Origin of the sequence: Stenotrophomonas sp. GD03819 (genome assembly GCF_029841665.1) — a bacterium.
Lineage (GTDB): Bacteria > Pseudomonadota > Gammaproteobacteria > Xanthomonadales > Xanthomonadaceae > Stenotrophomonas > Stenotrophomonas geniculata.
On record NZ_JAOCEW010000030.1, the window covers coordinates 1 to 57,658 of the forward strand.

Genomic DNA, 57,658 nt, shown 5'->3' on the forward strand with positions numbered 1-57,658 from the left:
GCCTGCACATCCGAGGCGTAATGGTTGCCTGCAATTGCAGGAGGCGGATTTTGATCCTGCATTTGTTCTTGATGTTGCCTTTGACGTTTGCATCCGCCTCTGCGGCCATGTTGGATGGGGGCTGCCCCTGCAGCCAGCCCCAAGCAGACAGGAACGCGCCGCTCTTCAATCCACCTACCCCGCTAGAATGTGCGCATGAAAGCCCTGCACTCCCTGTTCCTCGCCGCCGCCCTGGCGCCGGCCCTGCTGTCCGTCTCCGCCCCCGCACATGCCTGGGGCGCGCAAGGCCACCGCCTTGTCGCCGAAGTCGCCGACGCCCGCCTCAGCCCCGCCGCCCGCGCCGAAGTGGGCCGCCTGCTGGCCACCGAACCGGACGCCACGCTGGCCAGCATCGCGCCGTGGGCCGACCAGCTGCGCGCCAAGGACCCGGGCCTGGGCCGCCGCTCGGCCGGCTGGCACTACGTCAACATCGCCGAAGACAACTGCCATTACGAAGCACCGAAGCACTGCAAAAACGGCAACTGCATCGTCGAGGCCCTGAAGGCACAGAGCGCCATCCTCGGCGATCGCAGCCTGACCGACGGCGAGCGCCTGCAGGCGCTGAAGTTCGTGGTGCACCTGGTCGGCGATATCCACCAACCGATGCACGCCGGTTACGCCCACGACAAGGGCGGCAACGATTTCCAGCTGCAGTTCGGCAACCGCGGTACCAACCTGCACTCGCTGTGGGACAGCGGCATGCTCAATACCCGCAAGCTGGACGATGCGGGCTATCTGCCGCTGCTGCAGAGCCAGCGCGCGCCGAAGCTGGCGCGCCAGTCCAACCCGCAGCGCGACCCGCAGACGTGGGCCGAGGCCAGCTGCCGCATCTCCATGCAAGCTGGCGTTTATCCGGCCACGCGTAAAATCGGTGACGAATACACCGAACGCTACCGGCCGCTGGCCGAAGCGCAGCTGCGACTGGCCGGTGAGAACCTGGCGCAGTTGCTGAACCGCGTGCTCGGCACGCGCTGAGGAGAGTTCCGATGTCGGTCCAGGTGCAGTCGTTCTTCCACCGTGACAGCAACACCTTCAGCTACTTGGTCAGCGACCCGGCCAGCGGCGAGGCGGCGCTGATCGACCCGGTCCTGGACTACGACCCGGATACCGATGCCAGCAGTGAAGCGCCGTTGCAGGCCGCGTTGCAGGCCATCGAACAACAGGGCCTGCAGCTGCGCTGGCTGCTGGAAACCCATGCCCACGCCGACCATGTGTCGGCCGGGCGCCGGCTCAAGCAGCGCTTCCCGCAGGCCACGCTGGCCATCGGTGAAGGCATCCGCGCGGTGCAGGCCACGTTCGCACCGCGCTATGGCCTGCAGCTTCCCGCGGCCGATGAGATCTTCGACCACCTGTTCAGCGATGGCGAGACCTTCGCTTTGGGTGAACTGCGCTGCCAGGTGATCGCCGTGCCCGGCCACACCAGCGACAGCATCGCCTATCTGATCGACAATGCGCTGTTCACCGGCGACTCGCTGTTCATGCCCGACGGCGGCACTGCCCGCTGCGATTTCCCGGGCGGCGATGCCGCGCAGTTGTACCGCTCGATCCAGCGCCTGCTGGCCCTGCCCGATGCGACGCGCGTGTTTGTCTGCCACGACTACGGCCCCGGTGGCCGCGGGTTCGCCAACGAAACCACCATCGGCCAACAGCGCGCGCACAACATCCACGTGCACGACGGCGTAGCCGAGGCAGAGTTCGTCAGCGTGCGCCAGGCCCGCGATGCGACGCTGGAAGAACCGAAGCTGATGCAGCCCGCAGTGAAGGCCAACATCCAGGGCGGGGCCTGATCCACGCCGCTGCGCCCGCCGGGCATGGCCCGGCACTACCCCGGTCATCGCGAGCGATCATTTTCCCTGCGTGCGCACCACGTGCTGGCCCTTCACGATCTCGAAGGTAAAGGCATATTGCAGGGTGACGGCCACCGGTTCGACACGCTCGGCGCCCCGGCAGTCACCGCGATTGGCAGGCACCTTGCCGGCCGCGAAGTGGCAGACCGCTGCGGACGAGTACTTCCACATCGCCACGGCTTCCTGCGCTGCCTGCAGCAGGGGCGCATTCTCGCCCGCAGCACCTGCCGCGCACTCCGGGCGGTCGGTCAATGGCAGGCTGCGCTCGACGTCGCCGTTGGCATCAACCACCACCTGCAGGCAGATGGTGGTCGGCGCCAGTTCCGCGCGCGGGTCGCGATCACCGACCTCCGGTTCCGGTGCCGCGTACAGTTGCGGCATCCGGTAGCCCTCGGTCGCACCCAGCGAATACACCTGCAGCTGCCCACTGCCGCCGCCCGTCTGCGGCTGCAGGCGCTGGTGACCGACATTCTCGCTGCGGGTATCGACGGTGGTCAGGCGATCCTGGGTTGCACACCCCACCAGCAGCGCCGCCATCATCAACAGCGGCGCGGACTTCACTTCGCGTCCTCGGTGTCATCCATGGCGTAGGTGATCGGAATGCGTACGGCACCGGCCACCGGCTTGCCGTTCTTCACCGCGGGACGATAGGTCCAGCTGCGCGCGGCGGCGACGGAGACGGCGTCGAACACCCCCGGATTGGTCGCACTGAGTACCCGCACATCGGTCGGATGGCCCTGTGCATCCACTTCGATGCGCAGATTGACCACGCCTACCTGGCGTTGCTCGACGGCGGACTTCGGATAGGACGGCGGCGGCATCTTGTCCACCTGGATCGGCCGGTCCAACCCCGCCTTGGCCGCATCGTCCTGCGCATGTTCGAACGGCTCGACACCGATCCGGGTGCCACCGGCCGCACCGCCCTGGCTGGCCCATGCCACCGCCCCCATGCCCACACACAACCCGACCACCAGCACCTGCCCGGACACCCACGGCAATGCCTTCCGCTTGGACTGCTTCAACATGGCGATACGCTCCTTCAACACGGGTTGGCTGCGCCAATGGCAGACCGCGGGCGCAACCGGGTGGACCAGCTGCGCCTTCAGCAGCGTGCTGGCATAGAGGCCGCGCAGCGCAGGCTGCGGACCGATGGTGCGGGCATCGCAGGCCAATTCCTGATCGCGCAGGAAGCGGCGTGCCGCCCATGGCAGCAGCGGGTGGAACCAGAACACCGCGCGCGCCAGCAGCAGCGCGCCGTTGGCCCAGTGATCGCCATGGCGGCGATGGCTGCGCTCGTGCTGCAGGATCAGCCCCTGTTCCTGTGCGCTGAACTGCTGGTCGAATGCCGGACCGACCACGATGCGCGGCCGCCACAGGCCAACCAGCGCCGGCAGGCCGGGGTCGCCGCTGGCCTGCCAGCTGCCATCGGCGCGCGGCTTCAGTGGGCCCATCCGCCGTTCGAAACGACGCTGTGCGCGCAGGTCGCGCAGCAGGCACAGGCCCGTGCCCAATGCCCACAGCACCAGCAACAGCCCGGCCCATGGCAACGACGGCCCGTTCAGGGCATCGATGGCACCGGGCATCACTTTCAGCGGCAGCGTGGGCACCTGCTGCAACAACGCAACCTGCGGCAACGGCAGCATCAGTGCCACCAGCAGCATCGGCAGCAGCCACCAACTGCGGTAGGCCAGCCCCGCGCCGCCCATCCGCACCAGCAGCGGTCGCACTACTGCCAGCAGGACCGCGCCCACCGCCAGCCACAGGCTGGCCTGCCACAATCCGTCGAGCAGCTCAGTCATGGTCCAGCTCCTGGATCAGCTTCTTCAGTTCGGCGATGTCCTGCGCGCTCAACTGGCCGCGCTCGCTGAAGTGCGCGACCAGCGGCGCCACGCGCCCCTCGAAGACACGCCCGATGAAGTCCTGGCTCTGCGCCTCCACCCATGCCTGGCGCTGCAGCAGCGGCCGGTACAGGTAGCGCCGGCCATCGCGCTCGGCGGCGATCGCGCCCTTGGTCAGCAGGCGGTTGAGCAGGGTCTTGATGGTCGGCTCGGCCCAGTCGCGGTGGGCCAGCGCGGCGACCACTTCGTCGGCGCTACGCGGTGCCTGCTGCCACAGCACCTCCATCACAACGGCTTCGGCTTCGCTGATCGGGGTCATGGTTTACATCCGTAATCGACAGCCCGATTACCCGCGTAATCGAATCATCTGTCAAGCCCCTCGACTCCGGGTTCATCCCGGCTGCGCCAGCATCGATTCCTCCCGCCCCAGGCCCCGGATGAAAGCGCTGTCCAAGAAGGATTTCCCGGTCGAGCAGGCGCGCCGCTTCCTCGAACCCGGCCCGATCGTGCTGGTCAGTACCGCGTGGCAGGGCCAGCGCAACCTGATGACGATGGGCTGGCACATGGTGATGGGCTTTTCGCCGTCGCTGGTCGCCACCTACCTGTGGAATGAAAACCACAGCCATGCACTGGCCGTCAGTAGTGGCGAGTGCGTGATCAACGTACCCGGCGTGGAGCTGCTCGATACCGTGGTCGACATCGGCAACTGCAGCGGCCGCGAGGTCGACAAGTTCGCGCGTTTCGGGCTGGATGCAGTACCTGCGCGCGAGGTTGGCGCGCCGCTGGTCGGACAATGCCATTCGTGCTTCGAATGCCGTCTTTACGACGACAGCCAGGTGCAATCGAGCAACCTGTTCATCTGGGAAATCGTGCGTGCCCACGTCGCGCCACGGCCGAAGCTGCCGCGCACGGTGCATTACCGCGGCGATGGGCAGTTCATGGTGTCCGGCGCGGAAGTCTCGCGTCGACGGCGGTTCAAGCCCGACATGCTGTAATGCCAGCACTCCCCCATACGCAGGACCGCCCCGCATGACCGAACACGTCACCGACCTGGACGCCGCCGTCGACTGGTTGTTTGCGCGCGTGGACGGGCCGTTGCGGATCGGAGCACCGCTGGCGCTGGGCAAGCCGCACCGGCTGCTCAATGCCCTCTACGCACGCGTCGAGCACGACCCTTCGCGGCCGCTGCAGCTGTATACCGCACTGTCGCTGAATCCGCCGAAGGCGCGCGGCAACGGCCTGGAAGCGCGCTTCATGGCACCGTTCGCGCAGCGCCATTTCGGCGATGATTTCCCGCGCCTGGCCTATGCCGATGCGATCGCGCGCGACGCGTTGCCGGCACATGTGCAGGTGGAAGAGTTCTACATGCAGTCCGGCGCCCTGCTCGGTTCGCGGCAGGCGCAGTCCAGCTACACCAGCCTGAACTACACCCACGCCGCCGATGCGGTCGCCCAGCGCGCGCCGCAGGTGATCGTGCAGAAGGTGGCGATGCGGCCGGATGACCGTCGGCTGTCGTTGTCGTGCAACAACGACATCACCCAGGACACCCTGGATGCGATGACCGCGCGCGGCCTGCCGCGCCCATTGATGATCGCCGAGATCGATCCGCAGCTGCCCTATCTGGGCGGCTCGGCAACGGTCGATGTGTCGTTCTTCGATCTGGTGATCACTCCGCCACCGCCGTACCCGGCGCTGTTCGGGCTGCCGCGGCAGCCGGTCGGCGATGCCGACTACGCCATCGGCCTGTACGCCAGCACGCTGGTGCGCGACGGCGGCACCCTGCAGATCGGTATCGGCACGCTGGCCGATGCACTCAGCCATGCGCTTGTGCTGCGCCACACCGACAACGCCCGCTACCGCCGCGTGCTGCACGCGCTGGATCCGCAGCTGGCCAGCCACCCGCTGGTGCAGGAGATCGGCGGGCTGGATCCGTTCGAAGTGGGCCTGTACGGCTGCAGCGAGATGCTCAACGAGGGCTTCCGCCGGCTGGTGCAGACCGGGGTGATCAAGCGCAAGGTGCACGACGACCTGGCGCTGATGCAGCGCATCGAAAATGGCAGCACGCTGTCCATCGACCACGCCACCCTGGCCGCCGAGGGCGAGTACCTGCACGGCGCGTTCTACCTGGGCTCGCCGGAGTTCTACGAGTGGTTGCGCACGCTGCCGGAAGATGAATGCCGGGCGATCGGCATGCGCCGCATCAGCGAGATCAACCAGCTGTACGGTGGCAACGAGACGCTGGAACGCCTGCAGCGCCGGCACGCGCGCTTCTTCAACTCCTGCATGATGGCCACCGCGCTGGGCGCGGCGGTATCGGATGCGCTGGACGATGGACGCGTGGTGTCCGGCGTGGGCGGCCAGTACAACTTCGTGGCGATGGCACATGCCCTGCCGGAAGCGCGCAGCGTGCTGATGTTCCGCGCCGCGCGCGATGACAAGGGCCGGCGTGAATCCAACGTGCGCTGGAACTACGGCCACACCACCATCCCGCGCCACCTGCGCGACATCTACCTGAACGAGTACGGCATCGCCGACCTGCGCGGTCTGACCGACGAGGACTGCGTGCATGCGATGACCGCGATCACCGAAGCCCCGTTCCAGGGCGATCTGCTGCAGCAGGCACATGCCGCGCGCAAGCTGCTGGCGACCGCGCAACCGCACCCGGTGCGCCTGCAGCGCAATACGCCGCAGGCATTGGCGGCAGCGCTGGCACCGTTCCGCGCCGATGGCAGCCTGCCGGACTATCCGTTGGGCAGCGACTTCAACGAGATCGAGCAGGTGCTGGTGAAAGCGCTGGGTTGGCTGAAGGCCAACACGCAGACCCGCGGCGACAAGCTGCGTACCGTCTGGGCAGCGTTGCGGCAACCGGCCGGCGACGGCGATGCGGTGTACCTGCAGCGCATGGGCCTGCAGGCTCCGACGGATTTCGTAGAGCGCCTGGACGCGCGACTGCTGCGCCTGGCGCTGGCACGCACTGCCTGAGAAAAGGGGACGGAGGGGATCAAGTCGTTCATGCACAGACGACTTGATCCCCTCCGTCCCCTTCTTTATTCATGCATGGCGCGGATCTACTGTCCGATCCTCACTGCATCCTCAAGATACAGGCGGGCAATGGGCGGATGCTCTCGATGCTCGACCTGCCACAGGTCATAGGCCGCCTGCATCGCCAGCCACATACGAGCACTGCCGAGGCCCGCAAGTTCAAGACGGTACGCGAGTTCAGCAGAGATGCCGGCGTGCCCGTTGATGATGGTCGACAGCTGTCCACGGGAATAACCAAGGTGCTGCGCCAGCGCACTGATGGACATGCTGATCGCCGGCAGGATGTCTTCGCGCAGCGATTCTCCTGGATGCGGCGGATCATGCAACGGCATCGAGCAGACTCCTAGTGGTAATCAAGGTAATCGACCAGTTCGACGTCGAGCCCACGAAAGCGGAACACCAATCGCCAACTCGCCGAGACATTCACAGCCCAGTAGCCGCTATAGCTTCCGTGCAGGGGATGCAGGCGATTTCCGGGCAGCCCCATGTCTCCAGGCAGCCGGGCTTGATCCAACTGCAGAAGCAAACGCCGCAACCGAGCCACATGATCGGCACGGACTCCGGAAATGTCGCCCCGCTCATAGAGCGCCTTCAGGCCCTTATGCCTGAAGCTGACGATCATGCAGCACCAGTGTAAGGCTACACCTTACACTCCGCAAATCCAGTATAGGTTTCTGCGCCGCGCTTGTTGACCATTTTTACTATTGAGGTTGTCTCGGCAGACTCTCCTTTTCGCAAGGAACGCAGGCCAGATGAAGAGGCCAACGCGACAGCGGCGCCGTCGGGCGGAACACGCCGTCCCCTTTTCTCGTCCACGCATGGCGTGGATCTACCCAGGAAAACGAGAAAGGCCGGCTTGCGCCGGCCTTTCCTTCATCACGCTGCGATGCTGCTTACAGCGCCTTGGCAGCTTCCACCACGTGGGCGGTGGTGATGCCGAAGTGCTTGTACAGCTGGTCGGCCGGGGCCGAGGCACCGAAGGTGTCAATGCCGATCACTGCACCGTCCAGGCCGACGAACTGGCGCCAGAAGCCGGTGACGCCGGCTTCCACGGCCACGCGCTTGCGCACGGCGTTCGGCAGCACCGATTCACGGTAGGCCGCATCCTGGCGCAGGAACACGTCGGTGGACGGCATCGAGACCACGCGGGTCTTGAGGCCGGCCGCATCCAGCTGGGCCTTGGCTTCAGTGGCCAGCGAAACTTCCGAACCGGTGGCGATCAGGATCACGTCCGGAGTGCCGGCGGCATCGGCCAGCACGTACCCACCGCGCTCGATCTGGGCGATCTGCTCGGCGTTGCGCGGCTGGTGCGGCAGGTTCTGGCGGCTGAACACCAGGCAGCTCGGGCCGTCCTGGCGGGTGATCGCGGCCTTCCAGCTCACCGCCGACTCGACCGCATCGCACGGACGCCACACGTCGTTGTTCGGGATGTAGCGCAGCGAAGCCAGGTGCTCCACCGGCTGGTGGGTCGGGCCGTCTTCGCCCAGGCCGATCGAGTCGTGGGTATAGACGTGGATGGCGTGGGCCGGGATCAGCGCGCTCATGCGCACGCCGTTGCGGGCGTAGTCGCTGAACACCAGGAAGGTGGCGTCGAACGGAATGAAGCCACCGTGCAGGGCCAGGCCATTGGCAATGGCGGTCATGCCGAACTCGCGCACGCCGTAGTACACGTAGTTGGCGTTGGCGTCGTCGCTGGCGACCGACTTGCTGCCCTTCCACAGGGTCAGGTTGGAGTGCGCCAGGTCGGCCGAGCCGCCGACGATTTCCGGCAACAGCGGGGCATAGGCTTCAATGGCCAGCTGCGAGGCCTTGCGCGAGGCGATCGTCGGGCCTTCAGCCGCCACCTGGGCGATGTAGGCATCGGCCTTGGCAACGAAGTCGGCCGGCAGTTCGCCGTGCGAACGACGGGTCAGTTCGGCGGCCTCGCCCGGGTACTGGCTGGCGTACTTGTCGAACAGCTGTTCCCACTCGGCCTGGCGCAGGGTGCCGGCGCCATTGGCGCGCCAGCCGTCGTAGATCGCCTGCGGGATCTCGAACGGACCGTACTCCCAGCCCAGCTGCTTGCGGGTGGCTTCCAGTTCGTCCTTGCCCAGCGGTGCGCCGTGGCTGGATTCCTTGCCCGCCTTGTTCGGCGAACCAAAACCAATGGTGGTACGGCAGCAGATCAGGGTCGGCTTGTCGCTCTGCGACAGCGCGGCCTCGATGCCGGCCTTGATGCTTTCCGGGTCGTGGCCATCGACGTCACGGACCACGTTCCAGCCATAGGCTTCGAAACGCTCCGGGGTGTTGTCGGTGAACCAGCCCTCGACGTTGCCGTCGATGGAGATGTGGTTGTTGTCCCAGAAGCAGACCAGCTTGTGCAGGCCCCAGGTACCGGCCAGCGACGCCGCTTCATGCGACACGCCTTCCATCAGGCAGCCATCGCCCATGAACACCCAGGTGCGGTGGTCGACCACTTCCAGCTCCGGGCGGTTGAAGCGCTGTGCCAGCAGCTTTTCGGCCAGGGCGAAGCCCACGGCGTTGGCGAAACCCTGGCCCAGCGGGCCGGTGGTGGTTTCCACGCCCGGGGTCTCATGGCGTTCCGGGTGGCCGGCGGTGTGGCTCCCCAGCTGGCGGAACAGCTTCAGCTGCTCGATCGGCAGGTCGTAACCGCTCAGGTGCAGCAGCGCGTACTGCAGCATCGAACCGTGGCCGTTGGACAGCACGAAACGGTCGCGGTTGAACCAGTGCGGATTGCTCGGGTTATGGCGGAGGTAGTCGTTCCAGAGGACTTCGGCGATGTCGGCCATGCCCATGGGCATGCCGGGGTGGCCGGACTTTGCGGTTTCAACCGCATCGGCGGCAAGGAAGCGGATGGCGTTGGCCAACTGGCGACGGGTAGGCTGCGTCATGGTTCTGTCGGAATCGGGAGGCGGCCGCGGACGTGCGGGCGGCCTATTGTCCCATAGTCGCCGGGCGGGGGGTCAGTTCACCTTGCCCGGTCGTGCCGGCCGCTGGCCGGCACTTTCATGATCTCCGCCGGATTCCGCATGTGAAAAGGGGTCGGATACCTTTCCCTGCGGAAAGGAATCCGACCCCGATCAGGTCGCCAGCAGTGGCCTTGGACTCAGTCCTGGTGGGGCGTAAGCGCCGGGCCGTCGTGGGACTCGCCCTTGGCCACCAGGGTGGTCAGGGCCAGGTCGCCGGTCACATTCAGCGCGGTACGGCACATGTCCAGGAAGTGGTTCACGCCCAGGATCAGGCCGATGCCCAGCGGGTTCACGCCCACCATCGCGCAGATCATCGCCACCACCGGCAGCGAGCCCGACGGCACGCCGGCCGTGCCGATGCCACCGAGGATGCAGACCGCCATCACCATGATCTGCTGGCCGATACTCAGGTCCACGCCAAAGAACTGGGCCAGGAAAATCACCGTCACGCCCTCGAACAGCGCAGTGCCGTTCTGGTTGGCGGTAGCGCCCACGGTCAGCACGAAGCGCGACACGCGCTGCGGCAGGCCCATCTGGTCGGCCACGCGCAGCGCGGTCGGCAGGGTGGCGTTGCTGGAGGCGGTGGAGAACGCCATCACCGTCGCTTCCTGGGTATCGCGGAAGAACGACAGCGGCGAGCGGCCGGACAGCCACACGGCGGTGCCGTAGGTCACGATCATGTGCAGGCCCAGCGCCAGCACCACCACGCCCACGTAGGCGCCCAGGCGGATGATCAGCTCGAAGCCGAACAGCGCGGCCAGGTTGAACATGAAGCAGGCCACCGCATACGGGGCCAGGCGGATGACCAGGTTGATCAGGGTCATCGAGATTTCGAACACGCCTTCGATGGCGCGGCGCAGCGGTGCGACCTTCTCGTTGTCGGTCAGCACCATGCCGATGCCGAACATCAGCGCGAAGAACATCAGCGACAGGATCGCACCGTTGTCCGATGCAGCCTGCAGCACGTTGCTCGGCACGATCGACAGCAGCATGTCCATGCCCTTCGGCGTGCCATGGATGCCAGCAACGATTTCCTTGCTGCGCTCGGCGTTCTCCGACAGCATCATCGCGGCGACCTGCGGGTCGACGCCGGCACCCGGCTTGAGCAGGTTGACCAGCACCAGGCCGATGCCCACGGCGATGCCGGACAGCAGCACGGTGTAGGCGAGGGTCTTCCAGCCGATGCGGCCGAGGGCGCGGATGTCGCCCATCTCCGACACGCCCATGATCAGCGCCGAGAAGATCAGCGGCACGATCAGCATGAAGATCAGGTTGAGGAACAGGCCCGACGCCGGGGTGGTGATGTAGTCCATTACCCACTTGGCACCGGCCTGCAGACCATCGACGCTGCCACCCAGGGCGTGCACGATCAGTCCCAGGATCAGGCCGATCGCAAAGCCGATGCCCATCTTCCAATGCAGGGGCAACTTCTTCTTGTCGGCAGCAGCTGCTGTCATGCGCGGGTTTCCTCGAAAAATGAATGCACTCTAACAAAGCGCGCAAGCGGCGCCGGTTCAGGTTCGCCGCGGCGGATACAGCGGCGCCAGGCCAGTGTCAGCGGTGATCGCCGCCGCCGACCAGTGCGGTCCGTCACGGAAGACCCCGCGCAGGCGCGTGCGCAGCGGCGCCAGATCACCCTGCCCGCCCCAGCGGGCCTGTTGCAGGTCCTGCAGCACCTGGCACTGGGCCGGGTCATCCAACCGCGCGATGACCTGCTCGATGCGTTCAACGCCGCCCATCGCGCATAGCTGAGCTTCTACCTGATCGAAGCCTTCACCATCCAGCGCGCGGCGCAGTTCGGCCAGGCCGGCACGTCCAGTCGCCACAGCCGGCACAGCCCCCCTGCCCGCCTCAGGCGTCGCCACGCGCGGGCGACGGCCACGCTGCCAGCCCCACAGCAGGGTCAGCAGCCACAGCAGCGCCAGGCCGATGGCGGCGCCCATCCATGGCCATGGGCGTTCTGCCAGGCCACTGGCGCGCGGATCGGTGGCCGCGATACGGCTGTCCTGGCGATCGCTGCCGGGCAGCGCGGCATCGGTATCGATTGGCGGCAGCGGCGCAGGTGAAGCACTGCCACGGCCATTACCGGCTGCGACGGCGAGTGCCAGGTCCGGCAGCTTCGCGTCCTGTGGCTTGCCCGCACGAACATCCCACCACGGCAGGCGCGGCCCCGGCACCACCAGCGAACCCGGCTGGCGCGGCACGATCGAATAACGGCGGGTGATCTTCAGGCGCGGCGTGCTGCCGTTGAAGGTCTCTTCGTACTGCGCCGGTTCGGCGAACACCTGTGCGGCGCTGCCGACGTCGGGCACCGGCAGGTCGGTGAACTGCGCGCGGGTGGCACCGTCGGCAATCGCCTCGACCACCACGTTGGCCGCCTCACCGGTACGTGCGCTGGTCGGTGCACTGGTGTAGCGCAGCTGCAGGCCCTGCAGCGGCAGCCACGGCTGCGGGGCCTGTGCCGGCTGTGCCTGTACCTGCAACGTGCGGTCGGCGCCGGTGGCATTCATCCGCCCGTCGCCGCCGCCAAAGAAGTCGTCGAAGAAGCCACCGGCACTGCGCCCACTGAAACGCGCACCGGCCAGCCGAAGTGCACCGCTGCGCTCAGGAATCAGCAGGAAGCGCCGCTCGACCACGTTGTAGCGGCGGCCATTGACCTGCCGCACATCGGTGCGGTCATCGCCCACCCGCTGCAACGACGCACCGGCCGGGGTATCCAGCACCAGTTCGCCGGAGGCCAGCTGCGAAGCGAAATACAACCGCACCACCACGCCTACGCTCTGCTGCACATACGGCGTCTCGTCATCGACGACGGTTTCGATGAAGGCCACTGCGTTGCTGTCGGGGCCGGCCACGGCAGCGGCATCCACCTGCAGGGTCAACGGCGCAGTACGTACGCTGCCCACCTGCAGGCCCGGCACCACCAGTGCACCGCTACGCCGCGGCGTGAGTGCCACGCCATACAGATTGCGCTGCTGCATGCTGCCATTGCTCCACTCCACCTGACGGCTGCTGGTCTGGCCGCTGAGATCGAAGTCGGTACGCAACGGCGTGAAGTCTGGCGCGCCCTGATCGCTCTCGACATTGAGGGTGACCGTGTCGCCCATCGCGATGCGGTCGCGGTCCAGCCACGCGCGCGGCTGCGCCCACGCCAGCAGCGGCAGCCACAGCAGTAGTGCCGCCAACACCTGCAGCGGCCAGCGCCCGTGCATGTTCGTCGCCCGCGTCATCGCCCTTCCCTCTTCCTGCGTTCGTTTTCCAGCTGGAACTTGGCCCGCAGCAATGCGCCCGGATCATCCGGTACGCGCCGCATCCACGCCTCCACCGCCTGTTGCTCCTCGCGTTGGCGCGGGGTGGTGCCGTCGCTGCCTGGCACGGGCTTGCCATCCTGTTCGCCCTTGCCCTCACGTGCCTGCTGCATTGCCTGCTGCATGCGCTGGCGCTGCTGCTCATCCGCCTGGGCCTGTGCCTTGGCATCCTCCACCTGTGGTGGCGCCTGCTGTCCATCGCGCCCGCGCTCGCCGGGCTGCGGGCTCGACGGGTTCTTGTCGTCACCGGGCTTGGGCTGCCCCTGCTGGCCCGGTTGCGGCTGGCCCTGGCCGGGATTCTGCTGGCCCTGCTGCGGCTGCTGGCCCTGCGGATTCTGCTGCCCCTGGCCGTTCTGCGGTGGCTTCTGCTGATCCTGGCCCTTGCCACCCGACTGCTTGCGCTTGCGCGCGGCATCGACCACGGCGCGGTTGGCGACCGCGTCGGCCATGCCGGGATGCAGCGCCAGCGCGCGGTCGTAGGCGGCAATGGCTTCGTCGTAGTTGCCTTGGCGGGCCAGTGCATTGGCCAGGTTGTACCAGCCCGCATCGCTGTCGATGCCCTCGAACTGCTTGCGGGCACTGGCGAAATCGCCATTGCGGTACGCCTGCGCACCTTCGGCCAGACGCTGGTGCTGCACCTGGTCGGCGCGCTTCCACAGTGTGCCCTTCACAGGCGGTGAAGCCGGCACGGCGGGTGCCTGCGCCTGCACATCACTCATCCACGGCAGCAGGCCCACCGCCAGCACCGCCGCCAGCAGCGCGCGGCGGCGGAAGGCCAGCAGCGCCAGCAGCATCACCGGTGGCAGCAGCCAGAACCCTTCATCACGCCATTGCTTGCCCTCGCCGGGCCGCTGCGCCGCAGTACCTTCGCGTGCATCCAGTACACCCAGTGCGCGCAGATCACTGTCATCGGCGGCGATGCGGGCATAGCGGCCACCACCGGCCGTAGCCACCGCACGCAGGCTGCCTTCATCCAGCGTGGCCTGGCGGATCTGCCCACTGCCATCCCGGTACGCCGCACCGGCAGATGTGCCCAGGCCCAGTACCGACACCTGCAGGCCGAGGCTGCGCGCCTGCGCGGCGGCCAGTGCCGCTTCATCATCCGCCTGATCGCTGACCAGCAGGATCTGCCCCCGCAATGCCCCGATCTGGCGCATCAACCGCGTCGCCCAGTCGATACCGCGGTCGGCACGCTGGCCGTCGCGTGGCATCACATCCGGCGACAACGCGTCCAGATACAGCGCAACGTTGCTGCCGTCGTCGGTCAGCGGCGCCACGGTGTAGGCATCCTCGGCGTAGACCACCAGGCCCACCTGTCCGCCCTGGCGGGCACGCAGCAGCTCACCCACTTTCGCCCGGGCCTGCAGCAGGCGCGACGGCGGCAGGTCGGTGGCATTGATCCGGCTGGACAGATCCAGCACGACCAGCAGCGGTGCGCTGGCCTGGAACATCGGCTGTGCCTGCTGGCGCCAGCTCGGCCCGGCCATGGCCAGCGAGGCCAGCGTCCAGCCCAGCAGCACGGCCCAGGGCAGGCGTGCACGGCGGCGCGTGCCCGCAGCCAGCAGATGCGGCAACAGGTGGGCATCGACTGCTGTTCGCCACACATCGCTGCGCCGCTGCCGGTACAACGCCAGCGCGAGGATCAGCGGCAATGCCAGCAAGGCCCACAGCCAATCCGGGCGCAGGAAGTGCAGCGCATTCCAGTCGGGAAGATGGGATGCCAACGCGATCATCGGCGGCGCTCCGGCCACACCCATGCCAACGCACCCAGCAACAACGCCAGGCCCAACGGCCAGGCATAGCGCTCCTCGCGCGGTCGCAGGCTTGGCCCCTTCGCCGCGATCGGCTCCAGCCGGTCCAGTTCGGCGTAGATGCCGGCCAGCTGCGCGGTATCGCGGGCGCGGAAGAACTGGCCACCGGTCATGCTGGCAATCTTTTTCAACGTGGCCTCGTCGACCGGATCCTGGTCGGCGGAAATGGGAATGCCGAACAGGCGCATGCTGCCATCGCCACCAAACGCGACGGTGTGGATGCGTACACCTTCGGCGCGGGCCACTTCCGCCGCACGCAGCGGCTCCAGCACCCCGGCGTTGCTGACGCCGTCGGTCAGCAGGATCAGCACGCGCTGCCCCTCCGGTTGGCTGCGCAGGCGTTTCACTGCCAGGCCGATGGCATCACCGATGGCCGTCTCGCGCCCGGCCAGGCCGACCACGCTGTCGCGCAGCTGGTCGCGCACGCTGGCCAGATCGGCAGTAAGCGGCGTAAGCGTGTAGGCGCGGTCGCCGAAGATCAGCAGGCCGATGCGATCACCGGCACGACGATCAAGGAAATCGGCGAGCACGGCCTTGGCCGCGGTCAGGCGATCCACCGCCTGCCCGCCCAGCACCATGTCGCCCTCGCCCATGCTGCCGGACACGTCCATCGCCAGCATCATCTGCCGGCCCTGCTGCGGCGGGGTGATGGCCTCGCCCAACTGCTGCGGGCGCGTGAGTGCGATGCACAGCGCGCACCAGCCCAGCCACAACAGCAGCGTGTGCAGCCACGACACATCGACGCGGCCGCCACCGGCCAGCGCTTCCAGTTCCGTCGCTGCATAGGGCACGCGCAGCGCAGCGCCGGGGTCGGCACGACGCTTCCACCAGCGCATCAGCAACGGCAACGGCAGCGCCAGCAGGGCCAGCGGCCACGCCAGCTGCAGATCCGGCCATGGCCAGTAACTTGCCAGCAGGTTCATCGGCGGCGCTCCAGCAGCATGGCCAGGTAGCGCTCGCGCGCCCAGCTGCGCAGCGCCGCCACATCGTTGGCGTCCACCCGCGGGCGATAGGCACCTTCGGCCAGCAGACTGCGACGTGCCGCGGGCAGCGTGCCTTCCGGATCCACGCGCTGCCACCAGGCGTCATCGCGCAGGGACTCACTGCCGGGCTGTGCCTGGCGTGCAGCGCGACGCAGCAGCCCTGCGATCGCCGCCAGTTCGGCAGCCGCATCGGCGGTGGTTGCCAGCTCCTGATCAAACAGCTGCAACCAGCGCTGGCGGCGTCGGCGGCGCTGCCACCACAGGAAGGCCATCGCCACCAGCAACAGCAGCACCACGCCGCCGATCATCAGATAGCCCGGTGCCGGTGGCCACCACGATGGGGCCGGCGGCAGCTGCACATCGCGCAGCGGCAGGTTCGCGCTCATGCCGGCACCTCGGTGGGCGATGGTGCCAGCCAGGTGTCGCTGGGCGCATCGGAGGACAGCACCTGTACGTCGACGCGGCGCGCGCCGAGCTGGCGCCGCAGTTCCTGCAGCGGCTCGACAAAATGCGCCTGCCAGTGCGCCTGCACTTCGCTGCGGCGCAGGTCGAGGCCGATGCGCTGGTGCAGGGTCTGGAACTGCAGCGCGGCCGACGGAGGCTGCAGTTCCAATGGATCGACCAGCAGCACCAGGCTGAGGTCATGGTGCTGGGCCAACGCGCTCCAGCGCGCAGGCGGAATACGGATGGCCTGCTGCGGATCGGCCAGCACCAGCACACGTGCACCGGGGCGCAGGACGCGACCGGCATGGTCCAGCGCGCGTTCCAGGCCAAGGTCATCGGCCGGGGGCTGCGCATACCAGCGGGTGAGCGCATCCAGCACGCGCAGCACGCCGCGCGGGCCTCCTGCCGGTGCGATCGGTGGTTCACGGTCGCTGCCACGCAGGGCTCCGATGCGATCGCCACGACGTTGCGCCGACCACGCGGCGACGGCGCCTGCACGTGCGGCCTGCACCGATTTGAAGCGCACGCGGGTGCCGAAGTACAGGGCCGGCGAGGTATCGGCCACGATCAGGCTGACCCGCTCGCGTTCGGCCTGGAACAGTTTGGTGTGGGCACGACCGGTCCGTGCGGTCACCCGCCAGTCGATATGCCGCGCATCATCACCGGCCACGTACTCGCGTGACTCGGCATATTCCATGCCACGCCCACGCAGCGGTGACGGCGCCTGCCCGGCGTTGCCGGCACGGCCACGGCGTGGCGGCGGCGGACGCTGTGCAAGGCGGCGCAGCGCCACCAGTTCGGACAGCTGCGGGCGCAGCCCGTCACCGTCGCTGACGGAGGAGGCGTGGTCCAGGGATGGATCGGTCATGCGCAGGCTCAGGGTGCCGGCACCCGGGCCAGCAGCTCCTGCACCAGGCGTTCGCCATCCCAGCCTTCGGCAGTAGCTTCGTAGCTGGGCAGCACGCGATGGCGCAGCACGTCGGCAGCGACCGCACGCACATCATCAGGGGTGACGAAATCGCGGCCGGCCAGCCAGGCGCGCGCACGCGCGCAGCGTTCCAGTGCGATGGAACCGCGCGGGCTGGCGCCCCAGGCAATGCGGCGGCCAAGGCCAGCGTCATAGCGCGCCGGATCACGCGAAGCCAGCACCAGCTCGATCAGGTAGCGCTCCAGCGCCGGCGCCATGTGCAGGTCCAGCACTTCGCGGCGGGCATCGAACACATCCTGCATCGGCAGCTTTTCCGGCGCCGGTGCGGCTTCGCCCAGTGCGCCACGGGCGCGCTCGCGGGCCAGGCGCAGGATCTCCGATTCGGCAGCCTGGTCCGGGTAGCCGATGCGCACATGCATCAGGAAGCGGTCCAGCTGTGCTTCCGGCAGCGGGAAGGTGCCTTCCTGTTCGATCGGGTTCTGCGTGGCCATCACCAGGAACAGCGGCGGCAGCGCGTAGGTGTGGCGGCCAACGGTAACCTGGCGCTCGCCCATCGCTTCCAGCAGTGCGGACTGCACCTTGGCTGGCGCGCGGTTGATTTCATCGGCCAGCAGGATCGGGTGGAAGATCGGTCCGGGTACGAATTCGAAGCGACCTTCCTGCGGACGCCATATCTCGGTGCCGGTCAGGTCGGCCGGCAGCAGGTCCGGGGTGAACTGCACGCGGGCGAAGTCAGCTTCCAGGCGCGAGGCCAGCGCGCGGATCGCCGTGGTCTTGGCCAGGCCCGGAGCGCCTTCCACCAGCAGGTGGCCATCGGCCAGCAGCGCGATCAGCAGGCGTTCGACCAGTGCCGCCTGGCCGACGATCTCGGCCGACAGGGCATCGCGCAGCTGGGTGAAGGCGCCATGCAGGCGGGAGGTGGCCGGCGCGGGCGGCGGCGAGACGGTTTCGGGCATCGGCGGTGGCAGGTTCATGGGGGCCTTTGACCGGCGCGGGACGGCACGGGTTCCCGACATCATCGCAGGGTGCCCTGCGATTGGCATCAAGAACGGCTGAACGGCCCATCCACGCATGGCGTGGATCTACTGGGCTATCCACGCATGGCGTGGATCTACTGGACATGGGCGGCGTGGTTCTACGGGTGGAAACGAAGAAGGGCCGCGCATGGCGGCCCTTCTTCGTTTCGCGGGTGGCGCGGGCTCAGTTCTGCTTGGCCACGCGCAACACCTTCGGCGTCACGAACACCAGCAGCTCGGCCTTGTCCTTGTTGCGGCCGCGCTTCTTGAACAGGTTGCCCAGGAACGGCACGTCGCCCAGGAACGGCACCTTGCTGATGCTGCTGCGGTCGGTGAACTCGTACACGCCACCGATGACCACGGTCTGCCCATCCTCGACCAGCACCGCGGTGTTGACCTCGCGGCGGTTGATCGACGGCACCGTGCCGTAGCCCTGCAGTTCGATCAGGCGGTCGACTTCATCCTTCTTCACCTGCATGTTGAGGAACACGCGGTTGTCGTTGGTGATGGTCGGGGTCACCCGCAGTTCCAGCACCACTTCCTTGAACTGCACGTTCGGGGTGGAGCCCGCGCCACCGGCAGCACCGGTGCCGCTGATGGTGACGTAGCCGATTTCCTTGCCTTGCTTGATCATGGCCTCGCGCTGGTTGGTGGTGACCACGCGCGGGTTGGAGATCACCTCACCTCGCGACTCTTCCTGCATGGCCGACAGCTCCACGTCCAGCAGGTAGCCAGCGTTGAGGATCGACAGCGCCAACGAACCCGGGTTGCTGGCCGTAGCCACCGGCAGGTTCCAGTTCAGGCCGCGCTTGATGGTCGGGCCGCTGGGAACCGGGGCCGGGCCGACGCTGCCACCCGCCTGCCACTCACGGACCGCCTTGGCGTTGGCCAGTGCCGTATCGACCTGCGACTTGCGGGTTTCCTCGTTGGCAGCGAGGCTGCCGCTGAAGTACACGTTGTCGCGGCTGCCGCTGATGCCGAACTTCGCACCCAGCTCGCGGGCGAAGGTATCGGTGGCGATGACAATGCGGCTTTCGATCAGCACCTGGTCAACCGGACGGTCGATCACACCGATCAGCTCACGCATGCGCGCGATCTTCTTCGGGATGTCGCTGATCATCAGCGTGTTGGTGCGCTCGTCGGCCACGATACGGCCGCGCGAGGACAGGAAACCACTGTCTTCCTGCGACGAACCGCCACCACCGCCATTGCCGCCGCCACTGCCGCCGCCGATGCCCTTGGCCTCGGTCAGCGCTTTGAAGATCTGCGTGGCGCTGTGGTAGTTGATCTGGACGTAATCGGTGACCAGGTCTTCGCGGTTCTCGATGGCGATGCGCGCGTCTTCCTTCTCCTGCTCGAACTTGGCCAGCTCAGCCTGCGGAGCGACCCAGATCACACTGCCATCGCGACGCTTGTCCAGGCCCTTGGCGCGCAGCACGATGTCCAGCGCCTGGTCCCACGGCACGTTGACCAGGCGCAGGGTCACATTGCCCTGTACCGAATCGGACGCCACCACGTTGAGATTGGATTCTTCGGCGATCAACTGCAGCACGGTGCGCACCGGCACGTCCTGGAAGTTGAAGGTCACCGGCTTGCCGGTAAAGCCACGCTGCCCCACCGCCTTGGCAGCCTGGGTGACGCTGCCGGCGGTGACCGCGCCCACCGCGGCGGGCGCTTGCCGCGGGCTGATCTCCACCACGTACTCGTTGCCGCTCTGGTAGGCCAGCGACTCCACCGCGCCACCGGTACTGAGCACCAGCTGGGTACCGGCACCGGACGGCTTGGCGTCGATGCGCTGCACCGGCGTGGCGAAGTCGGTGACGTTCATCGGCTTCTGCAGGTTGGCCGGCAGCCGGGCGTTACCGACATCGACCACCACGCTGTTGCCCTGCGTCCGCAGGTCCGGGACCGCGCCCTGGCCGTCGAACTGGACGATCAGGCGCCCGGCGCCATCATCGCCGCGCTTGAAATCGATCTTGGCCACCGACAGGCCCGCCGGCGCTGCCGCCGGTGCCACAGTGGCGCCCACCGGCTTCTCGGCCGGTGCGGCGGCCAGCGCCGGAGCGCAGGCCAGCATCAGCGCGACTCCCAACGCGCTGACACGGTTCAAGGTAGAGCGCCGGATGGGACGCAGCCCCTTGGCTTGGTGAAAGGTCATCGTGCTATCCCCAGTAAACGATCATTGATCTTCAAGCGAGAGCGTTGCCGGCCGTTCCAGCCAGCCGCCCGCGCCATCCGGCACCAGTTCGATCAGCTCCACGTGGTCCTCGAAGACCGCCGTGACCCGCCCGTCGCTCTGCCCCAGGTACCCGCCCGGGCGTACCCGGTAGGTCACCTTGTCCGGCCCCATCACCAGCGCCACGGTAGCGGCGCCGGTGCCGATGGTACCGACCATGTCCAGTGCATCCAGCGGGAAGCCTTCCAGCGGCTCCTTGCGCCGGTTCGGATCCGGACGCAATCCGCCATTCCCCTGCTGCGGATTGGTCCAGGCATCGGTGAACGGGTCGCGCAGACCCTGTGCGGAGTATTCGAAGGTTTCGAACTGCTGCATCACCGGCAGCGGCTCCAGCGGCTGCGCCGGTCGGGCACGCTCGCCTTCCACCCACTTTTCAAGGTTCGGCGCATCACCCGGCGTGCTGGTCACATCGCGGCCGCACGCGGCCAGCATCAGCACGACGGCTGCCATCCCACAACGCGCAAAGAGGGAACGGATCACTTCTTCTCCTCCTTGCCGGCGTCAGCCGCCTGCTGTGCCTGCACCTCGGTCTCATCCAGATAGCGATAGGTCTTGACCGTGCCGGACAGTTCCAGCGCACCGCTGCGGGCGTTGCCGGTGGCCTTGTCCTTGGGCTTGAGGTTGATGTCGTGCATGGTCAGGATGACCACGCGCGGCAGCGACGCCACGCCACTGACGAAAGCACCGAACTGGTGGTAACTGCCCACCATGCGCAGCTTGATCGGCTTTTCGGCGTAGAACTCCTTGACCTGCTCCTGCTCCGGCTCGAACAGCTCGTTGGTCAGGCCGCTGGACAACGCCGTCTGCGAGATGTCGATGATCAGGTCCGGCATTTCGGTCTTGCTGGGCAGCTGCCGCAACATCTGCTGCAGCACCTGTTCCATCTGTGCCAGCTGCTGCTTCAGCGGTGCCAGGTTCACCGCGCGCTCCTGCTGCTTGGTGAACTCGGCACGCAGATCGACTTCCTTCGATTCCAGGCCGGCCAGTTCCTCGCGCTTGCCACTGATCAGCAGCATCCACGCAACGAACATGATCACCAGCGCCAACAGCGAGCAGAAGACGATCTTGGCCTTCTGCGGCCAGTTGCCGATGTCGTTGAAATCCAGGTTCTTCAGATCGATTTTCTGGCTCATGCGCGATCCCCCTGCAGCGGGGCGTTGAAGGCCTGCGGCGGCTGCGCCAGGCGGCTGCCCTCGGGCTTCGGCGCAGGCTTGGCAGCCGGGGCTGCCGGCTGGTTCGGCGCGGCCGGGGTGGCAGCAGGTGCGCTGACCGGCGCGGCGGTGGGGGCGGGTGCAGCCGGAGCAGCAGCGGGCTGGCCTGCGGCCGGTGCAGCAGGCGCCGCTGCATCCGGGCCGGCGGCAAGCGGGGCCACTGCGGGCGGCGCCGGCGTTGCCACCGAACCATCGGCGTTGAGGCCTGGCGTTCCGGCCACTTCCTCACTCTGTGCCGGCAGCTTCACCTTGACCACGAACACATAGGGCAGCGCCTTGATGTCGGCCAGCGGGCCAACCTTGCCGTCCTTGTCCTTCTCGGGATCACGCGCTTCGATGATCGACAGTTCCGGGTTGGTCATCCAACCGGAGGTCTCCAGGTTGCGCATGTATGCCGAAACACGGGCGTTGGACTGGGTGCGGCCTTCCAGGGTCAGCACGTCGCCTTCCTGCTTCAGCGCGGTCAGCACCAGGCCATCGGGAATCGTGCGCACCAGCGCATCGAACAGGTGCACCATCTGCGAGCGCTTGGCCTGCAGTTCCTCAATGACCTTCTTGCGGGCCAGCAGGCGTTCCTTCTGCGCGTCGAGGCGGTCGATCTCCTTGTTCTGTTCCTTGACCTTTTCGATCTCGGCTTCCAGATAGGCGTTGCGGTCCATCTGGCCGCTCACCTGGCGGTCGTAATAGAACCAGATCACCAGCGACAGCAGCAGGCCACCGATCGCGGCCATGCCCAGCATTGCGTAGAACTCGCGCTGGCGTTGCTTGCGCCGCTCGGCGCGCCAGGGCAATAGATTGATGCGTGCCATCAGTCGAAGCTCCTCAGCGCCAGACCGGTGGCGATCATCAGCGCGGGGGCATCCTGGGCCAGCGCATGTGCGTTCACCTTCGGCCCCAGGGTCATCTGCGCCAGCGGGTTGGCGACCACGGTCGGCACGCCCAGCTGTTCTTCGACCATTTCCGGCAGGCCGCCGAGCACGGCGCAGCCGCCGGCCAGCACGATGTGGTCAACGCGGTTGAACTCGCTGCCTGCGTAGAAGAACTGCAGCAGGCGGCTGATCTGCTGGACCGTGGCTTCCTTGAACGGCTCCAGCACTTCCATCTCGTAGCTTTCCGGCAGCCCACCCTGGCGCTTGGCCAGGCCGGCTTCCTCGTAGCTCAGGCCATAACGGCGCATGATCTCGTCGGTCAGCTGCTTGCCACCGAACACCTGTTCGCGGCTGTACAGGCTGCGGCCGCCGCGCAGGACGTTGAGGGTGGTCATGGTGGCGCCGATATCGACCAGCGCGACCACGCCCTCGATGGACACCGGCAGCTCGCTGGCGACCAGGGCGTAGGCGTTCTCGACCGCGAAGGCCTCCACGTCCATCACCTTGGCCTGCAGCCCCCCCAGTTCCAGGGCCGACTGGCGCAGTTCCACGTTCTCCGAACGCGACGCGGCCAGCAGCACCTGGACCATCTCCGGGTTGTTCGGGATCGCCCCGATCACCTCGAAGTCCAGGTTCACTTCCTCGATCGGGTACGGAATGTAGTTGACCGCTTCCAGCTCGATCTGGGCTTCCATGTCGTTTTCGTCGAGCTCGGCCGGCATCGGGATCACCTTGGTGATCACCGCCGAACCGGCGACGGCGGCAGCGGCCAGCTTGGCCTTGCTCCCCGAGCGGTTCATCGCACGGCGGATGGCCTCACCCACGGCCTCCACTTCCACGATGTTCTTCTCCACCACCGCGTTCGGCGGAAGAGGTTCCACGGCGTAATGTTCCACACGAAAACGGTTGCCACTGCGGGACAGCTGCAAAAGCTTTACCGCAGTCGAACTGATGTCGACGCCTACAAGCGGCGACTGACTTTTTGGGATGAGCCCCACGGTTTCTCCCCTGCCGACGGGCACTTGGACGCAAGACCTGCGCCCGAGCATTAATAACGTATTCTTAGCAAATGGCAACGGCCCTGCTGTGAAGTCCCTCACGGATTCACCATGCAGCCCCTGACTGTTCCCCTTGCGCTCCCCGGCGACGACCCCAGCCGCCACCTTGCGTAATCTATACTCTGCGACCACGAAATTCGCAATCGGAATCTGAACCCGATGACTCGACTCCGCCGCTGGCTGCGCTGGATCTTCCTGATTGTCCTGGTCCTGGCGCTGATCGGCGCGGCCGCCGTAGGCGGTCTGTACTACGCCGTGTCCTCCAAGCTTCCCGACGTGCAGACCCTGCGCGACGTGGAAATGCAAGAGCCGATGTACGTCTACGCTGCCGACGGCAAGCTGATGGCGGTGTTCGGCGAGACCCGGCGTACCCCGATCACCATGAAGGACGTGCCCGAGCGCCTGAAGCAGGCCTTCCTGGCCACCGAGGACGCCCGCTTCTACGAGCACGGCGGCGTGGACTACATGGGCATCGGCCGTGCGGTGTGGCTGCTGGCCACCACCAACGACAAGCGCGTGCCGGGTGGCTCCACCATCACCCAGCAGGTGGCCCGCCAGTTCTTCCTCAGCTCCGAGTACAGCTACACCCGCAAGCTGGCCGAGATCCTGCTGGCGCGGAAGATCGAGTCCGAGCTGAGCAAGGACGAGATCTTCGAGCTGTACCTGAACAAGAGTTTCTTCGGCAACCGTGCCTACGGCGTGGCCGCCGCCGCCGAGTTCTATTACGGCAAGAAGCTGAACGAGCTGGACCTGGACGAGATGGCCTCGCTGGCCGGCATCCCCAAGTTCCCCTCCTCGGGCAACCCGATCTCCAACCCGGAGCGCGCCCGCCAGCGTCGTGACAACTATGTGCTGCAGCGCATGGCCGACCTGAAGTTCGTCAGCCAGGCCGAGGCCGACGCGGCCAAGGCCGTGCCGATGCACGCCACCGCGCATGAGCCGCCGGTGCAGGTCGATGCCCCGTACGTGGCCGAGCTGGTGCGCCAGGAAATGATCGCCCGCTTCGGCGGTGACGTGGTCAACAAGGGCTACCACGTCACCACCACGATCGATTCGACCCTGCAGACCGCCGCCAACCAGTCGGTGCGCGACGGCCTGCTGCTGTACGACCACCGCCACGGCTGGCACGGCGTGGAGAAGCAGGTGCAGGTGGGTGCCGGCGAAGACGCCGCCGCCCTGGCCGAGCACCTGCGTGGCCTGTACGGCCAGGCCGGCCTGCTGCCGGCCATCGTTGCCAGCACCGGTGCCGATGGCAGCGCCACCGTGGTGCTGGCCAACCGCAGCGAGATCGTGCTGCCGGCCGGTGCCGCCAAGTGGACCAACAAGACCCCGGGCAAGCTGGTGCAGCGCGGTGACATCGTGCGCGTGCGTGCCGGTGCCAAGGAAGGTGAGTGGCTGCTGGATCAGCTCCCGCGCGGCCAGTCCGCGCTGGTCTCGCTGGATGCCCACAGCGGCGCGCTGAAGGCGCTGGTTGGCGGTTTCAGCTTCTCCGGCAACAAGTTCAACCGTGCCACCCAGGCCCGCCGCCAGCCGGGTTCGAGCTTCAAGCCCTTCATCTACGCTGCGGCCTTCGACAAGGGCTACAACCCGGCCTCGATCGTGCTCGACGCCCCGGTCGTGTTCCGCGACCGCCGCGGCAAGACCTGGGCCCCGCAGAACGACGGCGGCGGTTTCCGCGGCCCGATGCGCCTGCGCGAAGCGCTGGTGCAGTCGCGCAACCTGGTCTCGGTGCGTCTGCTCGATGGCATGGGCGTGGACTACGCGCGCAAGTACATCAGCGAATTTGGTTTCGCCGAATCGGAACTGCCGCCGAACCTGTCGATGTCGCTGGGTACCGCCTCGCTCACCCCGCTGTCGGTGGCCCGTGGCTACGCCGTGTTCGCCAACGGCGGCTCGCGCGTGGACACCTGGCTGATCGACCAGGTGAACGACCGCGACGGCAACCTGGTGTTCAAGGAAAATCCGGCGATGGCCTGCCGCGACTGCGCCGGCAGCAGCGACCAGCCGGTCAACCAGGTGGTGGACGGCTTCAACTTCGGCGCCCCGGCCACGAAGGTGGACCCGGCTGCTGCGGCCAAGGCCGAAGCCAAGGCCGAGACCCCGGCCGCGCCGGTCAACCCCGATGCCCGCACCGCCCCGCGCGCGATCGACGCCCGCACCGCCTACCAGCTGGTGTCGATGATGCGCGACGTGGTCCAGCGCGGTACCGGCGCCCAGGCCAAGGTGCTCGGCCGCGAGGACGTGGGCGGCAAGACCGGCTCCACCAACGACCACCGCGATGCCTGGTTCTCCGGCTTCGGCGGCCCGTACGTGACGACCGTGTGGGTGGGCCGCGACGACTTCCGCTCGCTGGGCTACCGCGAATACGGTGGCAAGGCCGCCCTGCCGATCTGGATCGACTACATGCGCACCGCGCTGAAGGACACCCCGATTGCGCAGAACGAACCGCCCAGCGGCATGGTCCAGGCCACCCTCAACGGCGCGACCGAGTGGGTGAAGGTGGAAGACATGGACCGCCTGACCGACTACGACCTGAACCTCAATACGCCGCAGGCCGACGCCGCCGCGTTCGATATCTTCTGAGGAAGGATTCGGTGGGTGCCAACCGTTGGTTGGCACTGCCCTTTGTAGAGCCGAGCCCATGCTCGGCTTCGGGGGCCCGCGGTAGAGCAGCCGAGCATGGGCTCGGCTCTACAGGATCAACGGCACCCGTTTGCCGTGGTGGGTGCCAACCGTTGGTTGGCATCTCTGCGCCATACCCACGCAGATGTCACATCCCTGCGCTACTCTGTAGCCAGGTCGCAACAGGGAGTCATCGCATGCATCGCGCCCGTCAGCATGCTGCCAGCCAGACCCGCGAGCGGCGCCACCGCCTCGCCCACGAAGCCGCCCGCCTGATGGCCGAAGGCGGCATCCGCGACTACCACCAGGCCAAGTTGAAGGCCGCCAGCCGGCTCGGCATCCACGACGATGCCTCCCTGCCCCGCAACACCGAGATCGAAGACGCGCTGCGCGAGTACCAGCGGCTGTTTTCCGGGCCCCGGCACGGCAACGAACTGCAGCGCCGCCGAGAGGCTGCCATGCGTGCGCTGGAGTTCCTGCACGGCTTCTCCCCGCGCCTGGCTGGCCCGGTGCTGGACGGCACCGCCGACGCCAACAGCCCCGTGCAACTGCACCTGCACAGCGACGACCCGGAAGCCGTGCACCGCTTCCTGGACGAGCACGGCATCCCCGCCGAATCACGGACGCGCCGCCTGCGCCTGGACCGCGAACGCTGCCTGGACGTGCCGGTGTGGGTGTTCAGTGCCGAGGAACTGACCTTCGACCTGGCCGTGCTGCCGTACGACGCCCTGCGTCAGGCACCGTTGTCGCCGGTCGATGAGAAGCCGATGCGGCGCGCGTCTGTCGCGCAGTTGCGGCAGGTGCTGGCCGAGGCCGAGATCACCGCGTACATCGGCGGATGACGGCAGCGCCGGCCCATGGCCGGCGAGCGCAGCAGTACCTGCCTTTGGTGGGTGCGGACCGTTGGTCCGCACCGTGCTTCAGGCAATCGGTTGCTGGCCGAAGAGCAGTCGAGCGCGGCTCGACTCTACAAAAGCTGCGCTACCTGCTCTGGCAGATGGCGCCCATCATGCTCCCGCTACCAGACGAAACGGGTATCGCGCAGCGGGTCGCTGAGCAACTGTGGCAACCAGGGCGCGGGGGCCCGCTGTGGATACTCCCGCATCATATGCGCATGCATGGCCTGCAGGTCCCGCAGCAAGCCGGCCTGAAAGTAGACGTCGTTGAACGTATCCGACCACCCACTCTTCACCCGCTCACGCTCGCCGCCCTTCAAGAGCGGCATCTGGTCCAGCGGCACGTCCAGGATCGTCGCCAGTGAGGCGTTGATCTGCGCATTCTCCACAGCGGCCTTGCGCACGGGGTCCAACCGATCCCGAATCTGCCGGCAGTCGTAGGGGAAGCACCCGCCTGTGACGTTGATGTAGTCAGCGATGTCCGCCAGCATGTCGGCCTTCAGACGCCACACCACCTCGCTGTCCATCACCTGCCGTACCCGCATCGTGCGCAGCGTACTCGCCCGCACGTCCTCCGGCGTGGTGAACTCGGCCCCCCGCGTGCTGCCAGCGTGACGCACCAGCACGATGCGATGGATCGCCTCGCGGGTGACGCCTTCGATGCGCAGCGCCGCGGCTTTCGGTTGCACGCGCGGCGGCGGTACGCCCAGCATCTGCCACAGGTACCACAGCACCAGCAGCAGACCGGCAATGCATAGCCCGCTCATCAGCGTCCACAGATCCAGGTTCCGGGTGTAGTAGCGAAAGCGCGCCCGCCAGATATAGAACGTGCGATAGCTGACGATTCCACTTACCCATCTGTACATTGCCTTCTCCTCGGCAAGGACCCCGGCGCGGCGGGGTTTGTTACGCGCACCACGCCGGGGCCGCATGGCTTACCAGCCGATGCCCACACCCACGCCCATGCTGCGTTCACCGCTGTTGGTGAACGCACCATTGAGGCTGAAGGTGGCTGAGCCCTTTTCGTTGAGCACGCGCTGGTAGCCCACCGCCATGGCCGATTCGCCTTCGGCATAACCCACGCTCGCGCCGAGGCGGTTGTAGGTGGCCAAGCCAGCGGTATTCATGGCCATGGCCGTCTGCGCGCTGCTCATCGCCGCCATGCGGTTGAAGCGCTTGTCCATCTTGTCCAGGCGGCGTTCGAAGTTGCTGATGGCACCATCGGTGTATTCGTTGGCGCGGGCCAGCATCTTCTCCAGTTCGGCGGTATCGACCTGCGGCGTGGGCGACGGCGCGTCGTCCTTCTTCGACTTCGGCCGCGGCGTGGGCGACGCGCCCTCGCCTGCCGAGGCCACCTGCGGCGAATCGCTGGCCTCCGGCGTTGGCGTGACCTGTTCGGTCGGCGCGGCCGAAGCCGCTGCCAGCGCACGCGACTGCGGCTGGCTATCCACGCGCTGCTCCAGCCCATCCATGCGGCCATTGAGCTGCTGCTGCACGGCGTGCAGCTGGCCACCGTTGACCGCCTCGCGGCTGCCGGCCGCGATCAGGCCGTTGGCCACGTTGGAAATGACCATGCCATTGGCGCCGGCCAGGGTGAGCTGGGCAGTGCCGTCGCTGCGGGTGGAGGGCGTTTCCTGGAAGACCGAGCGGAGCTGGGTTTCGACGCGGTCTACGCGGGAACCGGTGGTGACTACGGCGGAGTCTAAGGCGGTGAGGGCCTCATCGACAGTGCTATGGACCCCTCCTTGAATATTGTACATAGGGCCGATGACGTTGCCTTGCTGGTCCAATGTGGCTCCACCACCAAGAAACGCCAAAGATTCGCGAAGTTGCGCAACGACTACTGCGTCACTACTTCCACGCCCCCTATCTATGTTCACGATACGCCGGCGCAAAGTATCGTTGCCCACTGAAACGACATTCGCTTCGGTGGCAATCGACGTCGCTCCCAATGCAACTGCCCCATCCGCACCACTGGCGATCTGACTTGCTACACCAATTGCCACGCCCGATGTAGCAGCAACCTTTGTTCCACTCCCCAGCGCAAATCCGCCCTCAGCACCAAGAGCAACCTGCGAACCCCTACCGATAGCGACAGAGTTGATTCCAGAAGAAAGTGAGTACGCGCCAATGGCAGTTGCACCACTCCCGATTGCCTTAGCGTCACTGCCAATTGCCACAGCCAGACTCCCAGCCTCAGCACTGCTGCTTTGCGCGTCCCAACCCACCTGAACGAACTCGCCACGCTCTTCAATCTTGCGTAGAGCCAAGTTGGTCGCAAACAACTGCCCACCATTCACTGCATCCGTACTGGCCGCAGAACTGATATCCCCCGCTGCCACCCCCGATACGCGCGCACCTTCCATGTCCACCAGGTGACGATCAGCACTGAACTTGACCACGCCATCCAGATCCGGATCGAAGTTATCGAAGTCCGCACGCAGCGCATCCAGCTCGACCCGGTTGTCGGTGATACGCCCGTCCTGATCCGTCAGCTGCTGCGCGTGCCCAGCCAAAGCCTGTCGCTGTGTCTCCACCGTGGCATTGGTCGCAAACAGCTGCTGCCCGGTCACCGCATCGGTGCTACCTGCACTCAGCGTGCCGTTGGCGATGTTGTAGATGCGCCGCTTGCCACCGCTCTTGTTGGCGACATCCACAATCGTGCCGGTGTTCTCTGCACCCAGGCGGACATTGCCACTGGCAGACACCTGGCCCACCAGTCCGCCCAAGGCATCAGCCTTCTGCACAGCGCCATCGGCTATGCCACGGGCAGCGTCGGCCGCCGTCTTCGCCGCGGTTGCGGCGGTGCGCACACTGGTCACTTCGCTGTTGGTGGCATTGAGCTGCTGCCCGGTCACTGCATCCGTGCTGGACGTACTGAGCACGCCATTGGCCAGATTCTGCAGCTTGCGCTTGGCGCCACTCTTGTTGGCCACGTCGACGACGGTGCCGGTGTTGTCCGCGCCCAGGCGCACGTTGCCACTTGCCGATACCTGCCCCACCAGACCATCCAGCACCGCCACGCGCGCCTGCGCACCGTCCGCGGTCGCCTTCACAGCAGCCAGGCTGGTGTTGGTGGCATGCAGCTGCTTGCCGGTCACCGCTTCACTGCTGGACGTACTCAAGGCACCATCGGCCATATTGACCACTTTGCGCTTCAACGAGCCATTGCCCACCGAGACCTGATTGGTCCCAGTCGTGGCTGAGCCATTGCCGAGCGCAACAGCGCCCGCATGTGCCGCATTGGCGCGATCACCAAGGGCCAACGCGCTCTGCGCCGTGGCGCTCGCCTGATTACCCACCGCCGAGGCATACAGGCTGCTGGCTACGGCGCCGCGCCCGACCGCCGTGGCCTGGTTGGCCGACGCATTGCTCTGGAAGCCCAGAGCGGTGGCGTGCGTGCCTTTGCCGGAGGCCTCATGGCCGACGGCAACGCCTCGATCACCCGTTGCGACGGCATCCAATCCAAGCGCCACCGCACCGTTGCCACTGCGGGTGCCAGCACCGATGGACACACCCGCGTTGCCACTGATCTTGTTGCCTGCGTCGTCCACCGTCGCGCGAGCGTCCGCGCCCATGGCGACGCTCTTGCCGTTGTAGGCCTTGGCGTTGTTACCCAGCGCCGTACTGATGCCGTAGCTGGCCTGCTCCGCGACAGCTCCCGCGCCCAGGGCCACGGCGCTGGCGTTCAGCCGCGCAGTCGTTGCGTCGGCTGCAGCCTGCGCCTTGCTGACATTCACATTGGTGGCGTTGAGCTGCTTGCCCGTGACTGCCTCGGTGCTGGTCGTACTCAGCGCCCCATCCTTCAAACCAGAGATACTGCGAACTGCGTTGGACTTGTTGCGCACATCCAGCACGGTGCCGGTGTTCTCGCCGCCAATACGCACGTTGCCGCTGGCCGAGACCTGGCTGACCAGGCCACTGACCGCATTGGCCTTGGCCAACGCTGTGTTGGCATTGGTATTGGCCGTATTGGCCGTGGACTGTGCTGCCGTAGCTGTCGTCTTCGCTGCGTCGGCAGCGGTCTGGGCCCTGGTCACGTTGGTGTTGGTGGAATTGAGCTGCTTGCCGGTAACCGCATCGGTACTGGTACTGGACAGCCTCGCATCGGCCAGATTGACGATCCGGCGCTTGGTGGCCCCGCTACCTACCGAAACCGTATTTGCTTCGGTCGCAACAGAACCCCGACCCAGTGCAATGGCGCCGGCAGCACTCGTGGATGCGCCGTAGCCAATGGCAATGCTGTCGTGGCTGGCAGCGCTGTTACCGCCGAGGGCAATGGCGCCGTTGTATCCATCTGCGCCCGCGCGCGAATCGGCGCCAATCGCTATCGCGCCCTCGGAACTTCCATGGTCGACACGAGAGCCACTACCTACCGCGACACCATTGCGTCCATTTACATAGGCCGAATTCCCATAGGCTGTCGCACCAATGCCCACCGCACTCGAACGAGTGCCGACGGCGGTTGTGTGGGTACTGCCAGCCAGCGCTTCGAAGCCAACGGCAATTCCATACTCATCACTGGCCAAGGCAGATTTTCCAAGGGCAGTCGCTCCTCGCCCTGATGCCTGAGCCCCGCGCCCCATGCCAAGCGCGCCCTCGCCCAACGCCCGCGCTTCATAGCCAAGGGCAATGGCATCGTTCTCGGCCTTGGACAGACCGCCCAGTGCGATTGCCCCCGTCCATCCATCCGAGCCGGCAAACGAGCCCCCGCCGATGGCGATGCGAGACACGCCAGCGGAACTGTCCACGGTCTTTGCACTTCGCCCAATTGCGATGGCGTCGTCGCCAATGGCCGTCGCGTGGTTGCCCACTGCGATTGAGTATGCACCGAATGCCTTGGAGACGGGGCCCACCGCCGTCGCGTACTTTGCTGTTGCCTGGCTCAGATACCCGAGCGCGTGAGCGCTATCTGCAGATGCAACGGCCGAGCTTCCAAGCGCGACCGACGACTGCCCACTGGCGGCGGCCTGGCTTCCAACAGCAACTGCACTCGTGGCGGACGCCTTTGAATCCCTGCCCATCGCTATGGCGAAGGACTCGGTTGCCTGAGCGTTGGCACCTGCAGCAACACTCCAGGATGCACTGGCAAGCGCCCTCCAGCCAAACGCAGCGGAGTAGAAGTCCTCGGATCTCGCGTTAGGTCCCACGGCCGAACTTCCATAGCCATTGGCCTTGGCTTGATAGCCAAGCTCCAACGCAAGTCCGCCTGCACGTGGCGTAGCTGAGAACAGCGAGTATGCGGAAGAGGATCCTGCGCGCCCCCCCGCGTTCAGGCACAGCGCCTGCCAGATCGATTCATCGCATTCATCAGCCGCAATGATGTCGCCGGCTTCCGCTGAGGGAACCGCAAGAACAAGCCCAAGCAACACTGCGCCTGCAACCGTTGACCGCGGCTTACCTGCGGTCGACGCCAGTTCGCTGGCGACAACCCAGCATTGACGGGTTCGATTCCACACACGTCTATAGATATGGTTCATTGCTTACTCCTTAACAGCCAGTTCAAGTCAAAACCCGCCAGCGCCGCTGGCGGGGCTGGGGAATCAACCGGCGCTGGGCGCCAGGGTCTGTACGTGCTCGCGATAGCCATCGCGGGTCAGGCGATAGCGCATCTGCAGCGTGTGTCCGGGCTGCACGGGGAAAGGCAGTTCCAGCGCGCTGCCCGGGTACAGGCTTCGCGACACGTCGTGCGCGGTGCAGCGCGCGCCATCGCAGTCGGCGATGCTGGTGATGCCCACGCGCACCGTGCCGGTGTTGCGCAGGCGATTGCCTTCCACCTGCACCGCCATGGCTGCCTGCGCAGGCAGCACATTGACCAGCGCGCCCCAGACCAGGCTGACGCCGATGTTGGCCTGTGCGCGCTCGCCCTCGCCTGCACGTTCGATCCCTTCAGGGCCACGCATACCTTCGAAGTACACGCGGTAGGCGGTTTCCTTCTCGACCGGCTGCAGCGGAATCACCCGGATCAGGCGATTGCCGCCGCCGGCCAGCGCAAACTTGCCGGGGGTGATGGCGATGGCCGCTTCGCCGGGCTCGACCTCGACCTCCTGCTCATCCGCGCCGGCTGGATTGACGATGCGCTTGATGGAGGCCTGCACGTACTGCGGCTGGGTGGACTGCGAATAGATGCGGATCTGCGCACCCTTCTTTACGTCCACCGACGTGCGCATGGGGTGCACGGTGAGATTGGCGTGGACAGGCATCGCCATCAGCAGCGACAAGGGAAGCAGGCAGCGAATGAGAGGCTTCATCGGGGGCTCCATGGGAATCAGGGCGTGACAGTGGGAACGCGCAGTTCCACCTTGAGATCGCCGTCGTAATAGCCGGGGCGTTTGCTGCTGACCGGCACACGGGGGGTATCCAGCGTCAAAGGCGTGGGCACGCAGAACACCGGCTGCGTCATGCCGGGTAACAGCACCAGGCGCAGCTTTGCGGTATCGATGCCATGCAGCAGCTGCTCCACACCGTTGCGCATGGGCAAGGCGCTGCCGTTGTGATCGAGGGTGACGGTGTAGTCCACGCGTTGCGTAGCGTCACTGCCGCCGTCGGTATGCCAGACCGAATAGCCGGAAGGCCCCGGAGGACGCGGCCCGCTGTCGCGCACGGTGACGCCCAGGTACTGGCTTTGCGAGCCCAGACCGTCATACAGGCACATGTCGAGTTGGGTTCGGCCGCCGACGGTCTGTGCGATCGGGTCGTACTGCAGGTTCAGGCCGACGTGCGGGGTGACCTGGTCGAAGAGCGGGAAGTAGATGGAGACCGCGTTGTAGTCGGTGATGGTGAAGTCGAACACGAATATGTAGCGCGCGAGCGATCCTCCGGAGCCATCTCTCAGCGACAGCTCAAGATTTGCTTTCCAGCGGCCAGCAACGAGCTGACGGAGTTCAGCAGCTGGAATCCGGAGTGACAGAGCCGTGCCACTTGCGGGCGTAACGCAGGCTGCCGAGAACGTGGTCCAGAGAGGCCGCACATGAGGCTGCCAGTAGTCATTACATCCTCGCCCGGACTCAGCGCGGTCAAGCCATCCCTCTACATTCACTTCAGTTGGTAGTCCACTCCGTTGCTCAACGAATCGAAGGGGGACGCGACTCCTATACGAGCCGTTCTCACCGGTATCACTTTCAGGACAGCTACCTGTCGCCGGATCCGAGTTGGATCTGCAAGTAAGATGTAGCTCGCCCAAGCCCATTTCGGGCCGTTTGCTATAGCCAAGTAGTGTTTTGGGGGCAAGCAATTCAACTTCGACGGGAAGTGCTGATCTGTCCCAGCGCTGGGCAATGTGCTGAACAATGTCTCCACTTGGCGGATCGGTCTCCGGCGGCTGCTGCGCCATCGCCCGTGGCGCCAACACCACCAGCGCACACAGCACCGCCATCACCCACCACACCCGGCGGTTCACTGCGCACCTCCTGCGGCCGCGGTCTGCGGCGTGGCGGCAATCAAGGCCTGCTCCTGCAGCAGTCGCGTCACCCGTGCCTGATGGCGGATGTCGGCAGGCAGCTGCGCCACGGCCAGCGGTTCGCACTGCACGGCGCCCACCAGCATCACCACGCTGCGGCGCTCGCGCACCTGCAGCGGGCAGTGCAGCAGCCGGTCGTCCTGCAGCAGGTACAGGGTCTTTTCGCGTCGTGGAAAGTCGGCCACGAAGCCTCCGTTGCTGCCGGTGCCGGGCACCGGCGCGTTGAGAATGCGGGCGCCGCGCAGCGGTGCACCAGCGATGTCGTGGGCGTTGCCGATGAAGGTGTAGGTCACTTCAATCGGCACCGGCATGCGCACCAGCCGCCCGGGCGAGAGGAACAGCGGGCGCGCACCGCCCACACCGCTCACACGCACCGCGGCGATGCTGTCCAGTGCGCTGGCGTCCTGCACTTCGGCGCGGTGCGATTGGTAGGCGGACACCGGCAGCAGGCGGCGTTCGCCCAGCTTCAGCCGCTGCCGGCGCAGTCCGCCCACCTGCAGTTCGGCAGCCACGCCGGTCAGGTCCAGGTCGTCGGTGCCATCCACCTGCACCGCCAACCCGGCATCGGCACCCACGCCTGCGCCCCAGTACAGCCCACGCGAGCCGATGGCCAGCCCGGAACTGTGCGTGGCGCTGTACGCCACTTCATTGCCACCCTGGTGCTGGTAGCGCGATACCGTGGCACCGGTCTGGCCGATGCGGTTCTGCAGCTGCCCGCTGAGCGTGGCGCTGTAGCGTTCGTTGTTGTTGCCGCGCAGTTCGCCCGACACTTCGCGGTACTGGTCTTCGTATTCCTGGCGCAGGGTCTGGCCGGCGCTGTAGTTGATGTCGGGCCGCGCGTGCTGCGGCTGGCGCACATCCAGGCCGTAGCGCCGCTGCGAACTGCCGCGATCACCGCGCTGCAGGCGGTTGAGGCTGACGTTGAAGTAGATGCCGCGGTCACGACCATCGCGCAGGCCGCCGCCACTGGTCTGCTGCCACACGCCGATGCGGCTGGAGACACTGAACTCGCCCCAGCGCTGGCTGCGGCTGTAGCTGGCCTGCCAGGTGCGGCTGAGCTGCGGCACGCGCGTGCGCTCTGGCACCCACGGCGGCAGCAGCGGGTCGAGCCCGGCCAGCGGGTCATCCCCCAGCCCTGGTTGCACGGTGCCTGCGCGCCAGGTCTGGCGGCGGGTGTAGGCCACGTAGGCATTGCCGCCCGCCACTGGCAGCGCCATCGAGGCGCTGAGCGAGTCGGCACAGCCGAGCCGGTCGCGCGCGTCGTCCTCGAACTGGCAGGCGCGGCCGCGCATGCGCTGGTGGTACACATTCCACGAGGCGCGGCGACGGTAGGACAGCTGGTGCTGCTGGCCGCGGCTGCCGTCGCTGCCGTGCATGCCGCTGAAGGTGCCGCGAATCTCCTGGGTGGCGAACACATGGCGCAGGTCCAGCCGCAGTTCGCCATAGCTGAAGCCGCCGAGGTCGGCGATGCCGGCCGTCACTGCCACGTTGCGCGATACCGGCACGCGCAGGCCGGCCATCGCTGCCAGCTCGTCGTTGAAACGGTCGCTGCGGCGCTCGTTACGGCGGCCACCCTGCATGAACCACTGCACGCTGCTGTCGGTCCAGTCGCCGCCCTTGTCGAACGGCGCGTCCTCGCTGCGCACCAGCACACCGTCTTCGTAGATGCGCAGGGTGACGGTGTAGTTGCCCAGCGGAAACCGGCGCGTATCGAGCTGGTTGATACCGGCCTGCAGGTAGAAGGTCTGCAGCAGGCGCTCGCCATCGAACGCATCCACGCGTGCATCGCGTGCCAGCAGCACGGTGAGCGGCGTGGCTTGTACGGCGGCCGCCGAATCCACGTAGGCCTGCGTGGTGCCCAGGCGCAGGCCCTGGAAGCGGTCCATCGGCAGCATGCTGAAGCTGAAGGTGCCGCCCTGCGGGCTGCTCAGGTTGCGGCGGTCCATGCGCCCGGCCTGCAGGTAGTGCTGCTGCCCCAGGTCATGGCGGTAATAGGCGTTGTCCAGCTGGAAGTCGCGGTTGGCGCGGCCGCCGCGATAGTGCTGCTGGCTGAAGGTCCAATCGGCAGACAGGTGCCCGCGCTGCAACACGCCCAGCGCGCCCATGCCCTGCGCGGCCAGCGACTGGTAGCCGCGGCCGCCGCTGACGTTGAGCGTGTGCTGGTGCAGGAAGGCATTTTCGGCATTGGCGCTGACCTGGTGGTAGCGCTCGGCGGCCGGTTCGCCGGGAATCCATTGGCGGGCGACGAACAGGCGCACGGCGCCCTCGCCTTCGTCATACAGCGCGCGCACGGCGGTGGGCTCCTCGGGGGGATCGATGTAACCGCAACCGGCGCTGGCGCCGCCGTAACGGCAGGCCAGATGGCTGTTGCGCGGCAGCGGCTGCGACAGCGCTGGCAACAACGCGGCCTGTGCCTCGGCGGGCAGCTGCAATGCCTGCAGCGCCTCGGCCGGGGCTTCCAGCTGCACGTGTTCCAGAGTCACGCGCACCGGCACCAGCCCGGTCGAGCGACCGAACAGGCGCACCTCAAGTTGTTCGGTCTGGCCTTCGACCAGATCCTCGAAACCGGCGGGAACGCCTCGCGCCGCGACCAGGGGCGTGGCCAACGACAGGGCGAGCGCGACCGCCAGCCGGGTGACGGCGGGTGCGGGAAATTTCATGGGGGTGTTACCGGAAGCGGCCGGCCCGGGATGCGGGCCGGCGCGGGCGCCTTACGGGCTGGCGGTCTTCTGCTGCATGGCGATGGTGACGATGCCTTCGTAGGTACCGCCCTTGACGATCGGCGCCTGGGTGGTCTGCGCAATGCGCAGCGGCATCGGGATCGATGCGCCCGGCAGTGCGCCGTCGAACAGGTCGGAGGCGGTGAAGTCCTGTGCGGCCACGGTCAGCGCCTTGCCGTTGAGGCTGACGGTCAGTGGTACCGGGGCGCCGCTGCCATCGGTATTGAGCAGCTGCGGGGCGCTGCCGACGCGCACTTCGATGTCCTTGTCTTCGTCGTTGGAGTAGATGCGCACCTGCTGGGTCCACGGCACCAGGCCGCTGACCGGGTTGTGGACCAGGTTCACGACGGAGTCCAGCGCGGTGCCATCGGCCTTCAGCAGGGCCAGGGTCGGGTCGACGTTGGCCCAGACCTTGATGTCGGCGTCGAACGCGTTGGCGGACAGCGAAACGGTGGCCAGCGCTGCAGCGAGCGTGGCCTTCTTCAGAATGGCGTGCATGTGTGTCTCTCTCGGACAGGGGGAATTTGAAAGCCCCCCTCCCCAAGGAGAAAGGGAGGGAGGCGCCGCCCGTGGAGGTGGTCACGGGCGACGAGAGAATGGTAGGTAGGCCTACCGCACGCAGGCCATGCAACAATTCCTAAATAGCTGGACGTTAAGAAGAATTCTTGAGGGCTTTCAATGTTTGAGGATTATGCAAATTTCCTCACGACTTGAATGCAAGAAACCTCATTGCGTTGCATTTGTGGCGTCGAGCGATACTCGACTGTCGCTTGAGGCGCACCGTGTGCGCATGAGTCGAGCACGGCTCGACGCTACGTGTAGAAATCGCGAACGACCTTCAATGCGCAGGCACCACGGCGACGTGCTCCACATCAATGTCGGTGGGCTTGAAGCGGTGCGTATCCACCTCACCGTGCAGCTCCACCACGGTGGTCGCGCTGACGGCCTGGTGGCTGGGCAGATCCTTGTCGTCGATTTCCACATCGATCTCGCCGGTGGCGTCCTTGAAGCGGTAGCGCTCGTGGCCGATCCTGGCCACCAGCGTGCCCCGCAGCACCACCGGCTGATCGTCACGCTGGGCGCGCGCCTCGGCAACCGTGGTGACGGCATGGGTGGCGCCCGGGCCGGTGTACTGGGCAAAGGCCCCAGCGCTGAGCAGGCTCAACGTGGTGGCGATGAGCGCAAGGGTGAGTCGTCGGTTCATGGTGTTGTCCATGCAGGGATAAGTGCCCACAGCTTCCCTCGCCTCGAAAGTGACGCCCATGCAATAACTCCGAAAAGATGTGAAAACGACATCCCATGTCAGAAACCATTCATCGCGGACCCGACGCGTCTTTCAGGAATGATTCCATCGCCGCCACCAGGGCCAGCGGCGCCTCATTCATCGGGTAATGCCCGGCATCGGCCAGGACATCCATCGTGGCCTGCCGGTAGCGGCGCAGATGGGTGCGCTCCATCAGTGCACGGTTGAAGGTGGGATCGTGCCCACCTACCAGCACCTTCAACCGATGGTTGCCGACGACCTCGCTGCTGAAGTCGGTATCCGCCCACGCCGGAAGATAGGCAGCAAATGCCGCAGGTGACGCATGTGCCGCCGAATACGCGGCCTTCCAGTCGAGCCATTGCGCAGGCAGCCGTCCGCCGGTACTGCGATCGATGATGGTCCGGCGGATGCCGACGTCTCCGGCTGCCGCTTCAAGCAGGCGTCGCGTCGCAGCGTCGTAGGCAATGCCGCCGCAGGGCACCGGCGCAATGGCCACCATGCCGCGCACACGTTCCGGCGCAAGCACCGCCACGCGTTCAATGGCCATGCCGCCCATCGAATGACCTGCCAGGCTGAAGTGTTCAAGGCCGAGGGACGTCATCAGGTCCAATGCGTCGGATGCAATCTCGTCGATGGTGTAGGCCCCTTGCGCATCGCGCATGCCGCCGTAGCCGCGGCAGTCCATGAAGAAGTAGCTGAAGTCATCGCGTGACAGCCATGGCTCGATCGGCTCGAACGCGTGCGCGTCGCCGAACCAGCCATGCAGCACCAGGACAGCGTGAGGGCCGTGCCCCACGCGATGGAAAGTGTTGGCCATGGAGTTCCATTGCAGCTGAGAGGAGTGCTGATGCTAGGCAGCGCGGATCCGGCCCACTGTCGATGACGGGTCAATGACTATAGAATCCGGGCCATGCGCCATTCGCTGCTTGATCCGTACGAAGACCTGCCACGCGATGTCGTGGTCACCTCGAACGACTACGCAGCCGAGTTCACGTTTCCCCGCCATGCCCATCGACGCGGGCAGTTCGCGTTCGCTGCGCGCGGCACCATCAGCGTGACGACGCCACAGGGACGCTGGCTGGTGCCACCGCAGCGTGCCTGCTGGGTACCTGCAGGCCTGGCGCATGAGATGACGATGCGCGGTCCGGTGACGATGCTCAATGCCTTTCTCTCTGTCGGGACGGCGATGGCGGTGGCGCTGCCAATGCAGTGCCGCGTGTATGCGGTATCGCCGTTGTTGCGACAGTTGCTGGAGGCCGCCGTGGATCTGCCTGCGCTGTACGACGAGGACGGGCGGGCAGGCAAACTGATGCAGCTGCTGGCAGCGGAGATCGCGTCGATGCCGGCACTTTCCCTGCACGCACCCCTGCCTTCGGATGCACGCCTTGCACGTGTCTGCCGTGCCCTGTTCGATACTCCCTCGCTGGCGGCCCGCCTCAATGACGTTGCGGCCGACGCAGGCATGAGCCGGCGTACGTTCACCCGCTTGTTCCGCGCCGATACCGGGGTGAGTTTTGCCGAGTGGCGGCAGCAGGTGTGCCTGCTGGCGGCCATCGAGCGGCTGGGACAGGGGCAGGCGGTGACCCGTGTGGCATTGGACCTTCGCTATGCAAGCCCGAGTGCATTTTCCGCGGCCTTCCGGCGTGCGCTGGGGTGTTCGCCGAGCCGGTATGCGCAGTCGTAGTTCAGCTGCCGCGTCTTGCTTTTGTAGCGTCGAGCAGAGCTCGACGCTGCAGACACATGCTCACGCACGACGGGATGGCATCAGGCCGCCGTGCGGCGGCCTGACGGGTCCCACTCAACGATGCAATCTCAGAAGAAGATTGCGTACAGGATCAGCAGCGGAATCGGCACGCCCAACAGCCAGAGCAGAATCATTTTCATCTCAGGTCTCCTCGTTCAAAGGTCGCGGCGGCGGCCGCCCCAGGTGGCGCTGAGGCTGGCGAAGAACGCGCCGATCAGCAGGGTGATGAACAGCCACAGCGCGGCATACGCTGCGGCCTTGCGGGCATCGTCGGCCGCCTGCTTGGCGGTGGTCTTTGCCTTCTCCAGCGCGGCACGCATGCGCGTCTGCACATCGGTCACACGGGCCTGCGCTTCGGCCGGGCTCATGCCGGTCTCGCCCGCGATCAGCTGCGAGAGGTACTGGCTGTCGGCCGGGTCCAAGCCCTCGCCCTGCAGGCTGTTGACGATGATGCGGTTCACTTCGGCGCGGACTTCGCGGCGGTCGCCCACCGGGCCGTTGCCCGGCATCGGGCGTGGCGGCGGACCCATGCGCGCGTCGCGCGGGCCGACACTAGCGGCCGGCGGCGGCGAGGGAGCATTCGGATCCATCGGCGCACCCGGCGGCGGCGCTGTCGGATCAGACGGCCCTGCGCTGGTCGCGCTGCGGAACAGCGAATCGACCCAGTAGTTGAGGTCGCCTTCCGGAGCCGCGCCGGCAGCGCTACCGGCACCTGCGGCGGCAACGCCGGCCGTGGATGCAGCGGCGCCCGCAGTGGCGCCGGCCACCTTCGCGCCCGTGCCGAGCACGCCGCCGATGGCCGAGGTCAGCAGGCCCGCAGTCAGCAGCGTGGCCACGGCCCACGACACGAAGCCGTGCGCGGTATCGCGGAAATAGGTTTCATCGCCATGGATCTGTGTCCATTTGGTGCGCAGGCGGCCAGCCAGGTAGCCACCCAGGCCGGAGGCGGCCAGTGCGGTGAAGGTGAGCCAGGCGATGCTGGACCAGCCGAAGGTTTCCTTGCTGACGCCTTCGAACGACCACGGCGACACCGAGGAGAGGCCAAGGCCGACACCGAGGATGAGCAGGATGAGGGAGAGTGCGGCGGCAGCGGCGGCACCGGCGAAAATCGCGCCCCAGGAAACGGCGCTTTCGCAGGGAGGCGCGACGATGGGGGCGGTGACGACAGTGGCGACGTCGGGACCAAGCGGGCCGCGCTCGGGTGGGTCGAATCGGGTACTCATCGGGATGGACGCTCCATTTCAGGTGCTGCGGATGCAGCTGGCGTCCTGAGGCTGCGCGAGCGGTCGTGAAGCTGGCGAGACCCTTGAATCACGCGGTCTTGGCGCGGTGAAGCGCGTGCCAACCAAGGTTGGCACCTACCGAAGGCGGATGCGGTGGTAGATCCACGCCATGCGTGGACGATTTTTCGCGGGCGCCGAAATCGTGCGGACCAACGGTCCGCACCTACCAGGTCCGCGCAAAAAAAAACGCCCCGCGGATGCGGGGCGTTCTCGGCACAACCTACGCGGGCGATCAGCCCTGGTAGTCGCGCACGTCGCTGCCGGTGTAGACCTGGCGCGGACGGCCGATCTTCATTTCCGGGTCGACCTGCTGTTCCAGCCAATGCGACACCCAGCCGGAGGTACGGCCCAGGGCGAACATGACGGTGAACATTTCGGTCGGGATCTGCAGCGCCTTGTAGATGATGCCGCTGTAGAAATCGACGTTCGGGTACAGCTTGCGGGCGACGAAGTACTCGTCCTGCAGCGCGGCCTGTTCCAGCTTCACGGCCACGTCCAGCAGCGGATCCTGCACGCCCAGCTGCTTGAGCACCTTGCTGGTCATCTCGCCGATGACCTTGGCGCGCGGGTCGAAGTTCTTGTAGACGCGGTGGCCGAAGCCCATCAGGCGGAAGCCGGAGGTCTTGTCCTTGGCCTTGACCACGGCGGACTCGACGTTGTCGGCAGTGCCGATCTCTTCCAGCATCTTCAGCACGGCCTCGTTGGCACCGCCGTGGGCCGGACCCCACAGCGCGGTGACGCCAGCGGCGACCGACGCGTACGGGTTGGCACCGGTCGAACCGACCAGGCGCACGGTCGAGGTCGAGGCGTTCTGCTCGTGGTCGGCGTGCAGGATGAACAGCAGGTCCAGCGCCTTGACCACGTCCGGGTTCAGATCGTACTGGCCGTCAGCCGACTCGAAGGTCTGCTTCAGGAAGCGGCTGACATAGCCCAGCGAGGTGTCCGGCTTGTTGGCCGGCAGGCCCTTGCCGTGGCGGTAGATCAGCGCCGACAGGGTCGGCACCTTGGCGATCAGGCGCACGGCGGCCTGGCGGCGCTGTTCGGCGTCGGACAGGTCCAGCGAGGCGTGATAGATGCCCGACAGCTGCGCGATGGCGGCGGTCAGGATCGCCATCGGATGGACATCCTTGGCGAAGCTGCCGATCAGGGTGTTGATCGAATCGTCGACGTTGGCTTCGGCAGCCAGCTCATCGGTGAAGGCCTTCAGCTGCTCGGCGCTCGGGCGCTCGCCGTTGATCAGCAGGTAGGCCACTTCGACGTAGCTCGACTTTTCCGACAGCTGTTCGATCGGGTAACCGCGGTACAGCAGCACGCCCTTGTCGCCGTCGATGTAGGTGATGGCGGACTTGCAGCTGGCCGTCGCGGTGAAGCCGGAATCGTAGGTGAAATACCCCGTTTCCTTGGTCAGCTTCGCGATGTCGACGCAGTCGTTGCCAAGGGTGGGTTTGATGACGGGCAGAACGACCGACTTATCGCCGGCGTTGAGCGTGACCTGATCAAGATCGGACACTGTGTGCGCTCCTTCATGGGAAGGCGCCTGCCCAAGCGCATTGGTCAGGCACGTGAATGACGTCCTCGGCCTGTGCCGGGGATCAGGTCATTATCGCACAGCAGCATTTGCCCGGCGCTAGACAGAAGTCGTATACGACAGGCGACCAGACGCCGGCCGTTGAGCGGCCCGGATCGGCAAAAGTGTTGTCACACGAACGCAGTGTTCCGTCCATCCAAACGCCCGTTGGGTTGGCGTTGGGGAAAAACAAACGGCCGCGCAGAGCGCGGCCGTTGGTTCGAAGCTGGATCGACAGATCAGCGCGCGTAGCGCTTCTGGAACTTGTCGATACGGCCCGAGGTGTCGATGACCTTGTGCTTGCCCGTGTAGAACGGGTGCGAAGCCGAGGAAATTTCAACCTTCACCAGCGGGTAGTCGTTGCCGTCTTCCCACTTGATGGTTTCCTTCGTCGCCATGGTCGAGCGGGTCAGGATCTTGAAATCGGAGGTGACGTCATGGAAGACGACGTCGCGGTAGTTCGGATGGATATCGGCCTTCATGGGCTCACACCGTAAATGGGCTGGTGGTCAAGAGCGGCATTATAAGCACCGGTTGCCGCTCGGGGCAACCGGTGCGGGTCAATCGGCTTCAGTCCGCGCCCAGGGCCTGGCGCACCAGGGCCTCGAAACGCTGCTGGTCGTAGGCCATCAGCAGATCGCAGTTGTCCGGCTGGCCGGTCTGGCGGTTCCAGTCGACGATGGTGGCGCCGCGGCTGAACGTGCCGTTCAGCTCCACGTTCAGCGGGCGCGACTCGACCCGCAGCTGCCCTTCCGGGTTCAGCGCCCAGGCCATGGCCACCGCATCGGCGGTGTACCAGCGGCCGCCCTTGCTGTCTTCGGACAGGCCACGGGTCTTGCGCGAGATCAGCTCGTAGAAACGGGCGCGATCGGAATCGGCCTGCAGCCACTTCTCGGCGTCCTGCAGCGGCAGGCCATGGGCGACGGTAGCTTCCCAGTCCGACACCAGCAGGTGCTTGAACGAGGTGAACACCACGTGCGCCGCTTCCGGGTCGAAGGCGATGTTGAATTCGGCGGCCGGGGTGATGTTGCCGTGGCAGGTGACCGCGCCGCCCATCACCACGATGCGCTTGATGCGCTGTGGCAGGGTCGGGTCCAGCTTCAGTGCCAGTGCGAGGTTGGTCAGCGGGCCGAGCATCACCAGCATCAGTTCGCCGGCGTGCTCGTGCGACAGGCGCAGGATGGCCAGTGCGGCGTGCTCGGCTTCGGCCTGGCGGCTCGGCGGCGGCAGGTCCACGTCGCCGTAGCCGTCACGGCCATGCACGTGGGCAGCGTCAACGGAGGGATGCAGCAGCGGATCCGGGCTGCCGGCAAACACCGGCACGTCGGCGCGGCCGACGATGTCGCAGAGCTTGAGGGCGTTGCGGACGGTGTATTCGAGGCCGACATTGCCGGCGGCGATGGTCAGGGCGACCACGTCGTGCCGTTCATCGGCGAAGGCCATCAGCAGGGCCAGGGCGTCGTCCACACCGGGGTCGGTGTCGATCAACAGCGGGATCTTGTGGGTCATCGTTGCCGTCTTCAGATCGGCAACGAAGTGTGGACCGGGATGATGACCGTTGCAATACCGCACTATCCCAACGGCATAAGGTGTCGGGGAGAGCGTGGGCTCCCTTGCCCGCCACTAACGGCCCCGCCCGACTCTTTCACAAAAATGAACAGATTTTGATTGAGCACGCTTGGAGCGCTCAACATCACCTGCTATAAAAAGTAATACATATTTTATAGAAATCCGCCATGAAGCTGCCCATGCCAGCTCCCGATCTGGCAACCCTCACCCGGAAGTACATTGAGACCCTCGGTACCATACTGGACGCCCGGATTGGGCCAGAGGTGAACGGCGCCTATGAGCACTGGGACAAGGTGCGCCACAGAGCGCCACCGGCAGGCCTGAACGCGGAGCAGTGGTGGCTGGGTATCACGTGGACGCGCGCAGCATTGCTGAAGCCGCTGCCGCTGTTGCTGGACAAGACGCAGCAACCCTTCAAGCTCGCACTTACCGATTCAATGCAGCGGCACCTGCACTACATTGACCGGGAGGCCGCAGGCTCGGTGAAGGGTGTGGATGCTGCCAGCGGCCAAGGACGGTTCATGATCCGGTCGCTGATTGAGGAAGCGATGACCTCATCGCAGTTGGAGGGCGCCTCGACCACGCGGGCCGTGGCAAAGGAAATGTTGAGCACGGGCCGCGCGCCGCGCGACCAGTCCGAGCGCATGATCTACAACAACTACGTGGCAATGAACGTGATCCGCGAGCGCGGCATACGCCCGATCACTCCCGGCGAGATTCTGGAACTGCACAGCATCCTCACCGACGGCACGCTGGAGCTGCCAACCGACAGCGGGCGTTTCAGAACCGCCGAAGACAACGTTGCGATCTTCGATCGCGGCTCACCGCCTACGCTTCTGCACACCCCTCCTCCGGCCGAGGAAGTGCCTGCACGGATTGAGCGGCTGTGCACGTTCATCAATGAAGAAAGCACACCGTTCGTGCATCCCGTCGCCAAAGCCATCGCACTACATTTCCAGATTGGCTATGACCATCCTTTCGTGGATGGAAATGGCCGTACGGCGCGCGCACTGTTCTACTGGGCAATGATGAATGCCGGGTACTGGATGACCGAGTACTTCTCCATTTCCAGCGTGCTGAAGAAGTCTCCAGGCAAGTACATGCGGGCCTACCTGTACACCGAAAGTGACAACCGGGATCTTGGCTACTTCGTTGCGCAACAACTGGAGGCCATTGAGCAATCGATCCAGGGACTGCATGCCTACATCGCCAGGAAGCATGCAGAGGATCAAGCGGCGCGACGTATGTTGCGAACCGCCCGGCTTGGCGGTATGCAGCTCAATCACCGTCAGCGCGCGTTGCTGGCCAACGCGCTGAAAGATCCTGACCGGACCTACACCGTCGCCAGCCACCAGGCGGCACACACCATTACCTATCCGACCGCATTGAAGGATCTGAATGGATTGGTGGCTGCCGGACTTGTCAGCAAAGAGCGCGTCGGGAAGGCCTCCGAGTATCTCGTGCTTCCCGGCCTTTCGGAACGCTTGGTGTTGTAGATCCACGCCATACGTGGATGACGGGAGGATGATCGAAAGCGCCGTCTGTGGAGACGAGCCATGCTCGACTCCCGCGCGCAGCGCGAACAGCAGCCGAGCGCGGGCTCGGCTCTACAGTAGATCCACGCCATGCGTGGATGTGTGGACCAAGGTCCACACCCACCAAGGCGGCATTATGCCGAGGCGTAACGCACGGCGGTGCCGATCCAGCGCTGCACCACGCGGTCGGCCAGCGTGGGTTGCTGGGCCAGCAGGCGCTCGGCCAGGTCGTGCACGCCGGGCAGCAGGCCGGCATCGCGGGCCAGGTCGGCGATGCGGAAACCGGCCAGGCCGGTCTGGCGGGTGCCGAGCAGTTCGCCGGGGCCGCGCAGTTCCAGATCCTTTTCGGCAATGACGAAACCATCGTTGGTTTCGCGCATGGTCTGCAGGCGCTCGCGTGCCATCTGCGAGAGCGGTGCCTGGTACAGCAGCACGCAGCGCGACACCGCCGAACCGCGGCCAACACGGCCGCGCAGCTGGTGCAGCTGGGCCAGGCCGAGGCGTTCGGCGTTCTCGATCACCATCAACGAGGCGTTCGGTACGTCCACGCCCACTTCGATGACGGTGGTCGCCACCAGCAGGTCGATCTGCCCGGCCTTGAACGCCACCATCGTGGCCAGCTTTTCCGCAGCTTTCAGGCGGCCATGCACCAGCCCCACGCGTACGCCGGGCAGCAGCGCCTGCAGCGATTCGTAGGTGGCCTGCGCGGGCGTAGCGTCCAGCTCTTCGCTTTCCTCGATGAGCGTGCACACCCAGTACACCTGCCGCCCTTCCTGGCAGGCCAGGGCGATGCGCTCGATCAGCTCCGGGCGACGATCGTTGTTCAATGCGACGGTCTGCACCGGGGTGCGGCCCGGCGGCAGTTCGTCGATGGCCGAGACATCCAGGTCGGCGTATTCGGACATCGCCAGCGTGCGCGGAATCGGTGTTGCGGTCATCACCAGCTGGTGCGGCACGCTGTTGCCGCCTGCGCCCTTGTCACGCAGCGCCAGCCGCTGGTGCACGCCGAAGCGATGCTGCTCGTCGACGATGGCCAGGGCGAGATCCTGGAACACCACCGCCTCCTGCATCAGCGCGTGGGTACCCACGACCACCTGCGCTTCGCCGCTGGCGACCTGCTCCATCACCTTGGCGCGCGCCTTGCCGGTGACCTTGCCGGCCAGCCAGGCGATGCGCACGCCGAGCGGTTCCAGCCAGCCGCGCAGATTGTTGAGATGTTGTTCGGCCAGCAGCTCAGTCGGTGCTGCCAGCGCAACCTGTTTGCCCTGCTCCACCGCCAGCATCGCCGCCAGCGCGGCGACCACGGTCTTGCCGGAGCCGACATCGCCCTGCACCAGCCGCAGCATCGGGCTGGGGCGCGCGAGGTCCTCGCGGATCTGCTTGAACACGCGCGCCTGTGCGCCGGTCAGGGCGAACGGCAGCTGCTTCAGCAGCGCCTTGGCCAGCTTGCCGGGGCCGGCCAGCGGCGGCGCATGATGCGCCTGCAGCGCGATACGCTGGCGACGCAGGCTGAGGTGATGGGCCAGCAGCTCTTCCATCGCCAGGCGACGCTGCGCTGGATGAGTGCCGGCCGCCAGCGCGGCCAGGTCGGCATCCGGCGGCGGCCGGTGCACGGTCAGCAGCGCGCTGCGCAGCGACGGCAGGCCGAGGCCATCGAGCCAGCCGCTGGGCAGCAGTTCCAGCGTGCCTTCCTCGGGCAGGCGGTCCAGCGCCTGGCCGATCAGCTTGCGCATGGTCATCGGGCCGACGCCTTCGACGGTGGGATACACCGGGTCGAGGCGGTCACCGAGTTCGGGATCGTCGTTGCGGCCCAGTACCTGGTAGCTGGGGTGGACGATTTCCAGGCCGAGCTGGCCCGGTTTGGGCGTGCCGAAGCAGCGCAGCCGGTTGCCGACCGCGAACTGGCCGACCTGCTGCTGGCGGAAGTGGAAGAAGCGCAGCACCAGGGTGCCCTGCCCTTCGTCTTCCACTGCCACTTTCAGCATCGGCCGGTAGCGCATGCCGCGCTCGACCGCGACCACCCGCCCTTCCACCTGCGCCGGCACGCCGTTGCGCAGGTCTTCGATGCGGGTCAGCCGGGTCCGGTCTTCATAGCGCAGCGGCAGATGAAGCCAGAGATCCTGCAGGGTGGCCAGGCCACGCGCCTGCAGTTTGGCGGCCACGGCCGGACCGACGCCCGCGAGCATCGCCAGGGATGCTTCGCCGGACGGTGACAGGACCGGGGTGACCGCCGCCTTGCGTGCCACGTGGCGGTCAGTCGATGACCATCACCGCGTCGACCTCGAAGTTGGCGCCCTTCGGCAGGCCGGAGACTTCGATGGTGGAACGGGCCGGGTACGGGGCCTTGAAGTAGTCCTGCATGACCGCGTTGACCTTGGCGAACTCGCCCAGGTCGGTCAGGTACAGGCCCAGGCGCACGACCTTGTCCAGCGATCCGCCGGCGGCTTCGGCCACGGCCTTGAGGTTGTCGAAGGCGCGGCGGGCCTGTGCTTCGACGTCACCGGCGCCGACGATGTCGCCGGTGGCCGGGTCGAGCGGGATCTGGCCGGAGAAGTACACGGTGTTGCCGGCGCGCACGGCCTGCGAGTACGGGCCGATGGCGGCGGGAGCCTTTTCGGTGTTGATGATCTGGCGGGACATGGGTCGCTCCGGTGCTTGGGGGAAAACAGAGCGCTGATTGTACCGGCTGGGGGTGCATCCACGCATGGCGTGGATCTACGGCAATCCGGTCATGTGATGCGCCGTCTGTAGAGCCGAGCCCATGCTCGGCTGCCTCGGGCTGGAGCAGCCGAGCATGGGCTCGGCTCTACAGAAAGCATTCACCCATGGCGTGGCTCTACTGCCGGCGTACCGATTGCACGACCGACAAGCGGCGCAGGCGGCGCATCACTTCGGCCAGGTGGTTGCGGTCGCGTACCTGGATGTTGAACGCCAGCACGGCGGCGTTGAAGTCGCGGTCCAGGTAATCCACGCGCTCGATGTTGGAATGGCTCTGCGCGATGGCGGCAGCCAGCTGCGCCAGCACGCCGGTGCCGTTCTCCACTTCCACCACCAGCGAGGTGTCGTAGTCGCCGGAAACGGTGGTGTCCCAGCCGATCGGCACCCAGCGCTCGGGCGACTTGCGCAGTTCGGCCAGGTTCGGGCAGTCCATGCGGTGCACCACGATGCCCTTGCCGGCGGTGTGGTAGCCCATGATCTCGTCGCCGGGAATCGGCTGGCAGCAGCCGGCGAAGGTGACCACGCCGCGCTCGCTGCCGTTGATCAGGATCTTTTCCTGCGAGTGGTGGCGCGAATGCGGGCCGCCACGCAGTTCGGCGTAGGCCATCAGCGCCTGCGCGGCCTGGGTCGGCATCCAGTTGCCCAGTGCGACCTCGGCCAGCAGCGCCTCCAGGCGTGGGAAACGATGCTCGGCCAGGAACGCATCCAGGCGCCCCTTCGGCAGCCGTTCCAGCGACGAATCCATCGCTTCCAGCGCGCGGTCGAGCATGCGGTGGCCCAGCTGCACGGCGTCCTCGTGCTCCAGCTGCTTGAGCTGGTGGCGGATGGCGGTGCGCGCCTTGCTGGTGACCACGAATTCCAGCCACTGCGGTTTCGGCGTGGCCGAGCGTGCGGTGATGATCTCCACCGACTGGCCCGACACCAGCTTGGTACGAAGCGGCACCAGTTTCTTGTCCACGCGCGAGGCCACGGCCATGTTGCCGACGTCGGTATGCACGGCGTAGGCGAAATCGAGCGCGGTGGAGTTGCGCGGCAGCGCCAGGATCTTGCCCTTCGGGGTGAACAGGTAGACCTCGTCCGGGAACAGGTCGACCTTGACGTTGTCGAGGAACTCCAGCGAGGAACCGGCAGCACGCTGCGAATCGATCAGTTCGACGATCCAGGCGTGCGCACGGCTCTGCGCACTGTTGGGTGAATCGCCGCCGAACTTGTAGGTCCAGTGCGCGGCCACGCCGCGTTCGGCGATCAGGTCCATTTCCTCGGTACGGATCTGCACTTCGATCGGCGAGCCATACGGCCCGAACAGCACCGTGTGCAGCGACTGGTAACCATTGGCCTTGGGAATGGCGATGAAATCGCGGAAGCGGCCATCCAGCGGCTTGAAGGTGGCATGCACCGACCCCAGCGCGTGGTAGCAGCTGGGCACGCTGCGCACGACCAGGCGGAAGCCGAACACGTCCATCACCTGGTCGAAGGATTTGTTCTCGTCGCGCATCTTGTTGTAGATGCTCCACGGCGTCTTGATGCGGCTGACCAGGCGGTGCTCGATGCCTTCCTTCGCCAGCCGCTGCGACAGCTGAACTTCCACCTGTGCCAGCGCTTCACGGCGTACCACCGGCTGGCTGCGGATGTGCTTTTCCAGGATCGCGTGGCGCCACGGATACAGCGCCTTGAAGCCCAGGTTCTGCAACTCGCTCTTGACCAGGCTCATGCCCAGGCGCTGGGCGATGGGCGCATAGATCTCCAGCGTCTCGCGGGCGATGCGGCCGCGCGCTTCGCGGCTCTGCGCGCCCAGCGTGCGCATGTTGTGCAGGCGATCGGCCAGCTTGATCATGATCACGCGCAGGTCGCGCGACATTGCCAGCAGCATCTTGCGGAAGCTCTCGGCGGCCGCTTCCTTGCGGTCGCGGAACTTCAGCTTGTCCAGCTTGGTCACGCCGTCGACCAGTTCGGCCACGGCTTCGCCGAACTCGGCAGCCAGCGCCTCACGGGTCAGCGGGGTGTCTTCGATGGTGTCGTGCAGGATCGCGGCGATCAGCGCTTCCACGTCCAGGCCGAGCTCGGCCAGCACCTGGGCCACGGCCACCGGATGGGTGATATAGGGCTCGCCCGACTTGCGCGTCTGCCCAGCGTGCGCGGCGGCTCCGACTTCCCAGGCGCGGCGCAACAGCGGCAGCTGTTCCGGCGGCAGGTAATGGGCGGCGCGTTCAAGCTGGAGGACGTAGTCGGGTACGGCGGCAGCGGGGGCTGCGGCGACCTTGGCAGTGGGGCCTGGGTTCATGCCCGAAGCCTATTCCAGCGCGACGTTTACGGCAAATCCTGAATGCGAAACAGCCCGCACGGGGCGGGCTGTTCGGCGATCCAGCAATGACGTTGATCGATGCGATCAATCGTCGTTCTTGGACATGTCTTCGTCGGCGACCACTTCGGCGGCGGCCCACTCCAGCGCTTCGCGCTCGGCGCGCTCACGCTCGGCCTTCTCGACTTCGTCGATCAGCGCGTTGTCGATCTTGCGGGCGGCGATTTCGCGCAGCGCCAGCACGGTCGGCTTGTCCTCGGTCTCGCTGTTGTCCAGCGTGGCCTGCACGCCGTTGGCGAGCTGGCGGGCACGCTTGGAAGCCATCATGACCAGTTCGAAACGGTTGTTAACGACTTCCAGGCAATCTTCTACGGTGATGCGGGCCATACGGGCTCCCGGCGACCGGTCGGCCGCTCAGTCGAATGAGGGAAAGGGGACGGAGTGTACTGGCAGGGGCTGGACAAAATCAAGCCAACCCTCACCCGATTCTTTTGGAATCAGTCAGTTGCGCCCGAATCAGGGGTCAACAGGGCCTGGATCAGGCCGGCGTGGCGGACCTTCTGGGCCTCCCGGCGCAGGCGGCTGGCGGTGAAGATGGCGCACAGCTCGTCGACGGCGGTGTCGAACACCTCGTTGACGATGACGTAGTCGAACTCGTTGAAGTGCAGCATCTCGTCACGGGCCGCGCCCAGGCGCTGGGCGATGACCGCCTCGCTGTCCTGGCCGCGCTTGCGCATGCGGTCCTGCAGGGCCTGCTTGGACGGCGGCAGGATGAACACGGTGACCGTGCCCGGCACCAGCTGGCGCACCTGCTGCGCGCCCTGCCAGTCGATCTCCAGCAGCACGTCCTGGCCGGCGGCCAGCTGCGGTTCAACTGATTGGCGGGCGGTGCCCTTCCAGTCGCCATGCACCCAGGCATGCTCGAAGAAGTCGCCGGCGGCGATCATTTCCTCGAACTTTTCCGCAGAGACGAAATGGTAGTGCTGGCCGTTCACTTCACCCGGGCGCATCGCACGCGAGGTGAAGGAGATCGACAGGGCGATCTGCGGGTCACGCGCCAGGGTGGCATTGACGATGCTGCTCTTGCCGGCACCGGACGGGGCGGCAACGATGTACAGCGTGCCGCGCGCAACGGCCTCCGACGGCTTCGACGGTGCGCTCATGCGGGGGATCCAACGGGTTGATTTCGCAAAATTTTTCCTCGATGTTCCAGATCCGGCGCGGAGGATCGCGCCAGGACGGCGGGGGCTGCGCGGAACATCCTGGAACCAGGCCCGGCAGACGCTTTCCCCGGGGGCGGGCACGCAACTTTACCAGAGCCGCCCCGTTGCGCGCCCGCCCGGCAGGCGCCGGGCCTTGTGCCACATGGGCGTGCGGGGGCCTGTGCTATAACCGGGCCGTACCCAACGACAGCCCGGAGGCCTGCGCCTCCCCGCCATCCCAGGAGAACGGCATGCCATCGATGAGCCGCCGCCAGTTCCTGAAAGTGACCGGGACAACCCTGGTCGGCTCCAGTCTGGCACTGATGGGCTTCGCGCCCGGCATCGCGCTCGCGGAGGTCAGGCAGTACAAGCTGACCCGCGCGACCGAGACCCGCAACACCTGTACCTACTGTTCGGTGGCCTGCGGCATCCTGATGTACAGCCTCGGCGATGGCGCCAAGAACGCCGAGCCGAGCATCTTCCATATCGAAGGCGACCCGGACCATCCGGTCAACCGCGGCACGCTGTGCCCGAAGGGTGCCGGCCTAGCCGACATCATCCACAGCAAGTCGCGCCTGCTCTACCCCGAGTACCGCGCGCCGGGCTCGAACGAGTGGAAGCGGCTGAGCTGGGACGATGCACTGGACCGCATCGCACGGCTGATGAAGGAAGACCGCGATGCCAATTTCGTGCAGAAGAACGAGGCCGGGCAGACGGTCAACCGCTGGCTGACCACCGGCATGCTGGCAGCCTCGGCCACCAGCAATGAAACCGCGGTGCTGACCCACAAGGTCGTCCGCTCCCTTGGCATGTTGGCATTCGACAACCAGGCACGTGTCTGACACGGCCCGACGGTGGCAGGTCTTGCCCCGACGCTAGGCCGTGGTGCGATGACGAATCACTGGGTCGACATCAAGAATGCCGACCTGATCCTGATCATGGGTGGCAATGCCGCCGAGGCGCACCCGTGCGGGTTCAAATGGGTGACCGAGGCCAAGGCACACAACAAGGCCCGGCTGATCGTGGTCGATCCGCGCTTCAACCGCTCGGCCGCGGTGGCCGACGTGTACGCGCCGATCCGCACCGGTACCGACATCGTGTTCCTGGGCGGCCTGATCAACTACCTGTTGACCGAGGACCGCATCCAGCACGAGTACGTGCTGAACTACACCGACATGTCGTTCCTGGTGAAGGACGAGTTCGCCTTCAAGGACGGCCTGTATTCGGGCTACAACGAAGAAAAGCGCAGCTACGACCGTTCCAGCTGGGACTATGCCTACGGTGACGATGGCTTCGTGCGCAGCGACCCGACGCTGAAGGACCCGCGCTGCGTCTACAACCTGCTCAAGCAGCACTACGCGCGCTACACCGTGGAGATGGTCGAGCGCATCTGCGGCACGCCCGCCGACAGCATCCGGCAGGTCTGGGAGATGATCGCGTCCACCGCCGGCAAGGACAAGGCGATGACCATCCTGTACGCGCTGGGCTGGACGCAGCACTCGGTGGGTGCGCAGAACGTGCGCGCCGGCACCATGGTGCAGTTGCTGCTGGGCAACATCGGCGTGGCCGGTGGTGGCATGAACGCGCTGCGCGGGCATTCCAACATCCAGGGCCTGACCGACATCGGCCTGATGTCCGACCTGCTGCCAGGCTACCTGACGCTGCCGAAGCAGGACGAGCAGGACTACGACGCCTACATCGCCAAGCGCACGCAGAAGCCCCTGCGCGCCAACCAGATGTCGTTCTGGCAGAACTACCCGAAGTTCCACGTCAGCCTGATGAAGTCGTGGTGGGGCGACGCTGCCACCGCCGACAACAACTGGTGCTTCGACCACCTGCCCAAGCTCGACAAGCCGTACGACATGCTGCAGGCGTACGAGCTGATGAACGAAGGCAAGATCCACGGCTACATCTGCCAGGGCTTCAATCCGCTGGCCTCGGCGCCGAACAAGGGCAAGCTGATCAGTGCGTTCTCCAAGCTGAAGTTCATGGTCAGCATGGACCCGCTGGAAACCGAGACCATCGCCTTCTGGCAGAACCACGGCGCGCTGAACGACGTCGACCCGAGCACGATCCAGACCGAAGTGTTCCGCCTGCCGACCACTTCCTTCGCCGAGGAGAACGGCGCGGTGGTGAACTCCTCGCGCTGGCTGCAGTGGCACTGGAAGGGGGCCAATCCGCCGGGCGAAGCGCGCAGCGACATCGAGATCATGTCCGAGCTGTTCCATCGCATCAAAGCGATGTACGAGAAGGACGGCGGTGCGTGGTGGGAGCCGGTGCGCGACCTGGCCTGGAAGTATTCCAACCCGGAACTGCCGACGCCGGAAGAACTGGCGATGGAATACAACGGCAAGGCGCTGGCCGACGTGTTCGATCCGAAGGACCCGACCAAACTGGTGCGCAAGGCCGGCGAGCAGCTGGCTGCGTTCGGCGACCTGCGCGACGACGGCAGCACCGCCTCTGGCTGCTGGATCTACATCGGTGCCTGGGGCCCGACCGGCAACATGATGGCGCGGCGTGACAACAGCGACCCCACCGGCATCGGCAACACGCTGGGCTGGGCCTGGGCGTGGCCAGCCAACCGCCGCGTGATGTACAACCGCGCCTCGTGCGACGTGGCCGGCCAGCCCTTCGATCCGCGGCGCACGCTGCTGGCCTGGAACGGAAAGAACTGGGGCAGCGTGGACGTGCCGGACTTCAAGGCCGACGAAGACCCGGCCGGCGGCATGGGCCCGTTCATCATGAACCCGGAAGGCATCGCGCGCTTCTTCGCCAAGGCCGGCATGGCCGAAGGCCCGTTCCCGGAGCACTACGAGCCCTTCGATACTCCGCTGCGCAGCAACCCGCTCAGCCCGGGCCAGGCGCAGACGCTCAACAACCCGGCCGCGCGCGTGTTCGCCAGCGACCGTGCCCAGATCGGTTCGCCGGACGAGTTCCCGCACGTGGCCACTACCTACCGCCTGACCGAGCATTTCCACTTCTGGACCAAGCACGGCAAGCTCAACGCCATCATCCAGCCCGAACAGTTCGTCGAAATCGGTGCTGCACTGGCCGACGAGCTGGGCATCAACAACGGCAGCCGCGTGCGCGTGAGTTCCAAGCGCGGCCATATCGAAGCCGTTGCGATGGTGACCAAGCGCATCAAGGCCCTGCAGATCGATGGAAAGACCGTGCACCAGGTGGGCATTCCGATCCACTGGGGTTTCCTCGGTGCGGCCAAACCCGGCTACATCGCCAATACGCTGACCAACGCCATCGGTGACGGCAACTCGCAGACGCCCGAATCGAAGTGCATCCTGGTCAAGGTCGAGAAGGTGTAGGAGACACGCCATGTCACTGCAATCGCTGGACATCATCCGCCGCTCGGCCACCACCACGCCCTCGCCACAGGCGCGCAGCGCGCACACCGGCCAGGTTGCCAAGCTGATCGACGTGAGCAAATGCATCGGCTGCAAGGCCTGCCAGGTCGCGTGCATGGAGTGGAACGACCTGCGCGACGAAGTGGGCAGCTGCGTTGGCAGCTATGACAATCCGCCGGACCTCAGCGACCAGTCGTGGACGGTGATGAAGTTCCGCGAGTACGAGGACGAGAAGGGCAAGCTGGAGTGGCTGATCCGCAAGGAAGGCTGCATGCACTGCAGCGATCCGGGCTGCCTGAAGGCCTGCCCATCGCCCGGCGCGATCATCCAGTACGCCAACGGCATCGTCGACTTCCAGGAAGAAAACTGCATCGGCTGCGGTTACTGCGTGACCGGTTGCCCGTTCGACGTGCCGCGCATTTCCAAGAAGGACCACAAGGCCTATAAATGCACGCTGTGTTCGGACCGGGTGGCGGTGGGCCAGGAACCGGCCTGCGTGAAGACCTGCCCGACCGGCGCGATCACCTTCGGCAGCAAGCAGGCGATGACCGAGCATGCGGCCGGCCGTGTGGAAGACCTGAAATCGCGCGGCTACGAGAACGCCGGCCTGTACGACCCACAGGGCGTGGGTGGCACCCACGTGATGTACGTGCTGCAGCATGTGGACAAGCCCGAGCTGTACGCCGATCTGCCCAAGGACCCACGCATCAGCCCGATGGTGGAGGTCTGGAAGGGCGTGGCCAAGCCGCTGGGCGTGCTGGCGATCGCCGCCACCGCCTTCGCCGGCTTCCTGCATTACATCGGCATCGGCCGCAACACGGTCAATGACGAGGAAGAAGAGGAAGCCGAACACGAGGCGAAGCAGATCGAAGAGGAGCAGCGGCCATGAAGTACGCCCCGCACCCGCGCCAGATCATCCGCTACCGTGCGCCGACCCGCATCAATCACTGGATCGTGGCGATCTGCTTCGTGCTGACCGCGCTGTCCGGGTTGGCGTTGTTCCACCCTGCTCTGTTCCCGTTGACCCAGCTGTTCGGTGGTGGACCGTGGACGCGCATCCTGCACCCGTTCGTTGGCCTGGCCATGGTGGTGGGCTTTGCCTTGCTGGCCTTCCGCATGTGGCGCGATAACCTGCCGACCGCCGACGACCGCGCGTGGATGCGCGGCATGCGCGATGTACTGCGCAACGAGGATGAGAAGCTGCCACCGGTGGGCCGTTTCAATGCCGGCCAGAAGCTGTTGTTCTGGGCCATCATCGGATGCCTGTCGGCGCTGCTGCTGACCGGCTTCGTGATCTGGCGGCAGTACTTCAGCCACTTCTTCCCGATCGGGGTGATCCGCTTCTCGGTACTTGCCCATGCGCTGTTCGGCTGGGTGCTGATCTGCGCCATCGTGGTGCACATCTATGCGGCGATCTGGATCAAGGGGTCGGTGCGGGCGATGACCCAGGGCAAGGTGACCTACGGGTGGGCGTACAAGCATCACCGGCAGTGGTTCCGGGACATCCTGCGCGGGCGCCGGGAAGAGGGGTAGCGGCAGGGCCTGCGGCCCTGCACCCGCAGAGGCAACGTCAACGTCAACGTCAACGTCAAAAGCTGGCTTCCTGAGGGGTGGCCGGGTGGGTCCGGTTGCGGGGGACGCCGTAAACCCGTCCTTGGGGGCTTGGCCGCGGCATCCATGCCGCGGACACACCCGCAACCGGACCCACCCCGCCTTCGACAGTTTCCCGCTGCTGTCGGAATGGCATGAGCTGCTCTTGGTGGGTGTCGACCTTGGTCGACACGATGAACATGGCAACGACCGAAACCGGTTTTTGTAGAGT

Annotated in this window: 46 protein-coding genes and 1 pseudogene; 11 read left to right on the forward strand and 36 right to left on the reverse strand. The window is 66.2% G+C overall.

What is annotated here, in order from left to right; genetic code table 11:
* The first annotated feature begins 195 nt into the window (after positions 1-195).
* Both N5D45_RS16905 and N5D45_RS16910 read left to right on the forward strand, forming a co-directional pair.
* Positions 196-1,014, forward strand: a complete 819-nt coding sequence (locus tag N5D45_RS16905; protein WP_164193057.1) for a S1/P1 nuclease — start codon at positions 196-198, stop codon at positions 1,012-1,014.
* A gap of 11 nt (positions 1,015-1,025) precedes the next feature.
* Positions 1,026-1,826: an MBL fold metallo-hydrolase gene (locus N5D45_RS16910; protein WP_109814403.1), complete on the forward strand. Its 801-nt coding sequence runs from the start codon at positions 1,026-1,028 to the stop codon at positions 1,824-1,826.
* A 57-nt stretch (positions 1,827-1,883) separates the two neighbouring features.
* On the opposite strand, the gene N5D45_RS16915 is transcribed toward N5D45_RS16910, so the two are convergent.
* The 3 genes from N5D45_RS16915 to N5D45_RS16925 are packed head-to-tail and all read right to left on the reverse strand — an operon-like array spanning position 1,884 to position 4,043.
* Positions 1,884-2,447, reverse strand: coding sequence for a hypothetical protein (locus tag N5D45_RS16915; RefSeq protein WP_164193053.1), 564 nt, complete (start codon positions 2,445-2,447; stop codon positions 1,884-1,886).
* The gene (locus N5D45_RS16920; protein ID WP_164193051.1) at positions 2,444-3,685 is read right to left on the reverse strand and encodes a TonB family protein; all 1,242 of its coding nucleotides are present in this window, start codon (positions 3,683-3,685) and stop codon (positions 2,444-2,446) included. Before N5D45_RS16920 ends, N5D45_RS16915 begins: the two co-directional genes overlap by 4 nt.
* Positions 3,678-4,043 (reverse strand): BlaI/MecI/CopY family transcriptional regulator, encoded by a 366-nt coding sequence (locus tag N5D45_RS16925; protein ID WP_012481135.1) that lies wholly within the window; start codon positions 4,041-4,043, stop codon positions 3,678-3,680. The genes N5D45_RS16920 and N5D45_RS16925 overlap by 8 nt, the downstream gene beginning before the upstream one ends.
* A 118-nt stretch (positions 4,044-4,161) precedes the next feature.
* Here N5D45_RS16925 and N5D45_RS16930 point away from each other — a divergent pair, with 118 nt between their 5' ends.
* Together N5D45_RS16930 and N5D45_RS16935 are read left to right on the forward strand one after the other, a co-directional pair.
* The gene (locus tag N5D45_RS16930; RefSeq protein ID WP_019660006.1) at positions 4,162-4,719 is read left to right on the forward strand and encodes a flavin reductase family protein; all 558 of its coding nucleotides are present in this window, start codon (positions 4,162-4,164) and stop codon (positions 4,717-4,719) included.
* Positions 4,720-4,753: 34 nt separating this feature from the next.
* Positions 4,754-6,706, forward strand: a complete 1,953-nt coding sequence (locus N5D45_RS16935) for an acetyl-CoA hydrolase/transferase C-terminal domain-containing protein (RefSeq protein WP_279939321.1) — start codon at positions 4,754-4,756, stop codon at positions 6,704-6,706.
* An 86-nt stretch (positions 6,707-6,792) separates the two neighbouring features.
* Here the strand turns inward: N5D45_RS16935 and N5D45_RS16940 are convergent, their stop codons facing one another.
* The 15 genes from N5D45_RS16940 to N5D45_RS17010 form a co-directional block, all read right to left on the reverse strand.
* Positions 6,793-7,098, reverse strand: a complete 306-nt coding sequence (locus N5D45_RS16940; RefSeq protein WP_010484074.1) for a HigA family addiction module antitoxin — start codon at positions 7,096-7,098, stop codon at positions 6,793-6,795.
* A gap of 11 nt (positions 7,099-7,109) precedes the next feature.
* A complete protein-coding gene (locus N5D45_RS16945) occupies positions 7,110-7,388 on the reverse strand; it encodes a type II toxin-antitoxin system RelE/ParE family toxin (protein ID WP_010484073.1) in 279 nt (92 codons plus the stop codon).
* Positions 7,389-7,659: 271 nt separating this feature from the next.
* On the reverse strand, positions 7,660-9,657 hold the full coding sequence (gene tkt / locus N5D45_RS16950; protein WP_010484072.1) for a transketolase: 1,998 nt from the start codon (positions 9,655-9,657) through the stop codon (positions 7,660-7,662).
* Between the two features lie 215 nt (positions 9,658-9,872).
* Positions 9,873-11,192 (reverse strand): dicarboxylate/amino acid:cation symporter, encoded by a 1,320-nt coding sequence (locus tag N5D45_RS16955; protein WP_043403118.1) that lies wholly within the window; start codon positions 11,190-11,192, stop codon positions 9,873-9,875.
* Positions 11,193-11,249: 57 nt separating this feature from the next.
* Complete coding sequence (locus N5D45_RS16960; protein ID WP_164193045.1) at positions 11,250-12,965, reverse strand: BatD family protein; 1,716 nt, start codon at positions 12,963-12,965, stop codon at positions 11,250-11,252.
* A complete protein-coding gene (locus tag N5D45_RS16965) occupies positions 12,962-14,776 on the reverse strand; it encodes a tetratricopeptide repeat protein (RefSeq protein ID WP_164193043.1) in 1,815 nt (604 codons plus the stop codon). Before N5D45_RS16965 ends, N5D45_RS16960 begins: the two co-directional genes overlap by 4 nt.
* Positions 14,773-15,777, reverse strand: coding sequence for a VWA domain-containing protein (locus N5D45_RS16970; RefSeq protein ID WP_057502235.1), 1,005 nt, complete (start codon positions 15,775-15,777; stop codon positions 14,773-14,775). The genes N5D45_RS16965 and N5D45_RS16970 overlap by 4 nt, the downstream gene beginning before the upstream one ends.
* Positions 15,774-16,223 (reverse strand): DUF4381 family protein, encoded by a 450-nt coding sequence (locus N5D45_RS16975; protein WP_010484068.1) that lies wholly within the window; start codon positions 16,221-16,223, stop codon positions 15,774-15,776. The genes N5D45_RS16970 and N5D45_RS16975 overlap by 4 nt, the downstream gene beginning before the upstream one ends.
* Entirely contained in the window at positions 16,220-17,149 is a 930-nt protein-coding gene (locus tag N5D45_RS16980; RefSeq protein ID WP_126560746.1) for a DUF58 domain-containing protein, read from the reverse strand. Before N5D45_RS16980 ends, N5D45_RS16975 begins: the two co-directional genes overlap by 4 nt.
* Positions 17,150-17,157: 8 nt before the next feature.
* The gene (locus N5D45_RS16985) at positions 17,158-18,183 is read right to left on the reverse strand and encodes a MoxR family ATPase (protein WP_019659996.1); all 1,026 of its coding nucleotides are present in this window, start codon (positions 18,181-18,183) and stop codon (positions 17,158-17,160) included.
* Between the two features lie 226 nt (positions 18,184-18,409).
* A complete protein-coding gene (locus N5D45_RS16990; protein ID WP_049437119.1) occupies positions 18,410-20,383 on the reverse strand; it encodes a type IV pilus secretin PilQ family protein in 1,974 nt (657 codons plus the stop codon).
* A gap of 21 nt (positions 20,384-20,404) precedes the next feature.
* Positions 20,405-20,911 carry a pilus assembly protein PilP gene (locus tag N5D45_RS16995; protein WP_010484064.1) on the reverse strand — a complete coding sequence of 169 codons (507 nt, stop codon included), beginning with the start codon at positions 20,909-20,911 and terminating at the stop codon, positions 20,405-20,407.
* A 26-nt stretch (positions 20,912-20,937) separates the two neighbouring features.
* Entirely contained in the window at positions 20,938-21,594 is a 657-nt protein-coding gene (gene pilO / locus N5D45_RS17000; RefSeq protein ID WP_010484063.1) for a type 4a pilus biogenesis protein PilO, read from the reverse strand.
* Positions 21,591-22,481: a PilN domain-containing protein gene (locus N5D45_RS17005; RefSeq protein WP_279939325.1), complete on the reverse strand. Its 891-nt coding sequence runs from the start codon at positions 22,479-22,481 to the stop codon at positions 21,591-21,593. Before N5D45_RS17005 ends, pilO begins: the two co-directional genes overlap by 4 nt.
* Entirely contained in the window at positions 22,481-23,539 is a 1,059-nt protein-coding gene (locus N5D45_RS17010) for a pilus assembly protein PilM (RefSeq protein WP_010484061.1), read from the reverse strand. Before N5D45_RS17010 ends, N5D45_RS17005 begins: the two co-directional genes overlap by 1 nt.
* A gap of 219 nt (positions 23,540-23,758) precedes the next feature.
* On the opposite strand from N5D45_RS17010, the gene N5D45_RS17015 reads away from it, so the two are divergent.
* Both N5D45_RS17015 and N5D45_RS17020 read left to right on the forward strand, forming a co-directional pair.
* Positions 23,759-26,182, forward strand: coding sequence for a penicillin-binding protein 1A (locus N5D45_RS17015; RefSeq protein WP_279939326.1), 2,424 nt, complete (start codon positions 23,759-23,761; stop codon positions 26,180-26,182).
* Positions 26,183-26,418: 236 nt separating this feature from the next.
* The gene (locus tag N5D45_RS17020; RefSeq protein WP_279939327.1) at positions 26,419-27,063 is read left to right on the forward strand and encodes a hypothetical protein; all 645 of its coding nucleotides are present in this window, start codon (positions 26,419-26,421) and stop codon (positions 27,061-27,063) included.
* Positions 27,064-27,239: 176 nt separating this feature from the next.
* On the opposite strand, the gene N5D45_RS17025 is transcribed toward N5D45_RS17020, so the two are convergent.
* From N5D45_RS17025 to N5D45_RS17060, 8 genes are all read right to left on the reverse strand, one after another.
* A complete protein-coding gene (locus tag N5D45_RS17025) occupies positions 27,240-27,983 on the reverse strand; it encodes a hypothetical protein (protein WP_049453335.1) in 744 nt (247 codons plus the stop codon).
* A gap of 69 nt (positions 27,984-28,052) precedes the next feature.
* Positions 28,053-32,597 (reverse strand): ESPR-type extended signal peptide-containing protein, encoded by a 4,545-nt coding sequence (locus N5D45_RS17030; RefSeq protein ID WP_279939328.1) that lies wholly within the window; start codon positions 32,595-32,597, stop codon positions 28,053-28,055.
* Positions 32,598-32,660: 63 nt separating this feature from the next.
* Entirely contained in the window at positions 32,661-33,368 is a 708-nt protein-coding gene (locus N5D45_RS17035) for a pilus assembly protein (protein WP_279939330.1), read from the reverse strand.
* A 17-nt stretch (positions 33,369-33,385) separates the two neighbouring features.
* The gene (locus N5D45_RS17040; RefSeq protein WP_345782134.1) at positions 33,386-34,492 is read right to left on the reverse strand and encodes a CfaE/CblD family pilus tip adhesin; all 1,107 of its coding nucleotides are present in this window, start codon (positions 34,490-34,492) and stop codon (positions 33,386-33,388) included.
* A 20-nt stretch (positions 34,493-34,512) separates the two neighbouring features.
* Entirely contained in the window at positions 34,513-37,236 is a 2,724-nt protein-coding gene (locus N5D45_RS17045; protein WP_279939331.1) for a TcfC E-set like domain-containing protein, read from the reverse strand.
* Between the two features lie 51 nt (positions 37,237-37,287).
* Positions 37,288-37,794 (reverse strand): CS1 type fimbrial major subunit, encoded by a 507-nt coding sequence (locus N5D45_RS17050; RefSeq protein WP_134958988.1) that lies wholly within the window; start codon positions 37,792-37,794, stop codon positions 37,288-37,290.
* Positions 37,795-38,134: 340 nt separating this feature from the next.
* Positions 38,135-38,500: a NirD/YgiW/YdeI family stress tolerance protein gene (locus tag N5D45_RS17055; RefSeq protein ID WP_026347019.1), complete on the reverse strand. Its 366-nt coding sequence runs from the start codon at positions 38,498-38,500 to the stop codon at positions 38,135-38,137.
* 109 nt (positions 38,501-38,609) lie between these two features.
* Complete coding sequence (locus N5D45_RS17060; RefSeq protein ID WP_095379073.1) at positions 38,610-39,377, reverse strand: alpha/beta hydrolase; 768 nt, start codon at positions 39,375-39,377, stop codon at positions 38,610-38,612.
* Between the two features lie 93 nt (positions 39,378-39,470).
* On the opposite strand from N5D45_RS17060, the gene N5D45_RS17065 reads away from it, so the two are divergent.
* Complete coding sequence (locus tag N5D45_RS17065; protein WP_197657302.1) at positions 39,471-40,244, forward strand: helix-turn-helix transcriptional regulator; 774 nt, start codon at positions 39,471-39,473, stop codon at positions 40,242-40,244.
* A 215-nt stretch (positions 40,245-40,459) separates the two neighbouring features.
* Here N5D45_RS17065 and N5D45_RS17070 read toward each other — a convergent pair whose 3' ends face one another.
* From N5D45_RS17070 to N5D45_RS17085, 4 genes are all read right to left on the reverse strand, one after another.
* Positions 40,460-41,527, reverse strand: a complete 1,068-nt coding sequence (locus tag N5D45_RS17070) for a hypothetical protein (RefSeq protein WP_095379069.1) — start codon at positions 41,525-41,527, stop codon at positions 40,460-40,462.
* 292 nt (positions 41,528-41,819) lie between these two features.
* Entirely contained in the window at positions 41,820-43,097 is a 1,278-nt protein-coding gene (locus N5D45_RS17075) for a citrate synthase (RefSeq protein WP_279939332.1), read from the reverse strand.
* Positions 43,098-43,393: 296 nt separating this feature from the next.
* Positions 43,394-43,636, reverse strand: coding sequence for a type B 50S ribosomal protein L31 (locus N5D45_RS17080; RefSeq protein ID WP_010484049.1), 243 nt, complete (start codon positions 43,634-43,636; stop codon positions 43,394-43,396).
* 88 nt (positions 43,637-43,724) lie between these two features.
* Positions 43,725-44,663, reverse strand: a complete 939-nt coding sequence (locus N5D45_RS17085) for a nucleoside hydrolase (protein WP_010484048.1) — start codon at positions 44,661-44,663, stop codon at positions 43,725-43,727.
* A 227-nt stretch (positions 44,664-44,890) separates the two neighbouring features.
* On the opposite strand from N5D45_RS17085, the gene N5D45_RS17090 reads away from it, so the two are divergent.
* A complete protein-coding gene (locus N5D45_RS17090) occupies positions 44,891-46,219 on the forward strand; it encodes a Fic family protein (protein WP_057502246.1) in 1,329 nt (442 codons plus the stop codon).
* A 173-nt stretch (positions 46,220-46,392) separates the two neighbouring features.
* On the opposite strand, the gene recG is transcribed toward N5D45_RS17090, so the two are convergent.
* From recG to gmk, 5 genes are all read right to left on the reverse strand, one after another.
* On the reverse strand, positions 46,393-48,504 hold the full coding sequence (recG, locus tag N5D45_RS17095) for an ATP-dependent DNA helicase RecG (RefSeq protein ID WP_197598258.1): 2,112 nt from the start codon (positions 48,502-48,504) through the stop codon (positions 46,393-46,395).
* Positions 48,505-48,511: 7 nt separating this feature from the next.
* Complete coding sequence (locus tag N5D45_RS17100; RefSeq protein ID WP_057502248.1) at positions 48,512-48,898, reverse strand: RidA family protein; 387 nt, start codon at positions 48,896-48,898, stop codon at positions 48,512-48,514.
* Between the two features lie 196 nt (positions 48,899-49,094).
* A complete protein-coding gene (locus tag N5D45_RS17105; RefSeq protein ID WP_279939335.1) occupies positions 49,095-51,257 on the reverse strand; it encodes a bifunctional (p)ppGpp synthetase/guanosine-3',5'-bis(diphosphate) 3'-pyrophosphohydrolase in 2,163 nt (720 codons plus the stop codon).
* Between the two features lie 105 nt (positions 51,258-51,362).
* Positions 51,363-51,662 (reverse strand): DNA-directed RNA polymerase subunit omega, encoded by a 300-nt coding sequence (gene rpoZ, locus N5D45_RS17110; protein WP_005410877.1) that lies wholly within the window; start codon positions 51,660-51,662, stop codon positions 51,363-51,365.
* 110 nt (positions 51,663-51,772) lie between these two features.
* Positions 51,773-52,438: a guanylate kinase gene (gmk, locus tag N5D45_RS17115; protein ID WP_010484044.1), complete on the reverse strand. Its 666-nt coding sequence runs from the start codon at positions 52,436-52,438 to the stop codon at positions 51,773-51,775.
* A gap of 290 nt (positions 52,439-52,728) precedes the next feature.
* Between gmk and fdnG the strand changes: the two genes are divergently transcribed.
* The 3 genes from fdnG to N5D45_RS17130 are packed head-to-tail and all read left to right on the forward strand — an operon-like array spanning position 52,729 to position 57,369.
* A complete protein-coding gene (gene fdnG, locus N5D45_RS17120) occupies positions 52,729-55,797 on the forward strand; it encodes a formate dehydrogenase-N subunit alpha (RefSeq protein WP_279939336.1) in 3,069 nt (1,022 codons plus the stop codon).
* 10 nt (positions 55,798-55,807) lie between these two features.
* A complete protein-coding gene (fdxH, locus tag N5D45_RS17125; protein WP_010484042.1) occupies positions 55,808-56,725 on the forward strand; it encodes a formate dehydrogenase subunit beta in 918 nt (305 codons plus the stop codon).
* Positions 56,722-57,369 carry a formate dehydrogenase subunit gamma gene (locus N5D45_RS17130; RefSeq protein WP_043400330.1) on the forward strand — a complete coding sequence of 216 codons (648 nt, stop codon included), beginning with the start codon at positions 56,722-56,724 and terminating at the stop codon, positions 57,367-57,369. Before fdxH ends, N5D45_RS17130 begins: the two co-directional genes overlap by 4 nt.
* A 55-nt stretch (positions 57,370-57,424) precedes the next feature.
* On the opposite strand, the pseudogene N5D45_RS17135 reads toward N5D45_RS17130, so the two are convergent.
* A pseudogene (locus tag N5D45_RS17135) lies at positions 57,425-57,658 on the reverse strand (hypothetical protein); the annotation flags it as partial.

Excerpts from the sequence above, each read along its gene's own strand:
- rpoZ (WP_005410877.1), bottom strand. The coding sequence starts at position 51,662 with ATGGCCCGCATCACCGTAGAAGATTGCCTGGAAGTCGTTAACAACCGT.
- N5D45_RS16930 (WP_019660006.1), top strand. The coding sequence starts at position 4,162 with ATGAAAGCGCTGTCCAAGAAGGATTTCCCGGTCGAGCAGGCGCGCCGC.
- N5D45_RS16935 (WP_279939321.1), top strand. The coding sequence starts at position 4,754 with ATGACCGAACACGTCACCGACCTGGACGCCGCCGTCGACTGGTTGTTT.
- N5D45_RS17035 (WP_279939330.1), bottom strand. The coding sequence starts at position 33,368 with ATGAAGCCTCTCATTCGCTGCCTGCTTCCCTTGTCGCTGCTGATGGCG.
- N5D45_RS17040 (WP_345782134.1), bottom strand. The coding sequence starts at position 34,492 with ATGGCGGTGCTGTGTGCGCTGGTGGTGTTGGCGCCACGGGCGATGGCG.
- N5D45_RS17080 (WP_010484049.1), bottom strand. The coding sequence starts at position 43,636 with ATGAAGGCCGATATCCATCCGAACTACCGCGACGTCGTCTTCCATGAC.
- N5D45_RS16910 (WP_109814403.1), top strand. The coding sequence starts at position 1,026 with ATGTCGGTCCAGGTGCAGTCGTTCTTCCACCGTGACAGCAACACCTTC.
- N5D45_RS17130 (WP_043400330.1), top strand. The coding sequence starts at position 56,722 with ATGAAGTACGCCCCGCACCCGCGCCAGATCATCCGCTACCGTGCGCCG.
- N5D45_RS17015 (WP_279939326.1), top strand. The coding sequence starts at position 23,759 with ATGACTCGACTCCGCCGCTGGCTGCGCTGGATCTTCCTGATTGTCCTG.
- N5D45_RS16925 (WP_012481135.1), bottom strand. The coding sequence starts at position 4,043 with ATGACCCCGATCAGCGAAGCCGAAGCCGTTGTGATGGAGGTGCTGTGG.
- N5D45_RS17100 (WP_057502248.1), bottom strand. The coding sequence starts at position 48,898 with ATGTCCCGCCAGATCATCAACACCGAAAAGGCTCCCGCCGCCATCGGC.
- N5D45_RS16965 (WP_164193043.1), bottom strand. The coding sequence starts at position 14,776 with ATGATCGCGTTGGCATCCCATCTTCCCGACTGGAATGCGCTGCACTTC.
- N5D45_RS17085 (WP_010484048.1), bottom strand. The coding sequence starts at position 44,663 with ATGACCCACAAGATCCCGCTGTTGATCGACACCGACCCCGGTGTGGAC.
- pilO (WP_010484063.1), bottom strand. The coding sequence starts at position 21,594 with ATGAGCCAGAAAATCGATCTGAAGAACCTGGATTTCAACGACATCGGC.
- N5D45_RS17065 (WP_197657302.1), top strand. The coding sequence starts at position 39,471 with ATGCGCCATTCGCTGCTTGATCCGTACGAAGACCTGCCACGCGATGTC.
- N5D45_RS17050 (WP_134958988.1), bottom strand. The coding sequence starts at position 37,794 with ATGCACGCCATTCTGAAGAAGGCCACGCTCGCTGCAGCGCTGGCCACC.
- N5D45_RS17020 (WP_279939327.1), top strand. The coding sequence starts at position 26,419 with ATGCATCGCGCCCGTCAGCATGCTGCCAGCCAGACCCGCGAGCGGCGC.
- tkt (WP_010484072.1), bottom strand. The coding sequence starts at position 9,657 with ATGACGCAGCCTACCCGTCGCCAGTTGGCCAACGCCATCCGCTTCCTT.
- fdxH (WP_010484042.1), top strand. The coding sequence starts at position 55,808 with ATGTCACTGCAATCGCTGGACATCATCCGCCGCTCGGCCACCACCACG.
- N5D45_RS16960 (WP_164193045.1), bottom strand. The coding sequence starts at position 12,965 with ATGACGCGGGCGACGAACATGCACGGGCGCTGGCCGCTGCAGGTGTTG.
- N5D45_RS17070 (WP_095379069.1), bottom strand. The coding sequence starts at position 41,527 with ATGAGTACCCGATTCGACCCACCCGAGCGCGGCCCGCTTGGTCCCGAC.
- N5D45_RS16995 (WP_010484064.1), bottom strand. The coding sequence starts at position 20,911 with ATGGCAGCCGTCGTGCTGATGCTGGCCGCGTGCGGCCGCGATGTGACC.
- N5D45_RS16975 (WP_010484068.1), bottom strand. The coding sequence starts at position 16,223 with ATGAGCGCGAACCTGCCGCTGCGCGATGTGCAGCTGCCGCCGGCCCCA.
- N5D45_RS17030 (WP_279939328.1), bottom strand. The coding sequence starts at position 32,597 with ATGAACCATATCTATAGACGTGTGTGGAATCGAACCCGTCAATGCTGG.
- N5D45_RS17045 (WP_279939331.1), bottom strand. The coding sequence starts at position 37,236 with ATGAAATTTCCCGCACCCGCCGTCACCCGGCTGGCGGTCGCGCTCGCC.
- N5D45_RS16940 (WP_010484074.1), bottom strand. The coding sequence starts at position 7,098 with ATGCCGTTGCATGATCCGCCGCATCCAGGAGAATCGCTGCGCGAAGAC.
- N5D45_RS17055 (WP_026347019.1), bottom strand. The coding sequence starts at position 38,500 with ATGAACCGACGACTCACCCTTGCGCTCATCGCCACCACGTTGAGCCTG.
- N5D45_RS17090 (WP_057502246.1), top strand. The coding sequence starts at position 44,891 with ATGAAGCTGCCCATGCCAGCTCCCGATCTGGCAACCCTCACCCGGAAG.
- N5D45_RS16955 (WP_043403118.1), bottom strand. The coding sequence starts at position 11,192 with ATGACAGCAGCTGCTGCCGACAAGAAGAAGTTGCCCCTGCATTGGAAG.
- N5D45_RS17005 (WP_279939325.1), bottom strand. The coding sequence starts at position 22,481 with ATGGCACGCATCAATCTATTGCCCTGGCGCGCCGAGCGGCGCAAGCAA.
- N5D45_RS16985 (WP_019659996.1), bottom strand. The coding sequence starts at position 18,183 with ATGAACCTGCCACCGCCGATGCCCGAAACCGTCTCGCCGCCGCCCGCG.
- N5D45_RS16990 (WP_049437119.1), bottom strand. The coding sequence starts at position 20,383 with ATGACCTTTCACCAAGCCAAGGGGCTGCGTCCCATCCGGCGCTCTACC.
- N5D45_RS17025 (WP_049453335.1), bottom strand. The coding sequence starts at position 27,983 with ATGTACAGATGGGTAAGTGGAATCGTCAGCTATCGCACGTTCTATATC.
- N5D45_RS16945 (WP_010484073.1), bottom strand. The coding sequence starts at position 7,388 with ATGATCGTCAGCTTCAGGCATAAGGGCCTGAAGGCGCTCTATGAGCGG.
- N5D45_RS16905 (WP_164193057.1), top strand. The coding sequence starts at position 196 with ATGAAAGCCCTGCACTCCCTGTTCCTCGCCGCCGCCCTGGCGCCGGCC.
- N5D45_RS17060 (WP_095379073.1), bottom strand. The coding sequence starts at position 39,377 with ATGGCCAACACTTTCCATCGCGTGGGGCACGGCCCTCACGCTGTCCTG.
- gmk (WP_010484044.1), bottom strand. The coding sequence starts at position 52,438 with ATGAGCGCACCGTCGAAGCCGTCGGAGGCCGTTGCGCGCGGCACGCTG.
- N5D45_RS16920 (WP_164193051.1), bottom strand. The coding sequence starts at position 3,685 with ATGACTGAGCTGCTCGACGGATTGTGGCAGGCCAGCCTGTGGCTGGCG.
- N5D45_RS16980 (WP_126560746.1), bottom strand. The coding sequence starts at position 17,149 with ATGACCGATCCATCCCTGGACCACGCCTCCTCCGTCAGCGACGGTGAC.
- N5D45_RS16970 (WP_057502235.1), bottom strand. The coding sequence starts at position 15,777 with ATGAACCTGCTGGCAAGTTACTGGCCATGGCCGGATCTGCAGCTGGCG.
- N5D45_RS17105 (WP_279939335.1), bottom strand. The coding sequence starts at position 51,257 with ATGAACCCAGGCCCCACTGCCAAGGTCGCCGCAGCCCCCGCTGCCGCC.